This is a genomic window from Micromonospora tulbaghiae (genome assembly GCF_900091605.1).
Lineage (GTDB): Bacteria > Actinomycetota > Actinomycetes > Mycobacteriales > Micromonosporaceae > Micromonospora > Micromonospora tulbaghiae.
The window spans coordinates 57,672-114,763 of sequence record NZ_FMCQ01000003.1; the positions used below are offsets into that span (position 1 = coordinate 57,672).

The 57,092-nt window shown below is 73.1% G+C and carries 52 protein-coding genes (1 of these 52 only partly in view); 35 read left to right on the forward strand and 17 right to left on the reverse strand.

Annotated features, from left to right (window positions below; all coding sequences use genetic code 11):
- Positions 1-94: 94 nt before the first annotated feature.
- The gene (locus GA0070562_RS09215; protein WP_018787548.1) at positions 95-544 is read right to left on the reverse strand and encodes a metallopeptidase family protein; all 450 of its coding nucleotides are present in this window, start codon (positions 542-544) and stop codon (positions 95-97) included.
- A 153-nt stretch (positions 545-697) separates the two neighbouring features.
- On the opposite strand from GA0070562_RS09215, the gene GA0070562_RS09220 reads away from it, so the two are divergent.
- Positions 698-1,069: a DUF3499 domain-containing protein gene (locus GA0070562_RS09220; protein WP_091418612.1), complete on the forward strand. Its 372-nt coding sequence runs from the start codon at positions 698-700 to the stop codon at positions 1,067-1,069.
- Positions 1,070-1,205: 136 nt separating this feature from the next.
- Here the strand turns inward: GA0070562_RS09220 and GA0070562_RS09225 are convergent, their stop codons facing one another.
- The 3 genes from GA0070562_RS09225 to GA0070562_RS09235 form a co-directional block, all read right to left on the reverse strand.
- Complete coding sequence (locus GA0070562_RS09225) at positions 1,206-2,585, reverse strand: NAD(P)/FAD-dependent oxidoreductase (protein ID WP_091418615.1); 1,380 nt, start codon at positions 2,583-2,585, stop codon at positions 1,206-1,208.
- Positions 2,586-2,589: 4 nt separating this feature from the next.
- The gene (locus GA0070562_RS09230; RefSeq protein WP_073824804.1) at positions 2,590-3,936 is read right to left on the reverse strand and encodes an aspartate aminotransferase family protein; all 1,347 of its coding nucleotides are present in this window, start codon (positions 3,934-3,936) and stop codon (positions 2,590-2,592) included.
- A 148-nt stretch (positions 3,937-4,084) separates the two neighbouring features.
- Entirely contained in the window at positions 4,085-4,597 is a 513-nt protein-coding gene (locus GA0070562_RS09235; protein ID WP_091418617.1) for an Lrp/AsnC family transcriptional regulator, read from the reverse strand.
- Positions 4,598-4,802: 205 nt separating this feature from the next.
- Here GA0070562_RS09235 and GA0070562_RS09240 point away from each other — a divergent pair, with 205 nt between their 5' ends.
- The 9 genes from GA0070562_RS09240 to GA0070562_RS09280 all read left to right on the forward strand — a co-directional run bounded on the left by GA0070562_RS09240 (position 4,803) and on the right by GA0070562_RS09280 (position 13,484).
- Complete coding sequence (locus GA0070562_RS09240) at positions 4,803-5,987, forward strand: polyamine ABC transporter substrate-binding protein (RefSeq protein ID WP_091418619.1); 1,185 nt, start codon at positions 4,803-4,805, stop codon at positions 5,985-5,987.
- Positions 5,984-7,141 (forward strand): ABC transporter ATP-binding protein, encoded by a 1,158-nt coding sequence (locus GA0070562_RS09245; protein ID WP_091418622.1) that lies wholly within the window; start codon positions 5,984-5,986, stop codon positions 7,139-7,141. Before GA0070562_RS09240 ends, GA0070562_RS09245 begins: the two co-directional genes overlap by 4 nt.
- A 236-nt stretch (positions 7,142-7,377) precedes the next feature.
- On the forward strand, positions 7,378-8,286 hold the full coding sequence (locus GA0070562_RS09250) for an ABC transporter permease (RefSeq protein ID WP_091418625.1): 909 nt from the start codon (positions 7,378-7,380) through the stop codon (positions 8,284-8,286).
- Positions 8,283-9,113 (forward strand): ABC transporter permease, encoded by an 831-nt coding sequence (locus GA0070562_RS09255; RefSeq protein WP_225853316.1) that lies wholly within the window; start codon positions 8,283-8,285, stop codon positions 9,111-9,113. Before GA0070562_RS09250 ends, GA0070562_RS09255 begins: the two co-directional genes overlap by 4 nt.
- Entirely contained in the window at positions 9,110-10,531 is a 1,422-nt protein-coding gene (locus tag GA0070562_RS09260; protein ID WP_091418626.1) for an NAD(P)/FAD-dependent oxidoreductase, read from the forward strand. Before GA0070562_RS09255 ends, GA0070562_RS09260 begins: the two co-directional genes overlap by 4 nt.
- Positions 10,531-11,733 carry a saccharopine dehydrogenase family protein gene (locus tag GA0070562_RS09265; RefSeq protein WP_091418629.1) on the forward strand — a complete coding sequence of 401 codons (1,203 nt, stop codon included), beginning with the start codon at positions 10,531-10,533 and terminating at the stop codon, positions 11,731-11,733. Before GA0070562_RS09260 ends, GA0070562_RS09265 begins: the two co-directional genes overlap by 1 nt.
- Positions 11,730-12,743 (forward strand): agmatinase, encoded by a 1,014-nt coding sequence (speB, locus tag GA0070562_RS09270; RefSeq protein WP_091418632.1) that lies wholly within the window; start codon positions 11,730-11,732, stop codon positions 12,741-12,743. The genes GA0070562_RS09265 and speB overlap by 4 nt, the downstream gene beginning before the upstream one ends.
- Positions 12,744-12,783: 40 nt before the next feature.
- Positions 12,784-13,176 (forward strand): type II toxin-antitoxin system RelE/ParE family toxin, encoded by a 393-nt coding sequence (locus tag GA0070562_RS09275; RefSeq protein ID WP_192580716.1) that lies wholly within the window; start codon positions 12,784-12,786, stop codon positions 13,174-13,176.
- Positions 13,173-13,484, forward strand: a complete 312-nt coding sequence (locus tag GA0070562_RS09280; protein ID WP_013284175.1) for a helix-turn-helix domain-containing protein — start codon at positions 13,173-13,175, stop codon at positions 13,482-13,484. Before GA0070562_RS09275 ends, GA0070562_RS09280 begins: the two co-directional genes overlap by 4 nt.
- Before the next feature lie 19 nt (positions 13,485-13,503).
- On the opposite strand, the gene GA0070562_RS09285 is transcribed toward GA0070562_RS09280, so the two are convergent.
- The 4 genes from GA0070562_RS09285 to GA0070562_RS09300 all read right to left on the reverse strand — a co-directional run bounded on the left by GA0070562_RS09285 (position 13,504) and on the right by GA0070562_RS09300 (position 17,228).
- Positions 13,504-13,953, reverse strand: a complete 450-nt coding sequence (locus GA0070562_RS09285; RefSeq protein WP_091418638.1) for a hypothetical protein — start codon at positions 13,951-13,953, stop codon at positions 13,504-13,506.
- Between the two features lie 101 nt (positions 13,954-14,054).
- A complete protein-coding gene (locus GA0070562_RS09290; RefSeq protein ID WP_091418641.1) occupies positions 14,055-14,402 on the reverse strand; it encodes a DUF779 domain-containing protein in 348 nt (115 codons plus the stop codon).
- Positions 14,402-15,907, reverse strand: a complete 1,506-nt coding sequence (gene adh, locus GA0070562_RS09295; protein WP_091418644.1) for an aldehyde dehydrogenase — start codon at positions 15,905-15,907, stop codon at positions 14,402-14,404. Before adh ends, GA0070562_RS09290 begins: the two co-directional genes overlap by 1 nt.
- A gap of 40 nt (positions 15,908-15,947) precedes the next feature.
- The gene (locus GA0070562_RS09300) at positions 15,948-17,228 is read right to left on the reverse strand and encodes a sigma-54-dependent transcriptional regulator family protein (RefSeq protein ID WP_091418647.1); all 1,281 of its coding nucleotides are present in this window, start codon (positions 17,226-17,228) and stop codon (positions 15,948-15,950) included.
- Between the two features lie 237 nt (positions 17,229-17,465).
- Here GA0070562_RS09300 and GA0070562_RS09305 point away from each other — a divergent pair, with 237 nt between their 5' ends.
- From GA0070562_RS09305 to GA0070562_RS09330, 6 genes are all read left to right on the forward strand, one after another.
- The gene (locus GA0070562_RS09305; protein WP_091418650.1) at positions 17,466-18,131 is read left to right on the forward strand and encodes a response regulator transcription factor; all 666 of its coding nucleotides are present in this window, start codon (positions 17,466-17,468) and stop codon (positions 18,129-18,131) included.
- Positions 18,128-19,180, forward strand: coding sequence for a sensor histidine kinase (locus tag GA0070562_RS09310; protein WP_091418652.1), 1,053 nt, complete (start codon positions 18,128-18,130; stop codon positions 19,178-19,180). The genes GA0070562_RS09305 and GA0070562_RS09310 overlap by 4 nt, the downstream gene beginning before the upstream one ends.
- A 116-nt stretch (positions 19,181-19,296) precedes the next feature.
- On the forward strand, positions 19,297-21,396 hold the full coding sequence (locus GA0070562_RS09315) for a pyridoxal-phosphate dependent enzyme (RefSeq protein ID WP_091418654.1): 2,100 nt from the start codon (positions 19,297-19,299) through the stop codon (positions 21,394-21,396).
- Positions 21,393-22,526, forward strand: coding sequence for a D-alanine--D-alanine ligase family protein (locus tag GA0070562_RS09320; protein WP_091418657.1), 1,134 nt, complete (start codon positions 21,393-21,395; stop codon positions 22,524-22,526). The genes GA0070562_RS09315 and GA0070562_RS09320 overlap by 4 nt, the downstream gene beginning before the upstream one ends.
- Positions 22,523-23,158: a M15 family metallopeptidase gene (locus tag GA0070562_RS09325; RefSeq protein ID WP_091418659.1), complete on the forward strand. Its 636-nt coding sequence runs from the start codon at positions 22,523-22,525 to the stop codon at positions 23,156-23,158. The genes GA0070562_RS09320 and GA0070562_RS09325 overlap by 4 nt, the downstream gene beginning before the upstream one ends.
- Positions 23,159-23,233: 75 nt before the next feature.
- Positions 23,234-23,893 carry an RlpA-like double-psi beta-barrel domain-containing protein gene (locus GA0070562_RS09330; RefSeq protein WP_091418662.1) on the forward strand — a complete coding sequence of 220 codons (660 nt, stop codon included), beginning with the start codon at positions 23,234-23,236 and terminating at the stop codon, positions 23,891-23,893.
- A gap of 67 nt (positions 23,894-23,960) precedes the next feature.
- Here the strand turns inward: GA0070562_RS09330 and gabT are convergent, their stop codons facing one another.
- Both gabT and GA0070562_RS09340 read right to left on the reverse strand, forming a co-directional pair.
- Positions 23,961-25,232, reverse strand: coding sequence for a 4-aminobutyrate--2-oxoglutarate transaminase (gabT, locus tag GA0070562_RS09335; protein ID WP_244255007.1), 1,272 nt, complete (start codon positions 25,230-25,232; stop codon positions 23,961-23,963).
- A 5-nt stretch (positions 25,233-25,237) separates the two neighbouring features.
- On the reverse strand, positions 25,238-26,674 hold the full coding sequence (locus GA0070562_RS09340) for a gamma-aminobutyraldehyde dehydrogenase (protein WP_091418664.1): 1,437 nt from the start codon (positions 26,672-26,674) through the stop codon (positions 25,238-25,240).
- Between the two features lie 142 nt (positions 26,675-26,816).
- On the opposite strand from GA0070562_RS09340, the gene GA0070562_RS09345 reads away from it, so the two are divergent.
- Positions 26,817-28,256 carry an aldehyde dehydrogenase family protein gene (locus tag GA0070562_RS09345; RefSeq protein WP_091418667.1) on the forward strand — a complete coding sequence of 480 codons (1,440 nt, stop codon included), beginning with the start codon at positions 26,817-26,819 and terminating at the stop codon, positions 28,254-28,256.
- A gap of 15 nt (positions 28,257-28,271) precedes the next feature.
- Here the strand turns inward: GA0070562_RS09345 and GA0070562_RS09350 are convergent, their stop codons facing one another.
- Entirely contained in the window at positions 28,272-29,507 is a 1,236-nt protein-coding gene (locus GA0070562_RS09350; RefSeq protein ID WP_091418670.1) for an SUKH-3 domain-containing protein, read from the reverse strand.
- 135 nt (positions 29,508-29,642) lie between these two features.
- Here GA0070562_RS09350 and GA0070562_RS09355 point away from each other — a divergent pair, with 135 nt between their 5' ends.
- From GA0070562_RS09355 to efeB, 14 genes are all read left to right on the forward strand, one after another.
- Positions 29,643-29,999: a YbaB/EbfC family nucleoid-associated protein gene (locus GA0070562_RS09355; RefSeq protein ID WP_254663763.1), complete on the forward strand. Its 357-nt coding sequence runs from the start codon at positions 29,643-29,645 to the stop codon at positions 29,997-29,999.
- Positions 30,000-30,002: 3 nt separating this feature from the next.
- Positions 30,003-30,359, forward strand: a complete 357-nt coding sequence (locus tag GA0070562_RS09360) for a hypothetical protein (protein ID WP_091418675.1) — start codon at positions 30,003-30,005, stop codon at positions 30,357-30,359.
- Positions 30,360-30,383: 24 nt separating this feature from the next.
- The gene (locus tag GA0070562_RS09365; protein WP_254663783.1) at positions 30,384-34,583 is read left to right on the forward strand and encodes a toxin glutamine deamidase domain-containing protein; all 4,200 of its coding nucleotides are present in this window, start codon (positions 30,384-30,386) and stop codon (positions 34,581-34,583) included.
- Positions 34,580-35,023, forward strand: a complete 444-nt coding sequence (locus tag GA0070562_RS09370; RefSeq protein WP_091418681.1) for a hypothetical protein — start codon at positions 34,580-34,582, stop codon at positions 35,021-35,023. Before GA0070562_RS09365 ends, GA0070562_RS09370 begins: the two co-directional genes overlap by 4 nt.
- 17 nt (positions 35,024-35,040) lie before the next feature.
- Entirely contained in the window at positions 35,041-35,760 is a 720-nt protein-coding gene (nfi, locus tag GA0070562_RS09375) for a deoxyribonuclease V (RefSeq protein WP_091418684.1), read from the forward strand.
- A gap of 105 nt (positions 35,761-35,865) precedes the next feature.
- Positions 35,866-36,861 (forward strand): hypothetical protein, encoded by a 996-nt coding sequence (locus GA0070562_RS09380; protein WP_091420169.1) that lies wholly within the window; start codon positions 35,866-35,868, stop codon positions 36,859-36,861.
- A 199-nt stretch (positions 36,862-37,060) separates the two neighbouring features.
- Entirely contained in the window at positions 37,061-37,267 is a 207-nt protein-coding gene (locus GA0070562_RS09385) for a Trm112 family protein (protein ID WP_091418686.1), read from the forward strand.
- Positions 37,264-38,460 carry an SIS domain-containing protein gene (locus GA0070562_RS09390; RefSeq protein ID WP_091418688.1) on the forward strand — a complete coding sequence of 399 codons (1,197 nt, stop codon included), beginning with the start codon at positions 37,264-37,266 and terminating at the stop codon, positions 38,458-38,460. The genes GA0070562_RS09385 and GA0070562_RS09390 overlap by 4 nt, the downstream gene beginning before the upstream one ends.
- Positions 38,461-38,488: 28 nt before the next feature.
- The gene (locus GA0070562_RS09395) at positions 38,489-39,511 is read left to right on the forward strand and encodes a cation diffusion facilitator family transporter (RefSeq protein WP_091418690.1); all 1,023 of its coding nucleotides are present in this window, start codon (positions 38,489-38,491) and stop codon (positions 39,509-39,511) included.
- Positions 39,512-39,514: 3 nt separating this feature from the next.
- The gene (gene manA / locus GA0070562_RS09400) at positions 39,515-40,675 is read left to right on the forward strand and encodes a mannose-6-phosphate isomerase, class I (RefSeq protein ID WP_091418693.1); all 1,161 of its coding nucleotides are present in this window, start codon (positions 39,515-39,517) and stop codon (positions 40,673-40,675) included.
- Between the two features lie 288 nt (positions 40,676-40,963).
- Complete coding sequence (gene ahcY / locus GA0070562_RS09405) at positions 40,964-42,463, forward strand: adenosylhomocysteinase (protein ID WP_091418695.1); 1,500 nt, start codon at positions 40,964-40,966, stop codon at positions 42,461-42,463.
- Positions 42,464-42,640: 177 nt separating this feature from the next.
- Positions 42,641-43,552 (forward strand): iron uptake transporter permease EfeU, encoded by a 912-nt coding sequence (gene efeU / locus GA0070562_RS09410; RefSeq protein WP_091420172.1) that lies wholly within the window; start codon positions 42,641-42,643, stop codon positions 43,550-43,552.
- A 29-nt stretch (positions 43,553-43,581) separates the two neighbouring features.
- On the forward strand, positions 43,582-44,712 hold the full coding sequence (gene efeO / locus GA0070562_RS09415; protein WP_091418697.1) for an iron uptake system protein EfeO: 1,131 nt from the start codon (positions 43,582-43,584) through the stop codon (positions 44,710-44,712).
- Positions 44,709-46,031, forward strand: coding sequence for an iron uptake transporter deferrochelatase/peroxidase subunit (gene efeB / locus GA0070562_RS09420; RefSeq protein WP_091418699.1), 1,323 nt, complete (start codon positions 44,709-44,711; stop codon positions 46,029-46,031). Before efeO ends, efeB begins: the two co-directional genes overlap by 4 nt.
- Before the next feature lie 7 nt (positions 46,032-46,038).
- Here efeB and GA0070562_RS09425 read toward each other — a convergent pair whose 3' ends face one another.
- Positions 46,039-47,007, reverse strand: a complete 969-nt coding sequence (locus GA0070562_RS09425; RefSeq protein ID WP_225853381.1) for an RDD family protein — start codon at positions 47,005-47,007, stop codon at positions 46,039-46,041.
- A 41-nt stretch (positions 47,008-47,048) separates the two neighbouring features.
- Here GA0070562_RS09425 and GA0070562_RS09430 point away from each other — a divergent pair, with 41 nt between their 5' ends.
- A complete protein-coding gene (locus tag GA0070562_RS09430; protein ID WP_091418705.1) occupies positions 47,049-48,002 on the forward strand; it encodes a stage II sporulation protein M in 954 nt (317 codons plus the stop codon).
- Here GA0070562_RS09430 and GA0070562_RS09435 read toward each other — a convergent pair.
- From GA0070562_RS09435 to GA0070562_RS09455, 5 genes are read right to left on the reverse strand one after another with little or no spacing between them, the layout of a single operon-like run.
- A complete protein-coding gene (locus GA0070562_RS09435; protein ID WP_091418708.1) occupies positions 47,980-49,290 on the reverse strand; it encodes a DUF58 domain-containing protein in 1,311 nt (436 codons plus the stop codon). The genes GA0070562_RS09430 and GA0070562_RS09435 overlap by 23 nt on opposite strands.
- Positions 49,287-50,264, reverse strand: coding sequence for an AAA family ATPase (locus GA0070562_RS09440; RefSeq protein ID WP_091418710.1), 978 nt, complete (start codon positions 50,262-50,264; stop codon positions 49,287-49,289). Before GA0070562_RS09440 ends, GA0070562_RS09435 begins: the two co-directional genes overlap by 4 nt.
- On the reverse strand, positions 50,261-51,565 hold the full coding sequence (locus GA0070562_RS09445) for a DUF4350 domain-containing protein (RefSeq protein ID WP_091418712.1): 1,305 nt from the start codon (positions 51,563-51,565) through the stop codon (positions 50,261-50,263). The genes GA0070562_RS09440 and GA0070562_RS09445 overlap by 4 nt, the downstream gene beginning before the upstream one ends.
- Entirely contained in the window at positions 51,562-52,158 is a 597-nt protein-coding gene (locus tag GA0070562_RS09450) for a DUF4129 domain-containing protein (RefSeq protein ID WP_091418715.1), read from the reverse strand. Before GA0070562_RS09450 ends, GA0070562_RS09445 begins: the two co-directional genes overlap by 4 nt.
- The gene (locus GA0070562_RS09455) at positions 52,155-53,000 is read right to left on the reverse strand and encodes a hypothetical protein (RefSeq protein WP_091418716.1); all 846 of its coding nucleotides are present in this window, start codon (positions 52,998-53,000) and stop codon (positions 52,155-52,157) included. Before GA0070562_RS09455 ends, GA0070562_RS09450 begins: the two co-directional genes overlap by 4 nt.
- A 215-nt stretch (positions 53,001-53,215) precedes the next feature.
- Between GA0070562_RS09455 and mtrA the strand changes: the two genes are divergently transcribed.
- The 3 genes in view from mtrA to GA0070562_RS09470 are tightly spaced (at most 13 nt apart) and all read left to right on the forward strand, a layout consistent with a single transcriptional unit that may run on beyond the window.
- Positions 53,216-53,905 (forward strand): MtrAB system response regulator MtrA, encoded by a 690-nt coding sequence (gene mtrA / locus GA0070562_RS09460; protein ID WP_091418719.1) that lies wholly within the window; start codon positions 53,216-53,218, stop codon positions 53,903-53,905.
- Between the two features lie 13 nt (positions 53,906-53,918).
- Entirely contained in the window at positions 53,919-55,667 is a 1,749-nt protein-coding gene (gene mtrB / locus GA0070562_RS09465) for an MtrAB system histidine kinase MtrB (protein ID WP_225853380.1), read from the forward strand.
- A protein-coding gene (locus tag GA0070562_RS09470) for an LpqB family beta-propeller domain-containing protein (RefSeq protein WP_091418721.1) crosses the window boundary here: on the forward strand, positions 55,664-57,092 show its 5' portion. It continues 371 nt past the right edge of the window; only the first 1,429 of its 1,800 coding nucleotides appear in the window; its start codon is at positions 55,664-55,666; the stop codon falls past the right edge of the window. Before mtrB ends, GA0070562_RS09470 begins: the two co-directional genes overlap by 4 nt.

Sequence of the window (57,092 nt, forward strand, 5' to 3'; positions counted from 1 at the left end):
ACGGGTCCACGGGCGGTGGGGGCCGCCCGGACCCGGGTCGCCGTCCGGCCGGAGGGGTCCGGCCGGGTGGCGGCGACCTGTCCGGCCGAACCGGTCAGGCCAGCTCGTCCGGATCGACCCCGAGCAGATTCGCCACCTGCTCGATGATCACGTCATGCACCAGGTCGGCGAGGTCCTCGCGGTCCATCGCGCGGAACTCCAGCGGCCGCCGGTAGAGCACGATCCGCGGCGGCACCTCCTGGCGGCCGGGCCGCCCCGGCAGCAGCCGGGCGAGCGGCACCTCGCCGTCCTCCAGCACGTCCGAGTCGTAGACGTTCAGATCCGGCGGGACGTCCTCGACCGCGAACTCCACACCGGCCAGCTCCTTGGCGAACCGGCGTTCGAGCGTCTCCACGGTGTCGAGCACCAGATCGTCGAAGACCTCGGCCTTCGTCCGCGCCAGCGGCACCGTGGCCGGCACCAGCCGCCCGCGCAGCCCGCGACCGTGCCGGTCACGGTGGGTGCGCCGGCCGGAGCCGGGGCGGCGGTTCTGGGGGCTCGTCATGACGCACAGGGTAGCCCGGGCCGGCGGCCCGCCCGCTGTCGCGCGGCCGTCCGGCGTGCCGGTGCGCCGACCGGAGGAATTGTGATCACCATGACGGGCGTGTCGTAACGCGAAGCGGTGCGCCGGACCCGGTAATGGGGATACCCTGCCGCCGTGAGGTCACCACGGCGCTGCTCCCGTAACGGCTGCCCCCGGCAAGCGGTCGCCACATTGACCTATGTCTACAACGAGTCGACAGCGGTGGTGGGCCCGCTCGCGGCGTTCGCCGAACCGCACACGTACGACCTGTGTGAGCCGCACGCCCGCAGCCTGACCGCCCCGCGCGGCTGGGACGTGGTGCGGCACGAGGGCGAGTTCGAGCCGCCGCCGCCCACCACGGACGACCTGGTGGCGCTGGCCGAGGCGGTACGCGAGGCCGCACGCCCGGCCCCGCCCCGCCCTCCGGAGGACGAGCCCACCACGAAGCCCCAGACCCCCCAGCAGGGCCGCCGGGGCCACCTGCGCGTAATCCCACCCCACCACTGACCCGCGCGCCCGCGCCCGCGCCTGCGCGCCCCCGCCCCTCACCGCGTCGATCATGAAGTTGACGGCGTTTTCGATCTCCCTGAGTGCCGCCAACTTCATGATCAACGGGGTGAGGTGGGGTGGAAGGGGGAGTGGGTCAGTGGCCCAGGAAGCGGTTGAAGAGGTCTGCCCGGCGGGACGGGCGATGGGTTCTGTGCTCGCTGCGGTCGGCTGAGGACATGATCTTCAGGCCGGCGTTCATGGCGAGCCAGCGCAGCGGCTCCGGTTCCCAGTGGGGGGAGCGGTGCCCCACCCAGGGCAGCGCGGTCAGGTCGCTGTCCACGCCTCGGATCAGGCCGGCGAGCGTACGCCCGGCGAGGTTGCTGGTGCCGACGCCGTCACCGACGTAGCCGCCCGCCCAGGCCAGCCCGGTACGCCGGTCCAGCCCCACCGACGCGGACCAGTCCCGGGCCACGCCGAGCGGCCCGCCCCAGGCGTGCGTCACCGGCACGTCCGGTCCGAGCACCGGGAACAGTTCCCCGAGCGCCCGGCGCAGCGCCGCGAACACCCGGGGCTCCCGGTCGAAGTCCTGCCGCACCCGGGAGGCGTAGTGGTAGGGCGCGCCCCGCCCGCCGAACGCGAGCCGGCCGTCGGCGGTGCGCTGGCCGTACACGATGACGTGCCGGTAGTCGGAGAACGTCTCCCGCTCCGCCAGCCCGATCCGCGCCCAGGTCTCCTCGGGCAGCGGCGGGGTGGCCACCATCAGCGAGTAGACCGGTGCCACCACACGCCGCTGGCCGGGCAGCCCCGGCGTGTAGCCCTCGGTCGCGCGCACCACCACCGGTGCCCGGACCACGCCCGCCGCTGTCGCCGCCGCGCCGGGCCGCAGCGCGGTCACCGCTGTGTGCTCGTGGATGCGTACGCCCCGGCGTTCCACCGCCCGGGCCAGGCCCCGGACCAGCTTCGCCGGGTGCACGGCCGCGCAGTGCGGGGTGTACGTGCCGCCGCGTACCCCCTCGGCGTTGCACCGCGCGGCGGCCTCGTCGGCGTCGAGCAGCGTCAGGTCGTCGTCGGTGAGCCCGTGCGCGTGGGCCTGGGCTACCTCGGCGCGGGCCCGGCCGAGCTGGGCCTCGCTGCGGGCCAGCGTCACAGTGCCGCCGGCCTGCCAGTCGCACTCGATGCCCTCGGCGGCGGCGACCCGGCCCACCTCGCCGACCGTGTCGTGCATGGCCCGCTGCATGGCCAGTGCCCGGTCCCGGCCGTGCCGGCGGGCCAGCGCCGGCAGCGAGGTGGGGAACAGTGCCGAGCACCAGCCGCCGTTGCGCCCGGACGCTCCGTACCCGGCGATCTCCCGCTCCAGCACGACGACGCGCAGCGTGGGGTCGGCCTCGGCCAGGTACCAGGCCGTCCACAGCCCGGTGTACCCGGCGCCCACGATCGCCACGTCGGCGTCCGTGTCGCCGGGCAACCCGGGTCGTGGTGTCAGCGGCTCGTCCAGGCCGGACAGCCAGTACGACAGGTGCTGGTAGCCCGTCATCGGCTCAGAGCCGGGACCACGCCTCGGTCAGCACCGCGCGCAGGATCTGCTCGATCTCGTCGAAGTGCTGCTGGTCGGCGATCAGCGGCGGGGCGAGCTGCACCACCGGGTCGCCCCTGTCGTCGGCCCGGCAGTAGAGCCCGGCGTCGAACAGCGCGGTGGAGAGGAAGCCGCGCAGCAGCCGCTCCGACTCGGCCTCGTCGAACGTCTCCCGGGTCGTCTTGTCCTTGACCAGCTCGATGCCGTAGAAGTAGCCGTCGCCGCGTACGTCGCCGACGATCGGCAGGTCGTACAGCTTCTCCAGGGTGGACCGGAACGCGCCCTCGTTGGCCCGGACGTGCCCGATCAGGTCCTCCCGGGCGAACACCTCCAGGTTGGCCAGTGCGACCGCGCAGGAGACCGGGTGGCCGCCGAACGTCACGCCGTGCGCGAACATGCCGGTCTCGGTGAGGAACGGCTCCATCAGCCGCTCGCTGGCGATCATCGCGCCGAGCGGGGCGTAGCCGGAGGTGATGCCCTTGGCGGTGGTGATGATGTCCGGCTGGTAGCCGTAGCGCACGGCGCCGAAGTACTCGCCGAGCCGGCCCCAGGAGCAGATCACCTCGTCGCTGACGAGCAGCACGTCGTACGCGTCGCAGATCTCGCGTACCCGCTCGAAGTAGCCGGGCGGCGGCGGGAAGCAGCCGCCGGAGTTCTGCACCGGCTCCAGGAAGACGGCGGCGACCGTCTCCGGCCCCTCCCGCTCGATCGCCCGCCCGATCTCCTCGGCGGCCCACCGGCCGAACGCCTCGGCGTCGTCGCCGTGCTCGGGGGCCCGGTAGAAGTTGGTGTTCGGCACCTTGATGCCACCCGGCACCAGCGGCTCGAAGTCGGTCTTGATGCCCGGCAGGCCGGTGATCGACAGCGCGCCCATCGAGGTGCCGTGGTAGGCGATGTAGCGGCTGACCACCTTGTGCTTGGTGGGCTTGCCGGTGCGCTTGAAGTAGGCCCGGGCCAGCTTCCATGCGGCCTCGACGGCCTCGGATCCACCGGTGGTGAAGAACACCCGGTTCAGGTCGCCGGGCGTGAGCGTGGCGATCTTCTCGGCCAGCTCGACGGCCTTCGGGTGGGCGTACGACCAGAGCGGGAAGTAGGCCAGCTCGCCGGCCTGCTTGGCGGCGGCCTCGGCCAGCTCGGCGCGGCCGTGGCCGGCGTTGACGACGAACAGCCCGGCCAGCCCGTCCAGGTAGCGGCGGCCCTGTGCGTCCCAGACGTACGCGCCCTCGCCCCGGACGATTGTCGGAACCTCGCCGGCGGGGTAGCTCGCCATGCGGGTGAAGTGCATCCACAGGTGGTCGGTGGCGTTGGCCATGTCAGCCCCATCGGGTCTCGGGCCGGTCAGGGGTGACACCGGCCGCTCTGCCCACGGTTATCCCACAGGCGGTGCCGATAAGGCAAGCGAACAAGCTTCACCGCGACGGATTCAGCGTCGTATCACTGCAGGGTCAACGGAATCCGCATCAGGCGGTGCCCCAGCTGTAGGTCTGCTTGCGCAGCTTCAGGTAGACGAACGCCTCGGTGGAGAGCACCCCGGGCACGCCGCGCAGCTTCTGGAGGATCTCCAGCAGGTGCGCGTCGTTGCGGCAGACCACCTCGGCCAGCAGGTCGAACGAGCCGGCGGTGATCACCACGTAGTCGATCTCCTCGAACTCGGCCAGCCGGTCGGCGACCGGTTCCAGGTCGCCGTCGGTCCGCAGCCCGATCATGGCCTGGCGGGGGAAGCCGAGCTGGAGCGGGTCGGTGACCGCGACGATCTGCATGACGCCCGCGTCGAGCAGTCGCTGCACCCGCTGGCGTACCGCTGCCTCGGAGAGCCCGACCGCCTTGCCGATGCTCGCGTACGGGCGGCGCCCGTCCTCCTGGAGCTGCTCGATGATCTGCTTGGCCACGTCGTCGAGCAGAGCGTGGTTGGACCCTTCACGCACGGTGACCCGGCGGGCGCCGTTGGAGTTCTCCTGGTGCCGGTTGACCATCGACGCTCCTCGTGTCCGATTCTCCGTGTTGAGCGTAGTGCCCCGCGCAGTCTGGCGTATTTCGTGGCGACTGGCTATTCCGGCAACGGAATCCCTTGTGAGAGAGGTTTTCTCATGTCAGGATCAGTCGTCCATCGCCACTGACCCTCCCGCCGGCGCGCCGCCCCCGTCCCGCCGCCGACGATGCCCCCCAAGGAGTCGTCACATGCGTAGTCCCCTCCGGACCCTCACCCGGCGTGGTCTGCTCACCGGGACCGTCGGCTCGGCCGCGCTGCTCGCCACCGCGGGCACCCTGGCCGGCTGCGGAACCAAGGGCGCCCAGCAGACCGAAGCCGGCTGCAAGAGCGAGGATCTGTCCGCCACCGAGAAGAAGGTCGCCTTCTCGAACTGGCCGCAGTACATGGACACCGACGAGAAGGACGAGTCCAAGCGCCCCACGCTCGACGCGTTCGTCGCCGCCTCCGGCATCCAGGTGACGTACAGCGAGGACGTCAACGACAACAACGAGTTCTTCGGCAAGGTGCGCAACCAGCTCGCCGGCTGTCAGAGCACCGGCCGGGACATCATGGTGCTCACCGACTGGATGGCCGCCCGGGTGATCCGCCTCGGCTGGGTGCAGAAGCTGGACAAGTCGAAGATGCCCAACGTCGAGGCGAACCTGCTGCAGTCGCTGCGCGGGCGCTCCTTCGACGCCGAGACCCAGCTCGCCGTCCCGTGGCAGTCCGGGCTGGCCGGGCTCGCGTACAACGCGAAGGTCACCAAGGAGATCCGCACCGTCGACGAGCTGCTCACCCGCCCCGATCTCAAGGGCAAGGTGACTGTGCTGTCGGAGATGCGCGACACCATCGGCCTGCTGCTCCAGTCGCTCGGCCACGACCCGGCCAAGTTCACCTCGGCCCAGTTCGACGACGCGCTGAACAAGCTCAAGAAGGCCGTGGACAGCAAGCAGATCCGGCGGTTCACCGGCAACGACTACGCGCCCGACCTGGCCAAGGGCGACATCGCCGCGTGCATCGGCTGGTCCGGCGACGTGGTCCAGCTCGGCTTCGACGACGAGAAGATCAAGTTCGTGGTGCCCGAGTCCGGCGTGATGCTCTGGTCGGACAACATGCTGGTGCCGAACAAGGCCACCCACAAGGCCAACGCCGAGGCGTTGATGAACCACTACTACGACCCGGCGGTGGCGGCGAAGCTGGCCGCGTACGTCAACTACATCTGCCCGGTGCAGGGTGCGCAGGCCGAGATGGAGAAGATCGACCCGGATCTGGCCACCAACCCGCTGATCTTCCCGGACGACGCGATGCTGTCGAAGGCCAAGGTCTTCATGGCGCTCGACGAAGCGCAGGAGAAGGAGTACGAGACCAAGTTCCAGCAGGTGATCGGCGCGTGAAGGGGCAGCAGACCCCGGCCGGCGACCTGCGACTGGTCGACCTCACCAAGCGGTTCGGCGTCTTCACCGCCGTCGACGACCTCACCCTCACCATCCCGCAGGGCTCGTTCTTCGCCCTCCTCGGCGCGTCCGGCTGCGGCAAGACCACCACGCTGCGGATGATCGCCGGGCTGGAGCAGCCCACGAGCGGACAGGTGCTGCTCGGCGAGCAGGACATCGCCGGGCTGCGGCCGTACAAGCGGCCGGTCAACACCGTGTTCCAGAGCTACGCGCTCTTCCCGCACCTGGACATCCACGAGAACGTGGCGTTCGGGCTGCGCCGCCGCGGCATCCGCAAGGTGAGCGACCAGGTGGAGCGGATGCTCGCGCTGGTCCAGCTCGAAGGGTACGGCCGGCGTCGTCCGGCCCAGCTCTCCGGGGGCCAGCAGCAGCGCGTCGCGCTGGCCCGGGCGCTCATCAACCACCCGCAGGTGCTGCTGCTCGACGAGCCGCTCGGCGCGCTCGACCTGAAGCTGCGGCGGCAGATGCAGATCGAGCTGAAGCGGATCCAGACCGAGGTGGGCATCACCTTCGTGCACGTCACCCACGACCAGGAGGAGGCCATGACGATGGCCGACACGGTCGCGGTGATGAACGCCGGCCGGATCGAGCAACTCGGCGCGCCCGCCGACATCTACGAGTACCCGGCCACCGCGTTCGTCGCGAACTTCCTCGGCCAGTCCAACCTGCTCGCCGCCGAGGCGGGCGGCCGCGCCGCCGACGACGTGCTGGTCACGGCGCACGGCGCGCGCTTCTCGGTGCCCGCCGGCCGGGCCCGGCTCACCGACGGGCCGGGCTTCCTCGGCGTACGTCCGGAGAAGCTGCACCTGGCCGAGGGGCCGGACGGGGTGCCGGCCGGGCACCAGCACATCGGTGGCGTGGTCACCGACGCCTCGTACGTCGGGGTGAGCACGCAGTACCTGGTGCGCACCGCCTGGGGCAGCGAACTGACCGCGTTCGCCGCGAACAGCGGTCTGGGCGGTCAGTTGGCGGTCGGCACGGCGGTGACCGCGCACTGGGACCCGCGGCACGCGTTCCTGCTGCCCCGGGCGGCCGGTGAGGACGACCAGACCACGCCGCTGCTCGACGAGCCGCCGGTGGGTGCGCTGCCATGAGCGAGCGCAGCGAGCGAATCGGCCAGCTCAGCGCGAAGGTGCCTCATGACGGCACGGAGCGAAGCGGAGTGGCGGCATGAGCGCGCGCAGCGAGCGAATCGGCAAGCTCAGCGCGAAGGTGCCTCGTGACGGCACGGAGCGAAGCGGAGTGGCGGCATGAGCGCGCGCAGCGAGCGAATCGGCAGGCTCAGCGCGAAGGTGCCTCGTGACGGCACGGAGCGAAGCGGAGTGGCGGCATGAGCGCGCTGGCCCACGTACCGACCTCCGCCGGGAAACCGGCGCCGCCGCCGGTGCGGCGCGGGCGCAACCGGCTCCTGCCGTACCTGTTGCTGCTGCCCGGCGCGGCCTGGCTGCTCGTCTTCTTCGCGCTGCCGCTGGTGCAACTCGCGTCCGCCAGCCTGTACGACCCGGCTGGCTCGCTCTCCACCGGGTACGCGATGACCTGGGCGTTCAGCAACTACCCGGACGCGTTGCAGGCGTACTGGCCGCAGTTCTCCCGGTCGTTCCTCTACTCGGCCATCGCGCTGGTGCTCGCGCTGCTGATGGGCTACCCGCTGGCGTACGCGATCGCGCAGAAGGCCGGCCGGTGGAAGAACCTGCTGCTGGTCGCGGTGGTCGCGCCGATGTTCACCAGCTTCCTGGTGCGCACGCTGGCCTGGAAGACCATCCTGTCGGACAACGGCGCGCTGGTCGGGCTGCTGCGCGACGTGCACCTGCTCGGGCCGGACGGGCGGCTGCTGGCCACCCCGATCGCCGTGGTGCTCGGTCTGACGTACAACTTCCTGCCGTTCCTGGTGCTGCCGCTGTACGCGAGCCTGGAGCGGCTCGATCCCCGGCTGCTGGAGGCGGCGAGCGACCTGTACGCGAGCCCGCTGCGCGCGTTCGCCAAGGTCACGCTGCCGCTGTCGATGCCCGGCCTGATCGCCGGCACGCTGCTGTTCTTCATCCCGGCCACCGGTGACTACATCAACGCCGAACTGCTCGGTACGCCGAACGAGTACATGATCGGCAACGTCATCGACTCGGCGTTCCTGGTCCGGCTGGACTACCCGCAGGGCGCGGCGCTGTCGTTCCTGCTGATGGCCGCGATCCTGGCGATCGTCTTCGTCTACCTGCGCCGGGCCGGTACGGAGGAGGTTCTGTGAAGGTCAGGCGCTGGCTCGCCGACCGGTGGGTGATGGGCGTGGCTCTGCTCGTCCTCGGCTACCTGACGCTGCCGATCATGGTGGTCGCCGGGCTCTCCTTCAACCGGCCCTCCAGCCGGCTCTCCTACGACTTCAACGAGTTCACGCTCGACAACTGGAAGCAGCCCTGCGCCACCTCGGACATGTGCGACGCGGTGGTACGCAGCATGCAGATCGGCCTGATCGCCACAGTCGCCTCCACGATCCTCGGCACGCTGATGGCGTTCGCGCTGGTCCGGCACAGCTTCCGCGGCCGGTCCGGGCTCAACGGGCTGATCTTCCTGCCGATGGCCACCCCGGAACTGGTGATGGGCACCTCGCTGCTCGCTCTCTTCGTCGCCGCCGGGGTGCCGCAGGGCTTCTGGACGATCGTCATCGCGCACGTCATGTTCTGCATGTCGTTCGTCGTGGTCACCGTGAAGGCCCGGCTCTCCGGCATGGACCGGCGGCTGGAGGAGGCCGCCATGGACCTGTACGCCAGCGAGTGGCAGACGTTCCGAAGGATCACGCTGCCGCTCGTGCTGCCGGGCATCGTGGCCGCCGCGCTGCTGGCGTTCTCGCTCAGCTTCGACGACTTCATCATCACGAACTTCAACGCCGGCACCACTGTCACGTTCCCGATGTACGTCTGGGGCGCCTCGCAGCGGGGCATCCCGCCGCAGGTCAACGTGATCGGCACGGCGATGTTCGTGATCGCGTTGCTGCTGGTCGGGGCCACCTCGCTGCGCGGGCGGCGGGCGCGACGGGCCGCCCTCGCGGTGGTCGCCACACCGGCGGGCAAGCCGTGACACTCCCGCATACCGGCCGGGCGCTGGCCGATGCCGCGCCCGTGCCGTACTGGCTGGACCGCCCGGTTCGTCCCGACCCGCTGCCGCCGCTGTCCGGGTCGCACACCGCCGACCTGCTGGTGGTCGGCGGCGGGTACGCCGGGCTGTGGACCGCGCTGCTCGCAACGGAGGCCGACCCGGACCGCGACGTGCTGCTCGTCGACGCGGGCACGTGCGGCTGGGCGGCGTCCGGGCGCAACGGCGGGTTCTGCGCCGCGTCGCTGACCCACGGGCTCGCCAACGGCGTCGAGCGGTTCCCCGGCGAGATCGGCGAGCTGGAACGGCTGGGCCGGGAGAACCTGGACGCCATCGCCGCCACGGTGGCGAAGTACGACATCGACTGCGACCTCGAACGCACCGGCGAACTGGCGGTGGCGGTCGAGCCGTACCAGCTCGACGGGCTCGCCGCCGACGCCGAGCTGGCCCGCCGGTACGGCCACGACGTGCGGCTGCTCGACCGCGACGAGGTACGCGCCGAGGTGGCGTCGCCGACGTACCTGGGCGGGATGTGGGATGCGGACCGGGTGGCCCTGCTCGACCCGGCGAAGCTCGCCTGGGGACTGCGGCGGGCCGCGCTCGACCTGGGCGTACGCGTGCACGAGCACACCCGCGTCACCGGCCTGGCCCGCGACGGCACCGCGCTGCGCGCCACCACGGCCGGCGGCACGGACGCGGCGCCCGGCGCGGTGCGGGCGCGGCAGGTCGTGCTGGCCACGAACGCGTTCCCGCCGCTGCTGCGGCGGCTGCGCTCCTGGCTGGTGCCGGTGTACGACTACGCGCTGATGACCGAGCCGCTGACCGCCGCGCAGCGCGACGCGATCGGCTGGCGGCACCGGCAGGGGCTCGCCGACACCGGTAACCAGTTCCACTACTACCGGCTCACCGCCGACAACCGGATCCTGTTCGGCGGCTACGACGCGATCTACCACTACGGCAACCGGGTGAGCCCGGCGCTGGAGCAGCGCGCGGCCACCTTCACCGCGCTGGCCTCGCACTTCTTCGCGACCTTTCCCCAACTCGACGGGCTGCGGTTCAGCCACCGCTGGGGTGGCGTCATCGACACCTGCACCCGGTTCTGCGCGTTCTTCGGCACCGCGTACGAAGGGCGCCTGGCGTACGCGGCCGGGTTCACCGGGCTCGGCGTCGGCGCGACCCGCTTCGGCGCCCGCGTGACGCTCGACCTGCTCTCCGGCACTGAGACCCCGCTGACCCGGCTCGACCTGGTACGCAGCAAGCCGCTGCCGTTCCCGCCGGAACCGGCCCGGTCCGTGGGCATCAACCTCACCCGCTGGTCGCTCGCCCGCGCCGACGCGCGCGACGGACGGCGCAACCTCTGGCTCCGTACTCTCGACCGTCTTGGACTGGGGTTCGACTCCTGATGCGTATCCTCCTCGTCGGCGCCGGTGGCGTCGGCTCCGCCGCCGTATCCATCGCCGCCCGCCGTTCCTTCTTCGAGCTCATGGTGGTCGCCGACCACGACCCGGCGCGCGCGGCGCGGGCCGTCGCCGGGCACGGCGACCGGTTCGTCGCCGCCACAGTCGACGCGTCCTCCGCCGACGCGGTGGCCGCGCTGTGCCGGGACCACCGCATCACCCACGTGCTCAACGCGGTCGACCCGCGTTTCGTCATGCCGATCTTCGACGGCGCGTTCGCCGCCGGGGCCGACTACCTCGACATGGCCATGTCGTTGTCCCGGCCGCACCCCGAGCGTCCCTACGCCGAGACCGGAGTCAAGCTCGGCGACGAGCAGTTCGCCGTCGCGGAGCAATGGGCCGCCGCCGGGCGGCTGGCGCTCTGCGGCATCGGCGTCGAGCCGGGCCTGTCCGACGTCTTCGCCCGCTACGCCGCCGACGAACTGTTCGCCGAGATCGACGAGATCGGGGTACGCGACGGCGCGAACCTCACAGTCGCCGGGTACGACTTCGCGCCCTCGTTCTCCATCTGGACCACCATCGAGGAGTGCCTCAACCCGCCGGTGATCTGGGAGGCCGGGCGCGGCTGGTTCACCACCGAGCCGTTCAGCGAGCCGGAGGTCTTCGACTTCCCGGCCGGGATCGGCCCGGTCGAGTGCGTCAACGTCGAGCACGAGGAGGTGCTGCTCATCCCGCGCTGGGTGCCGGCGAAGCGGGTCACCTTCAAGTACGGCCTCGGCACCGAGTTCATCGAGGTGCTGCGCACGCTGCACAAGCTCGGGCTGGACTCGACCCAGCCGGTGCGGGTACGCGGCGTCGACGTGTCGCCGCGCGACCTGGTGGCCGCCGCCCTGCCGGACCCGGCCACGCTCGGCGACCGGATGAGCGGCAGGACCTGCGCCGGCACGTACGTCACCGGAACCGGCCCGGACGGGCAGCCGCGCCGCGTCTACCTCTACCACGTGGTCGACAACGAGTGGTCGATGGCCGAGTACGGCCACCAGGCGGTGGTCTGGCAGACCGCCGTCAACCCGGTCGTCGCGCTGGAACTGCTCGCCACCGGCGCCTGGTCCGGCACGGGCGTGCTCGGCCCGGAGGCGTTCCCGCCGACGCCCTTCCTGGACCTGCTCACCGGCTACGGTTCGCCGTGGGGGATGGAGGAACGATGACCCGGTACGGCCCGATGTACGGTCCCGACGTCACGTTCCTCGGCGTGCCGCCGTGCACCGTCGAGGAGCCGGTCACGTACGCCGACGCGGACGTGGTGATCATCGGGGCGCCGTTCGACGGCGGCACCTCGCACCGGCCCGGCACCCGGTTCGGGCCGTCCGCCATCCGGCAGGCCTGCTACCTGCCGCACGACGGCTCCCGCCCGTCGCTGGCGCTGCGCGTGGACGCCCTGAAGGACCTGTGCGTCTACGACGCCGGCGACGTGGAGATGTTCGGCGGCGACATCGAGCGCTCGCTCGCCGCGCTGGAGACCGCCGTGCATGCGGTCGCCGCCGCCGGGGCGATCCCGGTGGTCCTCGGCGGCGACCACTCCATCGCGTTGCCCGACGCGACAGGGGTGGCCCGGCACCACGGGCTCGGCCGGGTGTCGCTGGTGCACTTCGACGCGCACGCCGACACCGGGGACGTCGAGTTCGGCTCGCTGCACGGCCACGGCCAGCCGATGCGGCGGCTCATCGAGTCCGGCGCGGTACGCGGCGACCGCTTCCTCCAGATCGGGCTGCGCGGCTACTGGCCGGGCCCTTCCACCTTGGCGTGGATGGCGGAACAGCGGATGCGCTCGTACGAGATGACCGAGATCGTGGCGCGCGGCCTGGACACCTGCCTCACCGAGGCGTTCGGGATCGCCACCGACGAGTGCGAGGGCGTGTTCCTCTCCGTCGACGTGGACGTGGTCGACCCGGGCATGGCGCCGGGCACCGGCACACCCGAGCCGGGCGGGTTCACCTCCCGGCAACTGCTCGACGCGGTCCGCCGGGTCTGTTACGAGCTGCCGGTGGTCGGGCTGGACGTGGTCGAGGTCGCCCCGCCGTACGACCACGCCGACATCACCGCGTACCTGGGCAACCGGGTGGTGCTGGAGGCGTTGTCCGCGATAGCCCGCCGCCGCCACGACGCCGAAACCGGAACCCCGTGGAACCCCACCCAGCCCTTGTTGGACGACCGCTGACTGGTAGCCCGGCATGTTTAGCTCAGGCTATAGTCAGGACATGGGTGCGGACGGGAAGCGCTGGTCGGTCCGGGTGACCGGAGAGGTCCGGCACTGGCTGCGTGACCTGCGGGACCACGACCCGGCGTCGTACGAGAGCGTCCGGGTGGCGGTGGACAAGCTGGCCGAGGTCGGGCCAGGGCTGGGGCGCCCGCTCGTGGACACGCTGCGTGAAAGCAGCCTCCGTAATCTGAAGGAGCTGCGGCCCCGCTCCGGTCGGGAGGTGGCTATCCGGGTGCTGTTCGTCTTCGATCCCTGGTCGCAGGCGGTCCTCCTGGTCGCCGGCAACAAGGCGGGCAACTGGACCCGCTGGTACCGGCAGCACATCCCGGCGGCGGAGGTTGCCTACAAGGCTTGGCTCGACAGCGAGCGCGAGCGAAGGGGGGAGTCGTGACGGAGTTCTATCACTGGGACGAGGTCCGCGCCGAACTCGGCGGTGACGACGAGGCGTACGAGGCGGAGCGCGCCCGGACCGACGCGTGGGTGAGCGCGTTCCACCTGGCGGAGGAGCGCAAGCGGCTGGGGCTCACCCAGCGGCAGGTCGCCGAGATCATGGGGGTCACGCCCGGCCGGGTGAGCCAGATCGAGAACGGCGACCTCGACGTCAACGAGGTGGCCACGCTGAGCCGCTACGCCAACGCCCTCGGCGCCCGGCTGCGGATCATCTTCGACTACGGCGACGACCTCCGGCAGATCGCCTGACCGGAGGCCGCCGACGCGGTCAGGGGCGGGCGCAGTGGGGGCGCAGGCGGACGCGTTCGGTGGTTTCGGTGAGGGAGTTGGGCTCGACCACCAGGCGCGCGATCGTGGTGGCCGGGCCGGGGCGGAACGCGCCCCGGTCGGCGGGGATGGTCGCGGTCCAGGTGCCGGCGGTGCGCTCGTCGGTGCACGCGCCGATCACGCCGAACCCGAAGCCGGTGACCGTGCCGCGCCGTGTCCGCTGCTCCAGGTGCACCTCGATGTACGCGAGGCCGCGCTCGGTGCCGCAGTCGAACCGGCCGCCGACGGTGGCGGTGTGCGCCCGTACGTCGGCTGCGCCGAACCAGTTGACGGAAATGCGGGGGGAGGCCGCCGGGGCGGCGACGGCGGCGCCCGGCGCGAGCCCGAGCGTGGCGGCGGTGGCGAGGGCGGTGAGGCCGGCGGCGAGCACTGGCTGTCGGACCGGATTCATGCGTGGACTCCTGTCGGGCGGTGGTGGGACGCGGACTCCGAAATGGACGGCGTCAGCATCCCACCGCCGCGATGTCCACGAGCTGCAAGATCTCGGACAGATCAGCGGTTCAGGTGGGACCGGATGAGGAAGCGGACGCCCTCCGGGGCCTCCAGGGAGAAGCCGCTGCCCCGGCCGGGCACCACGTCCACCGTGAGCCGGGTGTGCTGCCACAGGTCCCACTGGGCCTTCGACATCCAGAACTCCACCGGCTCGGGCACCCCGTCGACCGCCAGCGAGGCGAGGAGCACGTCCGAGCCGCCGGTGCGGAACTCACCGGCCGGGTAGCACATCGGGGCGCTGCCGTCACAGCAGCCGCCGGACTGGTGGAACATGAGTGGGCCGTGCTGCCCCCGCAGCGACCGGATCAGGTCGGCCGCCGCGGGGGTCAGGGTCACCGGGGCACCCATCAGAAGAAGCCGAGCTTCTTCGGCGAGTAGCTGACCAGCAGGTTCTTGGTCTGCTGGTAGTGCTCCAGCATCATCTTGTGGTTCTCCCGGCCGATGCCGGACTGCTTGTAGCCGCCGAACGCGGCGTGCGCCGGGTACGCGTGGTAGCAGTTCGTCCACACCCGGCCGGCCTGGATCGCCCGCCCGGCCCGGTACGCGGTGTTGAGGTCCCGGGTCCACACGCCGGCGCCGAGCCCGTACAGCGTGTCGTTGGCGATCTTCACGGCGTCGTCCAGGTCGGCGAAGGAGGTCACGGACACCACCGGACCGAAGATCTCCTCCTGGAAGATCCGCATCGAGTTGTCGCCCTCGAAGATGGTCGGCTGGACGTAGTAGCCGCCGGACAGTTCGCCGCCCAGGTCGGCCCGCTCACCGCCGGTCAGGACGCGAGCGCCCTCCTGCCGCCCGATGTCCAGGTAGGACAGGATCTTCTCCAGCTGGTCGTTCGACGCCTGCGCGCCGACCATCGTGTCGGTGTCCAGCGGGTGCCCCTGCTTGATCTGCTGCGTCCGGGCGACGGCGGCGGCCAGGAAGTCGGAGTAGTGGCCCTGCTGGATGAGCGCCCGCGACGGGCAGGTGCACACCTCGCCCTGGTTGAGCGCGAACATGGTGAAGCCTTCGAGCGCCTTGTCCAGGAAGTCGTCGGAGGCGGCGCTGACGTCGTCGAAGAAGAGGTTCGGGCTCTTGCCGCCCAGCTCCAGCGTGACCGGCCTGATGTTCTCACTGGCGTACTGCATGATCAGCCGCCCGGTGGTGGTCTCGCCGGTGAACGCCACCTTCGCCACCCGCGGCGATGAGGCGAGCGGCTTGCCCGCCTCGACGCCGAAGCCGTTCACCACGTTGAGCACGCCGGGCGGCAGCAGGTCGCCGATCAGCGAGAGCAGGTAGTGGATCGAGGCGGGCGTCTGCTCGGCCGGCTTGAGCACCACCGCGTTGCCGGCGGCGAGCGCCGGGGCAAGCTTCCACACCGCCATGAGGATGGGGAAGTTCCACGGGATGATCTGCCCGACCACACCCAGCGGCTCGTGGAAGTGGTATGCGACGGTGTCGTCGTCGAGCTCGCCGAGCGAGCCCTCCTGCGCCCGGATCGCCCCGGCGAAGTAGCGGAAGTGGTCGATCGCGAGCGGGATGTCGGCGGCGAGCGTCTCGCGTACCGGCTTGCCGTTCTCCCACGTCTCGGCGATCGCCAGGGACTCCAGGTTGTCCTGCATGCGGTCGGCGATCCGGTTGAGGATCAGCGACCGCTCGGCGACCGACGTGCGGCCCCACGCGTCGGCCGCGCCGTGCGCCGCGTCCAGCGCCTTCTCCACGTCCTCGGCGGTGCCGCGGGCCACCTCGCAGAAGGTCTGCCCGGTCACCGGGGTCGGGTTCTCGAAGTACTTCCCACCGTGCGGCTTCACGTACTCGCCGCCGATGTAGTGGTCGTAGCGGGACTGCCAGTGGGTGGGGGCGTCGTAGCGCGTCATGGGTACCTCCGCCGTCCGTCTGGGGTGGATGGCGGGCAGGCTAGTTTCCGCGACGTTGCAGGAACGTTGCGCGCGGCAGCGCGTACTCCTCGGCGAGCTGGCGGGCCCGCGCGGCAGCGAGCGGCCGGCGCGGCGCGCCCGGCGGCAGAGACCGGGCCAGGGCCTGCCAGGCGGCGAGGTCGTCGGCCCCGGCCGCAGTCGCGGTCCAGGCCGCGAGCAGCCCCGGGTCGGTGCCGGCCAGCACCGCGGCGCGCAGCTGGCCGTCGACCAGACGGCGCAGCCGCGCCACTCCCGGCGCGTCCGACCCGGGCAGCAGGGGCCCACGGTACGCGCGCAGCGCCGCCGCCGGATCGCCACGTTCGAGCAGTTCGGTGACGGTACGGAAGTCGGCGCGCACGGCCCGGCGCAGCCGGTACGGGCGGGAGTCGAGCAGTTCCTCGCCGAGCACGCGGCGCAGCCGGGACAGTTCGGCGCGCAGCGTGACCGGGTGCCGCCTGTCGTCGCCGTAGAGGTCGAGGCCGAGCTGTTCTCCGGTGCGCCCTTCGGGATGGTCGACCAGCAGCACCAGCAGCTCACTGTGGCGGCGACCGAGCCGGATGCGCCGGCCGCCGACGCGCAGCTCCGCCTCGTCGCGCCCGAGGGCCGACACGTACGCCACGTCCGGCGCGGCGGGCGCGACCCCGGCCAGGAACGCCTCGGCGGCCCGGGCGGTGGCCCGGACCAGGGCGAGGCTCTGCGGGTTGGCCAGATGGTCCCCGCCGGTGATGTCGACGGCGCCGAGCAGCGCGCCGCTGGCCGGGTCGTGGATCGGCGCGGCGGCGCAGGTCCAGCGCTGCACCGGCCGGACGAAGTGCTCGGTGGCGAAGATCTGCACGCCGTGGTCGACGGCGAGGGCGGTGCCGGGGGCGTTCGTGCCGGCGTGCGCCTCGTCCCACCGGGCGCCGGGCACGAAGTTCATCCGCTCGGCGTGCCGCAGCACCCCGGGGTGGCCCTCCACCCAGAGCAGCCGGCCGGCGGCGTCGCAGACCGCCATCAGGTGCGCGCCGTCCTGCGCGATGCCGCCGAGCAGGTCGCGGAACAGCGGCATCACCCGGGTGAGCGGGTGCGCGGCGCGGTAGGTCTCCAGCGCGTCGTCGGTGAGGTCGACCGGCGCGGTGGCCTCCGGGTCGAGCAGCGCGGACCGCTCCCAGGAACGGGCGACCACGTCCCGGACGCCGCCGGTGGCGCCTCTGGTGAGGAACGCCTCGTGGGCGGCACCGACCTGCGCGATCCGTTCCGCCGGATCCGCGCCGAACTCCAGGGCGAGCCACGGGTCAGCCACCAGCGCCTCCTTCCACCCATCGTGACCCACCTCACGCCTGAGCGCCAATGCGTGATCCGGGTCACTTCAGCAGTGCTCGCGCCGCCCGAGGACCGGACGAATGGCCCATCCGGTCCTACGCCGGTTGTCGCAGCGTGGCCCGCGTGGAGGATGGCTGCTGCGGACGCTTACAGAACCCTTAACTCCGGCCTGCGAAGGTGTGCCGGACGACGAGGGAAGACACGGGGGAGCGGAACGGTGCGGGTGCTGGTGGCGGACGACGAGCGGCTCTTGGCGGACACGGTCGCCGAGGGGTTGCGACGGTTCTCCATGGCTGTGGACGTCTGCTACGACGGCGACGGCGCGCTGGAACGGATCGGGGTCAACCGGTACGACGTGGCGGTGCTGGACCGGGACATGCCCGGCGCCACCGGCGACGAGGTGTGCCGCAGCCTGGCCGGATCCGACGCCGGAACCCGGGTGCTGCTGCTCACCGCGGCCGCCGGCATCCGGGACCGGGTCGCCGGCCTCGGGCTGGGCGCCGACGACTACCTGACCAAGCCGTTCGCGTTCGCCGAGCTGGTGGCGCGGGTCCAGGCGCTGGGTCGCCGCTCCACCCCGGCCCTGCCGCCGGTGCTGGAGCGGCACGGCGTCGTGCTCGACGTGGCCCGGCACACCGCGACCCGGGACGGCAGCCCGCTCGGACTCAGCCCGAAGGAGTTCGCCGTCCTGCACGTGCTGATGCGGGCCGGCGGCCGGGTGGTCAGCGCCGAGGAGCTGCTCGAACAGGCGTGGGACGAGTTCGCCGACCCGTTCACCAACGCGGTCCGGGTGACGGTGATGACCCTGCGCAAGAAGCTCGGCCAGCCGTCGGTCATCCACACCGTGCCGAAGGCCGGCTACCGGATCGGCGAGCCGGAGTGAGCCCTCGCCGCCGCATCCTGCTGGTCGGGGTGCTCGCCCTGCTCGCCGGGTTCTTCGTGCCCCGCATGGTCAAGTCACTGCTCGAACTGGTGTGGGGGCAGGCCCAGTGGTTCTGCGGCCTGGCCACGATCGGCGCGGTGTGCGAGCCGGGCCGTCCGTTCGTGCCGCTGCTGCCGCTGCTGACCGAGTTGCTGGTGCTGGTGGCCGCCGGATTCGCGGTGTGGGGCGCGGCCCGCTGGTGCCTGCGCCCGGTGCACGACCTGGCCGCCCCGATGGCGAACCTGGGGCCGCAGAACCTCGGCTACCGGATCCGCCGTGGCGGCCGGGACGAGCTGGCCCGGCTCTCCCGCGCGATCGACGACATGCTGGACCGGGTCACCGCCGGATACGAGGGGCAGCGGCGGTTCGCCGCGAACGCCTCGCACGAACTGCGTACGCCGCTCGCGGTGCAGCGCACCCTGATCGAGGTCGGCATGGCCCAGTCACTCACCGGCGAGCAACTGGAACTGCTGACCGCGCAACTGCTCGCCACGAACGAACGCAACGAGCGGCTGATCGAAGGGCTGCTCGCGCTCAGCGAGAGCGACCAGGGCCTGCGGTCCTCCACCCCGCAACGCCTCGAACAGATCGTCACCGGCGTGCTGGCCGCGTACGCCGACCGGGCCGCCGAGGCCGGCGTGACTGTGGAGAGCCGGCTGTCGCCCCGGATCGTGACCGGCGAGCGGGTGCTGCTGGAACGCCTGGTCACGAACCTGGTGGAGAACGGCATCAAGTACAACCGCGAGGGCGGCCGGCTCACCGTCACCGTCGGCGGTGACCCCGCGCTGACGGTCACCAACAGCGGGCAGAGCGTCCCCGCCGAGGCGGTCGACGGGCTGTTCGAGCCGTTCCGGCGCCTCGCCCGGGACCGGACCAACCAGGGCGGCGGCGCCGGGCTCGGCCTGGCCATCGCCCGCTCCATCACCCAGGCGCACGGCGGCGTCATCGCCGCCCGCCCGGGTGAGGACGGCGGCCTGCGGGTCGACGTCCACCTGCCCCCCGTGGGCTGACATCTCACACACGACCTCCGGGAGCCGCGTCGCGGCGTCCCGCGATGACACCTGCCCGAGAACGGGACCGGGGCGGCACCGCCGCCCGCCCCGAAGACGGCCGAGAGGAGACCGCAGTGCCGACCCGCACCGAGGGGAACGCGCCGCCCGACGGCCGGGTGGTCTGGGCCGACGTGGCCAAGGGCGCCTGCATCCTGCTCGTGGTGCTCTGGCACGTCGTCGTCAAGGACTACCTGCGCATCGACTGGCGGGCCGGCCTGCCGGTGCCCGGTGCGTGGGGACTGCTCGGTGAGCAGTTGCTGCCGCTGCGGATGCCGTTGTTCTTCGCGATCTCCGGCGTCTTCGCGGCGAACGCGGTGGCCAGGCCGTGGCGGGTGTCCGGGCGGCCCCGGATCGCCCGGAACCTCTACCTCTACGCGGTCTGGCTGCTCATCCACACCGCCCTGCTGGCGCTGGCGCCCGGTTTCCCGACCGACCGGGCCACCGGCCCCGGCGAGCTGCTGGCCCAGCTCACCGTGACGCCCTCGAACCTGTGGTACCTGTACGCGCTGGCGCTCTACTTCGTGCTCGCGAAAGCGCTGAACCGGGTGCACCCGGCGGTGCTGCTGACGGCCGCGGGCGCGCTGTCCGCGGTGGCGGCCACCGGGCTGCTGGACAGTCCCGGCAACCGGGGACAGGTCTACCAGAACCTGGTGTTCTTCCTGGCCGGTGTGCATTTGCGGCCGTACCTGGTTCGGTGGGCGGACGGCGCGAGCACCCGGCGGCTCGCCGGTGCCGGTGCCGCGTACGCGATCGGGCCGGCCGTCATGGCGTCCGCCGGTGCGCAGAGGTGGCCCGGCGTGTACCTGCTCGTCTCGGTGGTCGCGGTGGCGTTCGGGCTGACCGCCGCCGCCCGGCTGGCCCGGCACCGCCTGGCCGGTCCGGCACTGGCCCGGCTCGGCCGCCGCACGCTTCCCGTCTACGTGATCCACATGCCGGTGCTGGCGCTGCTGGACCGGCTGCTCGCCGCACCGGTGGCCGGGCTGGGCGGTCCGGCCCGGGCGCTGCTCCTGACCGTCTACCCGGTCCTGCTCACCGTGCTCGTGCTGGCACTGAGCCTCGCCGCGCACCGCGGCCTCACCGCGCTCGGCGCGCGCTGGCTGTTCGACCTGCCGCGCCGCCGCGCCCACCCGAATCCCGAAGGAGAGACCATGTCCCGAATCGACGCGCCGACGCCGCCGGACCGAACACATGTCGAGGAGGCCGCCCGCGTGCTGTCCGGCCGGGTGGTGCGTACCCCCGTGCTGCACAGCCCGGCGGTCGACCGCCTGGCCGGCGCCCGGCTCCTGCTCAAGGCGGAGAACCTCCAGGACGGCGGTTCGTACAAGATGCGCGGCGCGATGCTGGCGGTGGGCCGGCTCGCCGCCGCCGGGCACACCGGCGTGGTCGCGCAGAGCACCGGCAACCACGCGGTCGCGGTGGCGCTCGCCGCGCGCCGGCACGGTCTCGCCGCCACTGTCGTGCTGCCGGTGGACGCCGCGCCGGTCAAGGTGGACCGGGCACGGGCGGCCGGGGCGCGGGTGGTGCGGGCCGGCACCACGGTCGAGGAGCGCCTCGCCGTCGCCCGGCGGATCGCCGAGGCGGAGGGCCACCCGCTCGTCGACGCGTACGACCACCCGGACGTGGTGGCCGGGCAGGGCAGCGCGAGCCTGGAACTGATCGAGGAGGCGGCGCGGCGCGGCACTCCGCTGGACGCGCTCGTGGTGCCGGTGGGCGGGGGTGGCGGCATCGCCGGCGCCTGCCTGGCCGCGGCCGGAACCCCGATCGAGGTGTACGGCGTGGAGCCGGTCGGGTGCGACTCGCTGGCGCGCAGCCTGGCCGCCGGACGCCCCACGCCCGTCGCGCCGGCGCCGAGCCTGGCCGACGGGCTGCGTCCCGGCTGCGTCGGCGACCTGCCGTTCGCGGTGGCCCGGGACGCGGTGCGGGGGGTGGTCCGGGTCGACGACGACGCGATCGTCGAGGCGTTCCGGCTGCTCCTGCTGGAACTGAAGGTGCTCGTCGAGCCGTCCGGCGCGGCCGGGCTGGCCGGCGCGCTGCGGCTGGGCGAGGTCGCGCCCCGGCCCTCGGGTGGTGGGCGGCGAAAGACGGTCGGCGTGGTGCTGACCGGCGGAAACGTGGAAGCGGACCTGGTGGCCCGGCTGGCGGGCGACCGGATGACGGCGGGAGTGGCGGCATGAGGGCGACAGTGCGGATCGGTGTCCTGTTCGGAGGCCCGTCGGCGGAACACGAGGTCTCCTGCGCCTCGGCGCTCGGCGTGGCCCGCGCCCTGGCGGAGCAGGGGCACCGGGTGGTGGCGCTCGGCATCACCCGTACGGGCGGGATCCGGCTGCTGCCGGAGCCGGTGCTCGCGCAGCACCTCGGCACGGTGGCGGCCGGACGGGCGATCGACGACCGGCTGCCGGTCACCGGCGAAGCGGTGGAGCTGCGGCGTGGAACGGCCGCCGGCACTGTCGCGGTCAGCGCGGCCGACGCCCCGGCCACCGTGCACGCCGAGCTGGACGTGGTGTTCCCGGTGCTGCACGGCCCGTACGGCGAGGACGGCGTGGTGCAGGGGCTGCTGGAATCGCTCGGTGTGCCGTACGTCGGGTGCGGCATCCTCGCCTCCGCCGTCGGCATGGACAAGGTGGCGATGAAGCGGGCGCTGCGTGCCGAGGGCGTGCCGACCACGCCGTACGTCTGGTTCGACGAGCCGACCTGGCGGGCCGCGGACGACCCGGAGAAGCTGGTGGTCGGGTTGCGCGGGCCGCTGTTCGTCAAGCCGGCCCGAATGGGCTCCTCGATCGGCATCTCCCGGGTCGCCGACGGCGACGACCTGGTGGCGGCGGTGGAGGAGGCGTTCCGGCACGACCACGTGGTGCTCGTCGAGCAGGGCGTGACCGGCCGGGAGCTGGAGTGCGGCGTGCTCGGCGGCTGGCAGCCGGAGGCGTCGGCGGTCGGCGAGGTCCGGGTCGCGGGCGGCTGGTTCGACTACCGGCAGAAGTACTTCGGCGACGCCGACCCGATGATCGTCCCGGCGCCGCTGCCGGGCGAGGTCACCGAGCGGATCCGCGAGCTGTCGGTGCGGGCGTTCACCGCGATCGGCGGCTGGGGCCTGGCCCGGGTCGACTTCCTCTACGACGAGGTCACCGGGGACCTGTTCGTCAACGAGCTGAACACGCTGCCCGGCTTTACCGCGCACTCGATGTACCCGAAGGTGTGGGCCGAGTCGGGCGTCGCGTACCCCGAGGTGGTGGACCGGCTCGTCGCGCTCGCCTTCACCCGGCACGGGGCCCGGCCGTCCACCGCACACCCCGGGGGTACGGCGTGATCCTGCTCTCCGACCCCCGGGTGGCAGCGGTGTCCAGCCGGGACGACGGTGAACCCCTGGTGGACCTGCGCGAGGTACCCGGGCTGCGGGTGGACGGGCGGGCCGCCGATCCCGCCGGGGCGTACGCCCGGGTGCGGCGCGGTGTCGCGGACCGGTTGCTGGCAGCGCAGCGCGCGCTGCCGGCCGGGCTGCGCCTGCTCGTGGTCGAGGGCTACCGGCCGTACCGGGCGCAGCTGGACATCTTCACCGGCTACCGGGACGAGCTGCGGCGGCGCCACCCGGACTGGCCGGCGGACCGGCTGCACCGGGAGACCACCAAGTTCGTCTCGCCGGTCGAGGTGGCCCCGCACAGCACCGGCGGAGCAGTCGACCTCACCCTCTGTGATGCCGACGGGGTGGAACTGGACATGGGTACCGCGCTCGACGCCACCCCGGAGGAGAGCGCCGACGCCTGCTTCACCGCCGCACGACACATTCCGGTCAGCGCGTGGCGCAACCGGAACGTGCTGGTGGCGGCGTTGAGCGGCGCGGGGATGGTGAACTACCCGACCGAGTGGTGGCACTGGTCCTACGGCGACAGGTACTGGGCGCTGATGACCGGGGTGTCACACACCCGCTACGGTCCGTTGTAGTTCACGGGTCCGGGTGAACGGTCCGGCTCTCCCGTCCGTACCACGCGTCGAACGACAGCGACGACGGGAGAGAACGTGAGGGTGCAGCGTAAGCACGTGCTGGCGGCCACGGTGGCGGTGACCGCCACGGTGGCGGTCTCGGTGGGCACCGGACTGGGTTTCGCGGACACCGCGCCGGCCGCGCGGTCGGTCTGCGCCGGGTCGGTGACCTTCTCGGCCGAGGGCGGGCCACCGGCCGCGACCAGCGACCGGTTCCCGGTGGGCACCCGGTTGCGGGTGACGAACCTGGACAACCGCAAGGTGGCCACGGTGACCGTGACCGGGCCGTCCGGGAGCTGCGTGCTGCTGAACGCCGCCGCCATGGACCTGGTACGCGAGCCGGGCAAGAACGTCATCCGCCGCAACGTGGTGGAACGCCTCGACGGCGTCGACGCCCCGGCACCGGGCGCGCAGCCGGGTGAGACCCGCCCGGGCGCGGCGCAGCCGATCGGCGGCAGCGTCTGCTCCGGCGCGCTCACGTTCTTCGCCGAGGGCGGGGCGCCGGCCGCCACCAGCGGCCAGTTCCCGCTCGGCACCCGGTTGCGGGTGACGAACCTGGACAACGACAAGGCGGTGACGGTAACCGTCACCGGGCCGTCGGGCAGTTGCGTGCTGCTCAACACCGCCGCCATGGACGCGATCCGGGAACCCGGCAAGAACCTGGTCCGGCGCAACACCGTCGAGCTGATCCGCTGATCCTCCGGGCGGAACACCATGGGCCGGTCCTGGGGGAGATCGGGCCCATGGTGTTCCACGTCCGGGGTCAGCCGAAGGCGGCCGCCAGGATGTCCAGGCCCCGGCCCAGCTCGTCGTCCGAGATGACGAGCGGAGGCAGGAAGCGCAGCACATTGCCGTAGGTGCCGCAGGTCAGCGTGAGCAGCCCGGCCGCGTGGCAGGCCGCCGAGACCGCTGCCGTGGCGGCCGGGTCCGGGGTCAGCGTGCCGGGCTGCACGATCTCCACGGCGAGCATCGCGCCTCGGCCGCGTACCTCGGCCACGCGCGGGTCACCGGCGGCGATCGCGCGCAGCCGCTCGCCCATCACCGCGCCGATCCGGCGCGCGGCGGCGGCGAGGTCCAGCTCCCGCATCGTCTCCATCGCGGCGAGCGCGGCGGCGCAGGCGATCGGGTTGCCGCCGTACGTGCCGCCGAGGCCGCCGACGTGCACCGCGTCCATCAGCTCCGCCCGGCCGGTCACCGCCGCCAGCGGCAACCCGCCCGCGATGCCCTTGGCCAGCGTGACCAGATCCGGCTCGACGCCCTCGTGCTCGCAGGCGAACCAGTCGCCGGTGCGGCAGAAACCGGTCTGGATCTCGTCGGCGACGAACACCACCCCCGCCGCCGTCGCCCACTCGCGCAGCGCCGGCAGGAACCCTTCGGCGGGTACGACGAAGCCGCCCTCGCCCTGGATCGGCTCGATCAGCAGCGCGGCCACGTTCTCCGCGCCCACCTGCTTCTCGATCATCTCGATCGACCGGGCCGCCGCGGCGGCGCCGTCCAGCCCGCCGTCGCGCAGCGGGTACGACATCGGCACCCGGTAGACCTCACCGGCGAACGGCCCGAACCGGTGCTTGTACGGCATGTTCTTCGCGGTCAGCGCCATGGTCAGGTTGGTCCGGCCGTGGTACGCGTGGTCGAACACCACCACCGCGGGCCGCCCGGTCGCGTGCCGGGCGATCTTCACCGCGTTCTCCACCGCCTCGGCGCCGGAGTTGAACAACGCCGAGCGCTTCTCGAAACCACCCGGGGTCAGCGCGTTGAGCTGCTCGCAGACCGCCACGTACGACTCGTACGGCGCGACCATGAAGCAGGTGTGGGTGAACCGTTCGACCTGCGCGCGTACCGCCTCGACCACGCGCGGCGCGGAGTTGCCCACGTTGGTGACGGCGATGCCGGCCGCGAAGTCGATCCACTCCCGGCCGTCCACGTCGGTGATCGTGCCGCCGCCCGCCCGGTCCACGTACGCGGGAATCGTGCTGCCGACGCCCCGCGCCACGGCCTCGACCCGGCGCTTGTGCAACTCCTCGCTGGTGGCCATCGGGATCAGCCTTCGATGTTGTGCATGACGTGCTTGACCCGGGTGTAGTCCTCCAGGCTGTAGACCGACAGGTCCTTGCCGTGGCCGGAGTGCTTGAAGCCGCCGTGCGGCATCTCCGAGACGAACGGGATGTGCGTGTTCACCCAGACGCAGCCGAAGTCCAGCCGGCGGGTCATCCGCATGGCCCGGCCGTGGTCGCGCGTCCACACCGAGGCGGACAGGCCGTAGTCCACACCGTTGGCCCAGCGCACCGCCTCGTCCTCGTCGGAGAAACGCTGCACGGTGATGACCGGCCCGAACACCTCGTCCTGGATGATCTCGTCGGTCTGCCGTACGCCGGAGACCACAGTCGGGGCGTAGAAGAAGCCGCGCTCGCCGACCCGGGCCCCGCCGGTGGTGACGTTCGCGTGGTCCGGCAGGCGGTCCACGAAGCCGCTCACCCGGGCGAGCTGGTTGGCGTTGTTCAGCGGGCCGTAGAGCACGTCGGCGTCGTCCGGCGCGCCGGTGCGTGTGTTGCGGGCCTGCTCGGTGAGCGCGGCCACGAAGTCCTCGTGGATGCCCGGCCCGGTGAGCACCCGGGTCGCCGCCGTGCAGTCCTGGCCGGCGTTGAAGTAGCCGCCCATCGCGATCGCCTCGGCCGCCGCCGCCAGATCCGCGTCGTCGAAGATCACCACCGGGGCCTTGCCGCCCAGCTCCAGGTGGGTCCGCTTCAGGTCCGGCGCCGCCGCGGCGGCGACCTCCATGCCCGCGCGGGTCGAGCCGGTGATCGACACGAGCTGCGGGGTCGGGTGGGAGACCAGCGTACGGCCGGTGTCCCGGTCGCCGCAGACCACGTTGAACACGCCCGGCGGCAGGTGCTCGGCGGCGATCTCGGCCAGCAGCAGCGTCGACACCGGCGTGGTGTCCGACGGCTTCAACACCACCGCGTTGCCGGCCGCCAGCGCCGGGGCGATCTTCCAGACCGCCATCATCAGCGGGTAGTTCCAGGGGGTCACCTGGGCGCAGACGCCGATCGGCTCGCGCCGCACGTACGAGGTGTGCCCGGCCATGTACTCGCCGGCCGAGCGCCCCTCCAGCAGGCGGGCCGCCCCGGCGAAGAAGCGCAGCTCGTCCACGGCCGGCGGCAGCTCCTCGTCGGCGGTGAGCTGCCGCGGCTTGCCGGTGTTGCGGACCTCCGCGTCGACCAGCTCGGCGGCCCGCGACTCCACCGCGTCGGCGAACTTCAGCAGCGCCCGCTGCCGCTCGGCCGGCGTGGTGTCCCGCCAGGTCTCGAACGCGGCGGCGGCGGCCTTCATGGCCGCGTCCACGTCCGCCGCGCCGGAGACCGGGGCCTGGGCGAAGACGTCGCCGGTGCACGGGTCGATCAGGTCGGCGTAGCCGCCGTCCACCGGGTCGACGTACTCGCCGTTGACGAAGTTGCGCAGCTGCTGCTGGTCGCTCATCAGAAGTCTCCGAGAGGGTGGCCGGGGAGAGGGTCAGCGGAGGTTATCGCAATCTGACTGCCATCTTGGCTACTAAATCCGAGGCAGACAAGGGTTTGAGCAACTGTTTCCGCGTGGGCACCTGTGGTCTAGGCTGCCGGTCGTGGAGCCGAGAGCCTTCTACGTCGCCGGTCGCCCCGCCCACGGCGAGGACGAGCTGACAGTCACCCACCCGTACGACGGGCAGCCGGTGGGGCGTACCACGCTCGCCACGGCCGACCAGGTCGAAGCCGCCGTCGCGGGCGCCGCCCGGGTGGCCGCGGAGGCCGCGGCCCTGCCCGCGCACGCCCGCGCGGCCGCCCTGGACCACGTCTCCCGCCGGCTCGCCGAGCGGGCCGACGAGGTCGCCGCGCTGATCACCGCCGAGAACGGCAAACCCGTCAAGTGGGCGAAGGCCGAAGTCGGGCGCGCGATCTCCACGTTCCGCTGGGCCGCCGAGGAGGCCCGCCGCTTCTCCGGCGAACTGCAACGGCTCGACACCGACCCCGCCGCCACCGGGCGGATCGCCCTGATCCGGCGCGTGCCGCGCGGGCCGGTGCTCGGCATCACCCCGTTCAACTTCCCGCTCAACCTGGTCGCCCACAAGGTCGCCCCGGCGCTCGCCGTCGGCACCCCGATCGTGGTCAAGCCGGCCCCGGCGACACCGCTCACCGCGCTGCTGCTCGGCGAGATCCTGACCGAGACGGACCTGCCCGAGGGCATGTTCTCGGTGCTGCCGCTACCGAACGAGCGCGCCGCCGAACTCGTCACCGACCCCCGGCTGCCCGTGGTCTCGTTCACCGGCTCCGGGCCGGTCGGCGCGGCCATCCGCCGGGCCGCGCCGGACAAGCACGTCACGCTGGAACTAGGCGGCAACGCCGCGGCGGTGATCTGCGAGGACTGGGCGGCGGACGAGGACCTGACGTTCGCCGCGCACCGCATCGCCACGTTCTCCAACTACCAGGCCGGGCAGTCGTGCATCGCGGTGCAGCGGGTCTACGTGCACGAATGGCTCTACGACGGCTTCCTGCCCCGGCTCGTCGCGGCGGTGCAGGCGCTGCGCACCGGCGACCCGCGATCCGAACTGACCGACGTCGGCCCGCTGGTGTCGGTCGAGGCGGCGCAGCGCGTCGAGACCTGGGTGGACGATGCGGTCGCGGCCGGGGCAACCATCGAGGTCGGCGGCCGACGCGACGGCGCGACCTACCCGCCCACCGTGCTCAGCGGCGCGCCGGCCGACGCGAAGGTGTGCGCCGAGGAGGTGTTCGGGCCGGTGCTGGTGGTCGCCTCCGTCGCCGACGACCGGGCCGCGTTCGCCGCCGTCAACGACTCCGCGTACGGGCTCCAGGCAGGCGTCTTCACCCACCGGCTCGACGTGGCGTTCGACGCCGCCCGCACGCTCGAAGTGGGCGGCGTGATCGTCGGGGACGTGCCGTCGTACCGGGCCGACCAGATGCCGTACGGCGGCATGAAGGGCTCCGGCGTCGGGCGCGAAGGGCTGCGCAGCGCGATGGACGACTACACCGAGCCGCGCGTCACGGTGCTGACCGGCGTGGCCCTCTGATCACTCGCCCCCGGCTCACCAGGTGCCGTCGTCGCGGACCCGGGCGGGAGCGCGGCCGAGCAGCAGGGTGGTGAGGGCGGCGTCGATGTCGGCGCCGAGGAACCACTCGCCGGCCTGGTCGAGGGCGAAGATCCGGCCGTGCTCGTCGACCGCGAGGATGCTCTCCTGACGTTCGCTGCCGAGCGGGAAGAGGCGGGCGCCCAGGACGGCGGCGAAGTCGGCGAGAGAGTCGGCGGTGTGGGCCACCTTCCGCGGTCGCACCTCGAAGCGGGAGATCCAGACCGCTTCACCGGGCCCTTGGCGCGCGGTCACCAGGCCGGGAAAGGCGGTGAGCGTCGCCAGCGCAGCGGGGAAAGACGCGTGCGTATGCGTGGTGCCGCTGACCTCGCTTACCTTGCGGACCGAGGTGGCGGCGGACACCTCGTCGCCGAAGTGCGGCCGCCAGCCGGCGATCACGAGCGCGTTCGCGACCTCGGTGGGAAACCGGTCGGGCTCGGGTGGCGTCTGGGGTTCGGACCGCCACTCCTCGGCGAAGGCCAGTTCCGGCCAGGGCAGCACGTTGAGGTGCACGAGGAACCTGATGCACGACTCGCAGCGCAGCTCGGCCGGACCGCCTGCGGGATCGCCGGGTTCCCGGACACGGAAGCTCTCGATCCGACTGGTGCCGAGCAGGTCGCGGGCGTCCTCGATGGACAGTGGGGATAGGCCCTCGGCGGCCCGGCGGTGGTCGTGCTCGTACAGCGCGTCGGAGACGACGATCATCTCGGCGTGCCGCTCGCCGCCGCGTACCAGATGCCCCGCGGGCAGGTCGTCCAGATAGGACTGGACGAGCGGGTGGTGACGCACCTCGACGTCGCCCTTCGCGCCCTGCGCGACGTGCTGCCGGCCGTCGAGCGTGAGGTGCGCGGTCGCGCCGGGTGTGGGCAGGCGGGTCAGCTCTCGCAGCAACTGGGCGGCCGGATCGACGGTACGCGGAGCGCGGGGTTCGCCGGGCCGCTGCTGGCGGTACATCGCCTCGACCGCCGGCGCCGGAATCCGCGGCCAGGTGGACACCTCGCCGGTCTCCTTGTCGATGACAGTGGTCGGCAGGTCGCCGGGTAGCGCCCGGGCTTCGGTGGACACGGTGGACTGCACCACGTAGCCCAGATCGAACTCCTCGACCTCGGGCGTGCACGGAAAACCGAGGCGGTCGGAGTCGCGCCGGGCCCACACGGAGGCGATCTGCTCGGCCTGCTGTCGCTCGATCACCACCTGAAATTACCGGACCCCACGGATTTCGTGGCACCCGGTATGGTCGGCCCTACCCACGGTGACGGAAGGGGAGCGACGGTGGCCGAGAGTGCGGACCGGGATGCGAACCGTGCACTACGCTCGCGATTCGACGAGGTGTACGGCCAATACCAGCGCTTGCGGTCCGGTCTGGACGAACTCCAGACCAAGCTGGCCGAACTGCGGGTCACCGAACGCTCCGACGACGGCCAGGTGACCGCCGTCGTCGGCGCACGGGGCGAGCTGATCAGCGTCGAGGTGAGCCCGGCCGCGTTCCGTGACCGGGACGCCCGGGCGTTGAGCCGGAAGATCACCGAGACCGTGCTGCGCGCCTCCACCGCGGCGACCACCGCGACCCGCGAGCTGGTCTCCGGCTACCTGCCGCCGGGTTCGCCGTCGGTCGAGTTCCTGCGTACCCATGACTTCGGCGCGCTGCTCGGCCGCGCCGACTCCGTGCTGGCCCGCGGCGAGTGACAGGTGGCCGGGGGAGATATCTGGCTGGACCCGGACCGGGCCCGGCGCGGCGGCGCTGACCTGGCGCTGTCAGGGCGGGCGGTGAGCGCGGCCCGGCGGGAGACGGGCGAGCCGATCGCCGCCGCGAGCGCCCAGCGGCCATGGGGCCGGGACGACATCGGCGCCGCGTTCGACAAGCACTACCAGGGTTACGCCGAGACGCTGCTGCGTGCGTGGGAGCTCCTCGGCCGCTCGTTGGAGGTGCTCGGGTCGGACGTCGTCCGGTCGGTCACGGCCACTGTGGAGACAGATCTGAGCAACGCCCGTGACCTCGGGAAGATCCCGCAGCAAGGGCACAACCCCCATCGGCCCCGGCGCTGACCACCGGAGGACCCGCGCGTGAGCATGCTGCCCAGCCCGATCCCGCACCCGCTCGACTTCTGCCCGTGGGACCTGCCCGGCTGGATCTACGAGGCGCTCGACTGGGTGGTCGGCGTCGAATGGCCGGAGGGCAACGAGCGCACCGTCTGGGATCTGGCCGACCAGTGGTACGGCGTGGCAGGCGTCCTGACCCGTCCCCGCGACGACGCGGTCACCGCCGCCGGTGAGGTGAAGAGCGGGTACGGGGGAGTCGGCCTGGTCGCCGGCGCGTTCGACACGGCCTGGCACAAGCTCGCCGAAGGCGAGGGCGCACCGCTGCACGTCCTGGTCGCGGCCACCGGCGAGCTGGCGCGGCTGGTCGACTCCTGCGGCTGCGACATCGAGGGCGCGAAGCTCGAAGCCTGGATCGAGCTGGGCATCCTGGTCATCGAGTTGCTGTCCCTGGCGGTCGCCACAGTGCTCACCCTGGGCGCCGCCTCCCCGGCGGCGGCCGCCGCGATCACCGCGACGCGGGTCGTGGTGCAGCAGATCTTCAAGCGGCTGGTGGCCCAGCTCGCCCGCAAGGCGGTCAAGCAGGGCCTCAAGGAGGCGGGCGAACGGGCCGTGAAGGAGGTGGCCAAGTCCGGTGTCCGCACGCTGGCACGGCGGGCCGCGATCGGCGGGTTGCTGGAGGCCGGCCAGGAGGCCGGCACCAGCCTCGGCACGCAGGCGTACCAGAACTCCACCGGCCGGCGGGACGGCCTCGACCTGAGCGACGTGAGCACGTCGGCGCTCGGTGGATTCGCCGGCGGCGCGGTCGCGCCGCTGGCCGGGCTGGGCCGGCACGCCAACGGGCGGCTCGCGGAGATCGGCGAGCGGTTCGGGCGGGAGATGGCTGGGGAGACGCTCGCCGAGACCGCTGCCGGTCTGGCGACCGGCCAAGGCCCGTCGCTGGAGGATCTGGCGCGCGCGGCTGCCTCCGGCGCCACCGGGTCCGCCACCAACCAGACGGACTCAGCACTGCAACGCCGCCTCGACGGGCAGCTGAGCGGGTTGACGGTGTCGCCGGTCGGCCTGGACCCGCCGGTCGCCGCCGATCCCGCCGGGCAGATCCCGGCCCAGCGGGTCGCCGAGCCGATCGTCCAGAGCGGCGACACGATCGCGGGTTCCGTTCCCGCGACACCCACGCACGTCGCGCCCCAAGCCGCGGGCCCGCACCCGCTCGCCGTGGACCTGCCCCGCCCGGTGCCGGATCCCACGACGACGCCGTCGATCGGCGATGTCGTCCCGCACGACGTGGCACGTCCGGCGGTCGCCACGAGCCCCACGTTGTCGTCGATGATCACGGACGCACCCGTCGTCGGCCCGTCCCTACCCGCGACCGGAGTCCATGGCGGCGCGGGCGCGGTCGTAGCGCCGATCGACAATGCGCAGCCGCCGTCGACCCCCGTACAGGCGGGAGCGGCACCGGCCACGCTGTCGCCGCCCACTGCGGATCATCCGCCCGTGGTGGCGCCGCCGTTGTCGGACCGAACCGGTCCCGGCGTCGGGCCCTCGACGCTGCTGTCCACGCCGTCGCCGCAGCCGCATGCGGCACCGTTCCCAGGACTGCCCGGCCCGGATCCACGCCCGACTCCCAACCCCCGCTTCCCCCTGTTGGAGTCGTTGGCGCCGCCCCGGCCGTCCGCCGACCTCCCCGGCCCCGCTGTCGGTCCACCGCCTCCGGACCTGCGGTCCATCCGGGAGCGTGCCGCGCGGTTGGTTGCTGACCGTGACTCGTTCGACCGGCGTCGCTACCGCGGTCATCTCCAGTCCCAGCGGACGTGGTTCGAGGACCGTCGACGGGAGACCAGAGCCGACTGGCTGCATGAGCGCGCCACGTACCACGAGGAACGTGCCAGTGACTGGGCCGCACAGGCCATGGAGCTGCGCCGCGCCGGCCGGACCCTGGCCGCCGAACGATGGCACCGGGAGTCACATGAGGCCTCCCTGGAAGCGGCCGACCTGCGCGAAGAGGCTCGGCACGTCCTCGCCGGGAGGCTTGTTCCGGGGCAGGTGATGGTCGAGGACGACCTCGACTTCTACCGCATCAACGACGACGTGGCGGACCTGGCCGTCGGCGCGGTGGAGACCGCCGACCACTCCGCGCTCACCGGTCACGGCCATCCCGAGCCGATCGACAGGTCCCGGCCCTACGGTCGCCGGGGAGGGCTCCGCCCTCCGCTGGCGCTGCACCAGACCGACCTCGAACGGCAGATGCCCCGCAACCCGGACGGCGGTGTGACGCGTACCGCCGATCCCCGGCGCGGCGGCTGGTTCCGCCTCGCGAACGACGGCGGCCCGGCGGCCGACGCCACCCGAGGGATCAACTGCCTCGACTGCACGCTGTCGCTGTTCGAGACCTGGGTTCACGGACGGCCGCGCGTCGCGGCGCCGCGTACGTTCGACGGCTACCTGAACGGCGACGTGAACCGGCCGGTCGGCGGGGAGGCGGACGGACCGCTGCGGGTCGAGCAGACGACCGGCGGCCGGTTCCAGGACCTCTGCCCGCCGGACCGGCCCGGGGTCACCCCTCGGGACCGGCAGCGGTTGGTGGACGGTGGCTACCGGGACCTGTACGCGCAGCTCGCGTCGGGTGGCCACGGCAGTTACGCGTTCCTCATCACCAGCTTCGAGGGCGGCGGCTCGCACGCCTGGGTGGCGTTGAACCAGAACGGCACGATCCTCTTCCTCGACCCGCAGACGGGCCTGGTGGCGGACCGGCCGCTCTACCACCACAGCGGCCGTCCGGCAGCCAGCAACGTGGTCGGCGTCGACGCTCTGGTGCTCGGCCCCGACGGCCGGCCGATGCCGCTCACCGGCCGCCCGCCCGGCACCTACAACGTCCTACCCGAGCCACTACCCCGCCCGGCGCCGCCACGGCCGCCGGCCCCGCCGCCGATCGCCGACGGCCACGTCCCGGACTTCAACCACGTCCACCTGCTCGGCGAGTCCACCACCATCCACCGCCGAACTGACGGACCGATGCCGGGCAGCGCGCCCTCCGTCGAGCCGGATCCCGACCGGGTACGCGAGGACCACCGGCAGGCGCACGCCGACCGGATCGCCGCCGGGCTCTACGTGCGCGACGCGCTCGCGCAGAGCGGGAACCTCGACGCCGCCTTCACCGCCGGGGTGACTCCTGTCGAACTGGCGCAGCACGCCGACGTGCCGACGCTGCGGCGGCTCGTACCCGGGCTGGACGAGAGCGCCGCGGCCGACCTCACCCGCTTGTTCGCCGACCCGCGTGTGCAGCGGATGCTCGACCAGAGCTGGGAGGCTCCGCCGCGACGGGAGGAGTTGCTGGCCGAGACGTTGGTGCGGCAGCTCGCGGAGCGGCCCGACCTGGTCCGGATGATCCTGGCGACACCGGAACTCGCCAACTCGCTGACCGCCCGGCCGCTGACCCTGCACCACCTGGCCAGCCACCAGCAGGCCATCGACGTGCTGGGCGAGGTCATGAACGACATCGCCATCCGCGGGGCCGAGGCGGTGATCGCTCCGAAGCCACTGAAGCCCCACCCGACGCCAATCAGCGAAGAGCAGCGGGAACTCGGCGAGCGAGTTGCGAGGCGCGGCCAACGGCGGTTGCAGCTCGGATTCGACAGAGCCCGACGAGATGACGAGGTGTATCGCCTCGCCTACATCGATCGGCTGTACGCGGACGCGGCGGCAGCCCAACCGGAGTTGAATACGCTTGCTGTTGCGCTGGCCGGCGACCAAGGCAGCCCCGATTGGAGGAAGGAACCCAAGAATCGGGACCGCGTTCTGGACAAGCTGATCGAGTACGAGAACGACGCGTCAAAGCTCAAGGACTTGGCGGGCGCCAGAGTGCAATTCGACACTCTCGATGCTGTCTACCAGGCACTCGGACGGCTGGCAGCCGACCCGGATGTGGTGATCCTCCATCTCAAGGACCGGTTCCTCGATCCACAGGACAGCGGCTACCGGGACCTCTTACTCAATCTTCGGATGTCGAACGGCCACATGGCAGAACTTCGACTGCAGCTCGCTGCAGTCGAGGAGGTCGCGGAATGGGAGCATGCGCTGTACGAAATCCGACGCGACCTAGAAGCGCTGTCCGAGAGTGAAGGCCGGCCGTTGACACAGACAGAACGCGCCATCCGCGACGGACTCCTCCGGCGAGCGCAGAGCGCCTACTGGAGCAGAGCGCAGGAGAGCATCGGGGAGGTGCCGCCGCAGTGAGGCCGGTGGAGGGCTTGACGCTGCCCAAGTTCTTCAACTACTACGACTCTCCCGTGAAGTTGGTCGCGACCGCCGACGGGGGCGTGGCCGGCTGGAGGCTGTCCAAGGACACGGGGGGCTGGCGTGAGGCCAACAACCTCATCGACAAGGTGCTGTTCGGGGGCGGCGACGAGATCTATGAGGTCTCTCCGGAAGAGTTCGTCCAACTCACCGAGCTTGAGAGAAGCCTCTACCTCCAGGGCGACGGCCCGATCTTCGCTCTCTACGAAACCGTCCGGGCGATCGAGGACACGCTCCAGGAGGAACGCCGGTATCCGACGCCGCAGGAGCAGGCGCTGATCCGGGGAGTCCGGCGGCGGACCTTCGTGATGTTCGAGGAGCAGCTCCAACAGGCCGGCGATCCCGCCGCCGACCCCACCATCGCCTCCGCCACGTCCTGACAGCGGCCGGGAACGTCATGCCCTCCACGGAAGGCCCACCCGTGCCCTATGTGCCACCCGCCGACGTGGCCGAGGCGAGACGCGTACAGGAGGAGTTGCGGTCCCGGGTGGACCTGACCGGGCCCGGTCCCGCCGCGCCCGCGACGGTGGCCGGGCTGGACGTGGCGTATGCGCCCGACGGCGACCTGCTCGCCGCCGCCGTCACGGTCCTCGATTCAGCCACCCTCGACGTGGTGGACGAGGCGGTGTGCGTGGGGCGGCCCGCCTTCCCGTACGTGCCGGGGCTGTTCGCGTTCCGCGAGATGCCGGCGTTGCTCGCCGCGCTGGACCGGCTCACCACCCGTCCCGAGCTGCTGGTCTGTGACGGGCACGGGCTGGCGCACCCGCGCCGGTTCGGGCTGGCCTGTCACCTGGGTCTGGTGACCGGGCTGCCCACGATAGGGGTGGGCAAGACGCCGCTCGTCGGCTCGTGGACGGGTCCCGGCCCCGAGCGTGGTGACAGCGCCGACCTGTGCGACGGCGGCGAGGTGGTCGGGCGGGTGCTGCGGACTCAGGGTGGTGTGCGGCCGGTCTTCGTGAGCGTCGGGCACCGGGTGGGGTTGGACAACGCGGTGGACCGGGTACTGGCACTGACGCCCCGGTACCGGCTGCCGGAGACCACCCGTACGGCCGACCGGCTGTGCAGGCGGGCGCTCACCGAAGCAGGCGCATCGGGCGGTGACCTGGGCGGGCGGTGATCGCGTGGCGCGGCACACATGTGGCGTGCTCGATGCGCGGGTGCCTGGAGGGGCCGGTAGTAACCTGACCGGCGGATCCGGTCCGGACGCAACGGTGAGGTGGAGATGTCGGCAGGGCGGCACGCGGCGCGGTGGGCCATGGTCGGCGCGCTGCTGGGTGGCCTGATCGCCGTCCCGGCGTCACCGGCGTCGGCCCGCGACGACCGGGTGGGACTGCGCTCGGCGAACAGCTTCACCGCCGGTGGTCCGCCGGGCACTGTGGCGGTCGAGGTGCGCAAGCGCACTGACGGCTGCGTGCAGTTGCGTACCGCGATCGGGCTCCGGTCGGAGGGCCTGCGGGCGGACCAGGTCCGGGTGCAGGTGGCGTCCGGGGGCCGATGGGTGCCGGTGCAGGTCTCCGGGGACGGCGGCGCCGTCGCCACCGCCGCGGTCGCTCCGGTCGACCGGCCGCTGTGCAAGGGCAAGGGCGTCACCGTGCGTTACCGGGTGTCGTTCCTGGCCGGGACCGTCGGCGGGCGGCTGGAGCTGGCCGGTGAGGCGAGCGCGGCCAACGGCGACGTGCTCGGCCGGGCTGGTGGGTCGGCCCGGCTGGTGGGCGCCCCGCGGACACCGAGCCCCAGCCCGTCCCGCAAGCCCTCGCCGACGCCCAGCGCGAGCGAGACCACGCCGGCCGAGGTGGCCGACACGTCGCCGGTGGCCGCCGCCGTCGCCCCGGCCACCGCCGCGGCCGACGACTCGTCGTTCGGAGGTTCCATGATCATGTGGTTCGGTATCGGGCTGGTGCTCGTCGGCGCCGCCCTCATCGTCCTGCTGCTGCGCCGCAACCGCGCCGACCGGACCGGCGGCGCGAACTCCGCCGACCTCCCGCCGGTCCCGCTGCCGCGCAGCACCACCACCTACCGCTCCGGCACGCCCGGACCGGCCCCCACGGTGTACGGGGCCGCGACGCCGCCCCGCCCGGCCGGCAACGTGTACGGCGCGCCCGCGTCCGTCCCGGCGTCACCGGCGCCGGCGGGCCCGGAGGCGACGAGCGCCCTGCCCCCGCCCCCGCCCCCGGCGGGCGGGGACGCGACGAGTGTCTTGCCCCGCTTGCCGGACTGAGCCGGAACCCGACCGGCTCCCGGGGTTAACGTGACGTTGGGTGGTCACGTCGTGACCCGATAGCCGCCACCTGCCCGACCGGAGGACGGAACACCGGGGCCGAACGGGGCCCGGTGCCGGGGCCGCTCGGCCGATAAGATCGCGTGCGCCGACCGGCACCGCCGACCGGTGAGACCGCATACGTGGAAGGAGCCGCGCCGTGGCCCTGGACCCGCAGTTGCTCGACATCCTCGCCTGCCCGGACACGCACCACGCCCCGCTCGACTACGACGCGCAGGCGCAGACGCTCACCTGCACCGAGTGCGGTCGCATCTTCGAGGTCCGGGACGACGTCCCGGTGCTCCTGCTGGACGAGGCGCGCGGTGGACCCGCCGCCGACGAGGCGCGGGGCGGGTCGTCGCGGTGATGGAGGGTACGGCCGGGGTCAGCGGCCACCGGCACGCCGACGAGGCCCTGCTCGACGACGCGGCGCAGCTCTCCGAGCGGGATCCGGGCGGCATGCTCCGGCACACCGCGTCCGCCGGCGCCCAGGTGCGCGAGTCGGCGGCGCTGGCCGCCGAGGCGAACCTGTCGGTGCTCGCCGACGACGGACGGCCCCGCGCGGTGGTCATCGCCGGCATCGGCACCGCCGGACGTACCGGTGACGTGCTGGCCACCGTCGCCGGGCCGCGCTGCCCGGTGCCGGTCATCCCGCACCGCAGCGCCGGCGTGCCGGGCTGGGTGGGCGCGGCGGACGTCGTCATCGCGGTGAGCGCGTCCGGTCGCAGCCCGGAGGCGCTGGGTGCGGCCGAGGCGGCGCACCGGCGCGGCGCCCGGCTCGTCGCGGTCGGCGCGCCCGACTCGCAGCTCCAGTCGGTGGCGGAGCGTGCGCGTGCGCCGTTCATCCCGGTGCCCCGGCGTGCGCCGGCCCGGGCCAGCCTCTGGGCGCTCACCGTGCCGGTTCTGCTGGCCGCCCGTACCCTCGGGCTCGTGAAGGTCAACGAGGCGGATCTGGCCGAGACGGCGGCCCGGCTGGACGCCGACGCCGATCGATGCCGGCCGACCGCCGAGTCCTTCGTCAACCCGGCGAAGTCGCTGGCGCTGGGCCTGTCCGGTTCGATCCCGATCGTGTGGGGTTCGTCCCCGCTGGCCACCGTGGCCGCCCGGCGGTTCGGCGACACGCTGTCCGCGAACGCGCGCTACCCGGTGGTCGCCGGTGCGCTGGGCGAGGCGGGCCGGGGCCGCGTCGGCCTGCTCGACGGGGTGTTCGGTGGCCTGGCCGAGGGCCAGCGGGACATCTTCGCCGACCCGGGCGACGACGAGTCCGACGGCACCCGGCTGCGGCTGGTGCTGCTGCGTGACGGCGGGCTCAACGCCGACGACGACACCGACGAGCCGCTGGCGGTGGAGGAGCGCCGCGCGGACGCGGTGCAGACGCTCGCCGAGCGGCGCGGGGTGCGCTGCGACGTGGTGACCGCCGAGGGCGGCTCCGCGCTGGAACGGCTCGCGTCGCTGGTCGCGGTCCCCGACTTCGCCTCGATCTACCTGGCCCTGGCACATGGGCTGGACCCGATGGCGGTACCGGCCATCACGGAGATGAAGGAGCTGGCGAACCAGTGACCACACGGGGCATCGAGCGAGGCGGGGAATGAGCGCAAACGGGGGCACCAAGGCGATCGTCGCCGCCCTGGCGGCGAACCTCGGCATCGCCGTCACCAAGTTCATCGCGTTCGCCCTCACCGGCTCGTCGTCGATGCTTGCCGAGTCGATCCACTCGGTGGCCGACTCGGGTAACCAAGGGCTGCTGCTGATCGGCGGCCGGCGGGCCAAGCGGCAGGCCACGCCGCAGCACCCGTTCGGGTACGGCCGGGAGCGCTACATCTACGCGTTCATCGTGGCGATCGTGCTGTTCAGCATCGGTGGCCTGTTCGCGCTCTACGAGGCCTACCACAAGGCGTCGGACCCGCACCCGATCGAGAGCTGGCAGTGGGTGCCGGTGGCGGTGCTGGTCGCGGCGATCGTGATGGAGAGCTTCTCCTTCCGTACCGCGATCAAGGAGTCCAACCTGATCCGGGGCAACCAGACCTGGGTCCGGTTCATCCGCCGGGCCAAGGCCCCGGAGCTGCCGGTGGTGCTGCTGGAGGACTTCGGCGCCCTGGTCGGTCTGGTCTTCGCGTTGTTCGGCGTCGGCATGACGCTGATCACCGGCAACGGCATGTGGGACGCGGCGGGCACCGCGATGATCGGCGTCCTGCTCGTGGTCATCGCGATCACGCTGGCGATCGAGACCAAGAGCCTGCTGCTCGGCGAGGGCGCCGAACAGAGTGAGCTGGCCAAGATCGAGCAGGCTGTGACGGACGGTCCCGAGGTGGAGCGGATCATCCACATGAAGACGCTCTACCTCGGCCCGGAGGAGCTGATGGTGGCGGCGAAGATCGCGGTGCCGGCCTGGGAGACGGCCCAGGACCTGGCGCGCGACATCAACGCGGTGGAGGCGCGGATCCGCCGCGATGTGCCGACCGCCCGGGTGATCTACCTGGAGCCGGACATCTACTCGCCCGCCGCCGAGCGGGCCGGCACCGGGCAGGCGGCGGACACCGCCGTCCCGGAGACCGTGACCAGTGGTGGGACGCAGGCGGCCGACGAGGTGGCCGGGCGGCCCGGGAGCTGACCGATGGAGTTGTTGCAGGGCCGGATCCGTGACTACGCCTGGGGCTCACGCACCGCGATCGCGGAGTTGCAGGGGCGGCCGGTGCCGAGCGACGGGCCGGAGGCGGAGCTGTGGCTGGGCGCCCATCCGGGCGCCCCGGCCACCGTGCAGCGGGACGGCCGGCCGGTCAGCCTCACCGAACTGCTGGTGGCCGAGCCGGACCACTGGCTGGGTGAGCGGCTGGTCGGCCGGTTCGGCACGCGGCTGCCGTTCCTGCTGAAGGTGCTGGCGGCCGACGCGCCGCTGAGCCTCCAGGCGCATCCGGACGCCGAGCAGGCCCGCGCCGGGCACGCCGCCGACGTGGTGCGGGCCAACTACGTGGACCCGTACCACAAGCCGGAGCTGCTGGTGGCGCTCTCGGAGTTCGACGCGCTCTGCGGCTTCCGCGATCCGGGGGAGTCGGCGGAGGCGATCGCCGCGTTCGGCGTACCCGCGCTGGAGCCGGTCGTGGCGGCGTTGCGCGACGGGCCGGCGGGGCTGCGGGAGGCTGTACGCCTGCTGTTGAGCTGGCCCCGGGCGGAGCGCGCCGGGCTGGTGGCGGCCGTGCTGGCGGGGGCGGACGCGGGTCCGGCGCCGGCGGACGCCGCGCTGGTGCGCACGCTGGCGGCCGGCTATCCGGCCGACCCGGGCGTGGTGGTGGCGCTGCTGCTGCACCATGTCCGGCTGGCGCCGGGCGAGGGCATCTGGATGCCGGCCGGGAATCTGCACGCCTACCTGCACGGCACCGGCGTGGAGATCATGGCGGCCAGCGACAACGTGCTGCGCGGCGGGTTCACCGCGAAGCGGGTCGACGTGGACGAGCTGCTGCGGGTGCTCCGGTTCGAGGTGCTGACCCAGCCGGTGCTGCGGCCGGAGCAGGTGGAACCGGGGGTGCTGACCTGGCCGGTGCCGGTGGAGGACTTCGCGCTGCACCGGGTCGAGGTGACCGCCGGGTCGCCGGGGGTGCGGCTGACGCTGCCGGGGCCGCGGGTGGTGCTCTGCCGGACCGGGAAGCTGACCGTGGACGACGGCGTGGGCACGGTCACGCTGGACGCGGGTCAGGCGGCCGTCGGGACGGCGGCCGGTGGCCCGCTGACGGTGGGCGGGGCAGGCGAGGCGTTCGTCGCCACTTGCGGCATGCACTGATCCGCACAAGTCCGACTTTCCCGAAATGGCTTGACGGTCACGCTGCGTGGTGTGACCCTATGGGTACGCAGCGTTGTCGCGACGAAGGTCCGGTGACGTGCGGGGGAACCAAACCGGGGGGATGCACGGGGCGGCCGGGCCGTGAGTGGAAAGTCCGCTCACGACCGACCGCCCCGTGCGCTGTCCGCCGACCGGCCGATTGCGCGGTCGGCCAACCGGGCACGGGTCGAATGGCCCGCGAGCGTAAGGTGGAAGGCTGCGCACCACCATCGTTCGACAGGAGCTTCCATGACCAGCACCCTCCCGGCGGCCTCCAGCGGCGCGTCGTCGCAGGCCCGGCCGAGCACCCTCGCCGAGGGCGACTACAAGGTGGCGGATCTGTCGCTCGCCGAGTTCGGGCGCAAGGAGATCCGGCTCGCCGAGCACGAGATGCCCGGCCTGATGGCGATCCGGCGTGAGTTCGCCGAGGCCCAGCCGCTGGCCGGCGCCCGCATCACCGGTTCGCTCCACATGACCGTTCAGACCGCCGTCCTGATCGAGACCCTTGTCGCGCTCGGCGCGCAGGTCCGCTGGGCGTCCTGCAACATCTTCTCCACCCAGGACCACGCCGCCGCGGCGATGGTGGTCGGCCCCGAGGGCACACCGGAGGCCCCGGCCGGCGTGCCGGTCTACGCCTGGAAGGGCGAGACGCTGCCGGAGTACTGGTGGTGCACCGAGCAGGTGCTCAACTGGCCGGACGGGCAGGGCCCGAACATGATCCTCGACGACGGTGGCGACGCCACCCTGCTCGTCCACAAGGGCGCCGAGTTCGAGAAGACCGGCGTCGTGCCGCCGGTCGAGTCCGCCGACTCCGAGGAGTATGCGGTCATCCTCGAACTGCTGCACCGCTCGCTGGCCGAGGACGGCCAGCGCTGGACCCGGATCGCCGCCGACATCAAGGGCGTCACCGAGGAGACCACCACCGGCGTGCACCGGCTCTACGAGATGCACCGCGCCGGCACGCTGCTCTTCCCGGCCATCAACGTCAACGACTCGGTGACCAAGAGCAAGTTCGACAACAAGTACGGCTGCCGCCACTCGCTCATCGACGGCATCAACCGCGCCACCGACGTGCTGATCGGCGGCAAGATGGCTGTCGTCATGGGCTACGGCGACGTGGGCAAGGGCTGCGCCGAGTCGCTGCGCGGCCAGGGCGCCCGGGTCGTGGTGACCGAGGTCGACCCGATCTGCGCGCTGCAGGCGGCGATGGACGGCTACCAGGTCGCCACGCTCGACGACGTGGTGGAGCAGGCCGACATCTTCATCACCGCGACCGGCTGCTTCGACGTCATCACCAACGAGCACATGGCCCGGATGAAGCACCAGGCCATCGTGGGCAACATCGGCCACTTCGACAACGAGATCGACATGGCCGGCCTGGCCAAGCGCAGCGACGTGACGCGGGAGAACATCAAGCCGCAGGTCGACGTGTGGCGCTTCGACGACGGCCACGCGATCATCGTGCTCTCCGAGGGCCGCCTGCTGAACCTGGGCAACGCCACCGGCCACCCGAGCTTCGTGATGTCGAACTCGTTCGCCAACCAGACGATCGCCCAGATCGAGCTGTTCACCAAGACCGAGGAATACCCGATCGGCGTCTACGTGCTGCCCAAGCACCTGGACGAGAAGGTCGCCCGGCTGCACCTGGACGCGCTCGGCGCGAAGCTGACCACGCTCACCAAGGAGCAGGCCGCCTACCTGGGCGTCTCCCCGGAGGGCCCGTTCAAGTCGGACCACTACCGCTACTGAGTTCCACGCTCGGAGAAGGGACCGGGGCCGGCCGCCGCGCGGCCGTCCCGGTCCCTTTTCGCGTACGGGGGAAGGCCGTCGGATGTCGAACCGGGTGACGTTACCCGGATCAGCTTGACGTTTGCTGTGAACAGGAGCAAGGTATGCCTGCCCTAACTTAGCGACGACGGAGTGCTGATGTTCGCCACGTACCTGATCGGCCTGCGCGAGGGTCTGGAAGCGACGCTCGTGGTCAGCATCCTCGTCGCCTTCCTGGTCAAGTCGCAGCGCCGGGACCGGCTGCCGCAGGTGTGGGCCGGCGTCGGCCTGGCCGTGGCGCTCTCCGTCGGCTTCGGCTCGCTGATCCAGTACACCTCCACCTCGCTGCTGCGCACCTCCGAGTCGCGCGAGCTGTTCGAGGCGGTCACCTCGGTCGCCGCAGTGGTCTTCGTGACCTGGATGATCTTCTGGATGCGCCGGGCCGCCCGCACCATCGCCGGTGAGCTGCGCGGCAAGCTCACCGACGCGCTCGCTGTCGGCTCCCTGGCCGTCGCCGGGATGGCGTTCCTCGCCGTGATCCGCGAGGGCCTGGAGACGGCGTTGATCTTCTACGCCGCCGCCGAGAGCGCGGCCGGTGGCACCGGGCCCGGCTCGCTGCTCGCCCTGGCCGGGGGCATCGCCACCGCCGTCGTGATCGGATTCCTGCTCTACCGCAGCGCCGTGCGGATCAACCTGAGCCGGTTCTTCACCTGGACCGGCGCGCTGCTCATCCTGGTCGCCGCCGGCATCCTCAAGTACGGCGTGCACGACTTCCAGGAGGCGGGCGTGCTGCCCGGCCTGAACGACCTCGCCTTCGACATCTCCACCACGCTCGACCCGGGTTCCTGGTACGGCGCGCTGCTCGCCGGCATGTTCAACGTCACCGCCGCGCCGACAGTGCTGGAGCTGGTCGCCTGGGTCGCGTACGCGGTGCCGGTGCTCGTCCTCTTCCTGCGCAAGCCGGCCCAGCCCGCCCGGCCCGTGCAGCCCGCCCAGCCGGCCCAGCCGGACACGGCGGTCCCCGCCGCCGCGCCGGCCGACGTAGCCGCCGTTCCGTCCCCCCGCTCCTGACCCGCCCGCTTCCGAGGAGACCCCGCACGATGCGTACCACTCGACTCGTCGCGCCCGCCGCCGCCGGGCTGCTCGCCGTCGCCGGACTGGCCGGCTGCGGGGGCGGTGACGACGCCGACGCCACGAACGGCGGTCCGATCGCCGTCAAGGCCACCGACACCGTCTGTGAGGTCGGCGACACCGAGATCGACGCCGGCCAGGTGACCTTCAAGGTGACGAACACCGGCTCCAAGGTCAACGAGTTCTACGTCTACGCGGCCGGCGACCGGGTGATGGGCGAGGTGGAGAACATCGCCCCGGGGCTCAGCCGCGAGCTGCGGGTCGAGCTGGCCGCCGGCACGTACGAGACGGCCTGCAAGCCGGGGATGAGCGGCCGGGGCATCCGGGGCGCACTGAAGGTCTCCGGCACCGCCGCGACAGTCGCCCCGGACGCCGCGCTGACCCAGGCCACCGAGAGCTACCAGCGGTACGTGCGCAGCCAGACCGCCGCCCTGCTGACGAAGACAGAGGAGTTCGTGGCGGCGGTCAAGGCGAACGACGTGACCAAGGCCAAGGCGCTGTACCCGGTGGCCCGCACCTACTGGGAGCGGATCGAGCCGGTCGCGGAGAGCTTCGGCGACCTCGACCCGAAGATCGACGGCCGCGAGGAGGTGGTCGAGGAGGGCATGGAGTTCACCGGCTTCCACCGGATCGAGAAGGACCTCTGGACCACAGGGGACGTGAGCAAGGACGGCGCCGTCGCCGACCGGCTCCTGGTCGACGTGAAGGCGATCGTCGCCAAGGCGGACGCCGAGAAGCTCACCCCGCTCCAGCTCGCCAACGGCGCCAAGGCGCTGCTTGACGAGGTCGCCAGCGGCAAGATCACCGGCGAGGAGGAGCGCTACTCGCACACCGACCTCTGGGACTTCAACGCCAACCTGGAGGGCTCGAAGGCGGCCGTCGCCGCGCTGCGCCCGGCGCTGGAACAGCGCGCGCCCGACCTGGTCAAGCAGCTCGACAGCGAGTTCGCGAACGTGGAGGCCACGCTCGGGCGGCACCGGGCCGGGGACGGCTGGAAGCTGCACACCCAGCTCGGCAAGGTCGAGCTGAAGGAGCTGTCGGACGCGGTGAACGCGCTGGCCGAGCCGGTCAGCAAGGTCGCGGCGGCCGTCGCGCGATGACCGGCCCGGACGGCGGTGACGCGACGAGCGAGCCGAACAGCCGGCGGACCGGCCGCCGCCTGTCCCGACGCCGCGCGATGACCCTGGCCGGCGTCGGCGTGGCCGGAGTCGCCGGGGTGGCGGGCGGCGCGGGTGCCCTGCTCGCCGGCGGGAACGAGGCCTCCGCCACCGGATCGGCGGCCGGTTCCGTGCCGTTCCTCGGCGAGCACCAGGCCGGCGTCACCACCCCCGCCCAGGACCGGCTGCACTTCGTCGCGTTCGACGTGGTCACCAAGGACCGGGACCGGCTGGTCGCGATGCTCCAGGAGTGGACCGCCGCCGCGGCCCGGATGACCGCCGGCAAGGACGCCGGGGTGATCGGCGCGGTCGGCGGCATGCCGGAGGCCCCGCCGGACGACACCGGCGAGGCGCTCGGACTGCCCCCGTCGCAGCTCACCCTCACCGTGGGATTCGGGCCGTCGCTGTTCCGCGACGCGCAGGGCCGGGACCGCTTCGGCATCGCCGCCCGGCGTCCGGCCGCCCTCGCCGACCTGCCGCACTTCGCCGGTGACGCGCTGCGGCCGGAGCTGTCCGGCGGGGACCTCTGCGTCCAGGCCTGCGCCAACGACCCTCAGGTGGCGGTGCACGCCATCCGCAACCTGGCCCGGATCGGCATGGGCGTGGTGAGCGTCCGCTGGTCGCAGCTCGGCTTCGGGCGTACCTCCTCGACGTCGCGGGACCAGGCCACACCCCGCAACCTGTTCGGCTTCAAGGACGGCACCGCCAACCTCAAGGCCGAGGACGCCGGCCTGCTCCGCGACCAGCTCTGGGTGCAACCCGGCGACGGCCCGGACTGGATGACCGGCGGCTCCTACCTGGTCACCCGGAAGATCCGGATGCTGATCGAGACGTGGGACCGCAGCCCGCTGGCCGAGCAGGAGACGATCGTCGGCCGGACCAAGGGCAGCGGCGCCCCACTGGGCCGCCGCGACGAGTTCGACGAGCCGGACTTCGCCGCGAAGGGCGACGACGGCGAGCCGCTCATCGCCGACACCGCGCACGTACGACTGGCCCACCCGGACGCGAACAACGGCGCCCGCCTGCTGCGCCGCGGCTACAACTTCGTGGACGGCTCCGACGGGCTGGGCCGGCTCGACGCCGGCCTGTTCTTCATCGCCTACCAGCGGGATCCGCGCCGGCAGTTCGTGCCGATCCAGACCCGGCTGGCCCGCAACGACGCGATGAACGAGTACCTGCGGCACGTCTCCAGCGGCCTGTTCGCCTGCCCGCCCGGCGTACGCGACGCCGCCGACTGGTGGGGGCGGGCGCTGTTCGCCTGAGCCCGGCTCAGCGGCGTACCGGATCGGGGCCCGCGTCCGGGACGGCGGACCGCAACCGGCCGGTGGCCGGCGCGGCGGGACGCAGGGCGGCCGGCGCGACGGCGTGCAGCACCGTGGCCGGGGCCGGGACCAGCTCCGGCCAGAGCGTGGCGGTGACCGTCCGGGCGCGGCCCAGCCGGAGCGCGGCCCGGCGCCCCCGCTCGGCCAGCACGGCGGACAGGTAGACCCAGTCCGGCGCGGACCACGGCGGAGGCGGCGAGGTGACCGCCGCGACCTCCGCCCACAGCGCCCGGCCCAGCCGGGAGCGGTCCGGCTCGGCGAGCTGAGGCAGCCGATCCAGGTACTGCCGGGCGGCCAGCGCCAGCCCGTCGTCGAACCGGGTCAGATCGAGAGTGGTCGCCCAGGCCAGCAGCGGCGGCGGAGCCGGCGGCAGCGGCCGCCACAGCGCGGCGCCTCGGCTGTGCACCACGAGCGTGCCGGCGACCAGGTCGCCCAGCCGCCGGCCGCGCGGGTCGGTGAGCATCACCGTGACGCTCGCGACCCAGCTCAGCAGCGGCAGCACCAGACCGGGCCACTCCACCGCGACACCGACCAGCGCCCGGGTCAGCGACTGGCCCACCCCCACCGGACCGCCGTCGGCCCGGACCACGCGCAGCCCCACGGCCAGCTTGCCCACCGTCCGGCCACCGGCGAAGCGTTCCATCACCACCGGATAGCCGAGCAGGACCAGCACCAGCAGCACGGTCTGGAGCGCGCCGGCCAGCGCGGTGTCGAGGAGATCCCCCAGCAGGGCGAGCGCCACCATCGCCAGCACCGCGCCGAGCAGCAGAAACAGCGCGAGCTGGATCACGGCGTCGATCAGCAGGGCGAGCACCCGGGAGCCCAGCCGGGCCACCCGGACGTCCAGCTCCACCGCCTCGCCGCTGACCAGACCGGCGTCGGCCCAACGGGGCGGTGGGGGAGGTTGCGCGCGCACCCCGACAGTGAACACCATGGACGCCGAACGGGGGAGGCTGAGTGGATCTCGACGCGTACGTGGCCGAGCACGGCGCCGAATGGCGGCGGCTGGAACACCTGACCGGCCGGCGCCGCCTCGACGCGGCCGAGGTCGACGAACTGGTGGCGCTCTACCAGCGCAGCGCCACGCACCTCTCCGCGCTGCGCGCCCGGGCGCCCGAGCCGGTGCTGGTGAACCGGCTGTCCCACCTGGTCCTCGCAGCCCGGGCCCGGGTCACCGGCCGGCCCCGGCTGTCCTGGGCGGCGGTGGGCCGGTTCCTGGCCGCCGACCTGCCCGCCGCCCTCTACCGGGCCTGGCCCTGGTGGTGCGGCGTGGCCACCGCGTTCAGCGCCCTGAGCGCCTTCCTCATCTGGTTCGTCGCCGGCAACCCGGACACCGCCGCCGCGTTCGTCGGCCCCGAGGCGGCGCGGCAGCTCGTGGACTCCGGTTTCGCCGGCTACTACACCGAGTTCGCCGCGCCCACGTTCGCGTTCCACCTGTGGACGCACAACGCCTGGCTGGCCGCCCAGTGTCTGGCCGCCGGCGTGCTCGTGGTTCCGGTGCTCTGGCTGCTGTGGCAGAACGCGCTCAACATCGGCGTGGTCGGCGGCGTGATGATCTCCTACGGCCGGGCGGACGTCTTCTTCGGCATGATCACCCCGCACGGGCTGCTGGAGCTGACCGGCATCTTCGTCGCCGCCGGGGTCGGACTGCGGACCGCCTGGGCGTGGATCGCCCCGCCCGCGCACCTCGGGCGCGGCCGGGCGGTCGCCGAGGCGGGACGGCTCGCCGTCGTGGTCGCGGCCGGCCTGGTCGGCGTCTTCGCGGTCTCCGCGCTGATCGAGGCGTTCGTGACCCCGGCGCCGGTGCCGGTCGCGCTGCGGGTGGCCGCCGGCGCCGCCGTGTGGCTGGCGTTCCTGGCGTACGCGCTGGTGCTCGGAAGGCGCGCGGTCAGAGCTGGCCGAGGGACTTGAGCCGCAGATACGTGTCGGCGACGGCCGGAGCCAGCCGGTGCCCCGGTACGTCCACCACAGTTACGCCGTAGCGCGACAGGGCGGCGCGCACCCGGTCCCGTTCGGCCAGCGCCCGCAACGCCGACGCGGCCGCGTACGGGTCGTCCGGGCCGGCCGGGGTGGCAGTGGCGAGCCGGTTCAGCACCGGATCACCTGCGGCGGCCAGCACCACCCGGTGCCGGGTCGCCAGCCGGGGCAGCACCGGCAGCAGCCCGTCTCCGATCGCGCCCGCCTCCAGCGCGGTGAACAGCACCACCAGGCTGCGCTGCCGCTCCCGGCGCAGCACCTCGGCGGCGATCAGCTCGAAGTCGGTCTCGGCCAGCGCGGGCTGCAACGGCGCCACCGCGTCGACCAGCCGGGCGAGCAGCGCCGGACGGCCGCTGCCGGTCACCCGGGCCCGGATCTCGGTGTCCGCCGCCAGCAGGTCCACCCGGTCACCGGCCCGGGCGGCGAGCGCGGTGAGCAGCAGCGCCGCGTCGATGGCGGTGTCGAGCCGGGGCTCGTCGCCGAGGCGTACCGCCGACGTGCGGCCGGTGTCCAGGACGCAGACCAGGCGCCGGTCCCGCTCCGGGCGCCACGTGCGCACCAGCACGTCGGCCCGGCGGGCGCTGCCCCGCCAGTCGATCGAGCGGACGTCGTCGCCCACCGCGTACTCGCGGAGTGTGTCGAACTCGGTGCCGTGACCGCGCCCGCGGGTCACCTGCACACCGTCGATGACCCGCAGCCGGGCCAGCTTCTCCGGCAGGTGCCGGCGGGAGTCGAAACGGGGCAGCACCCGCAGCGTCCACCGTGGCGTGGCGGGCGTTCCGGCGCGTTGCCGGGCGCCCAGGCGCATCGGCCCGAGCGACCGTACGGTCAGCGCCACCGCCGGCCGGTCGCCGCGCCGGGTCGGGGTGAGCCGGACCGGCAGCGTCGCGGTGCCACCGGGCGGCACGGTGAGCAGGCGATCCGGCGGCACGTCGGGGCGCGCCCCGGCCGACGGCACCCAGGCGTCGCGTATCTGGGCGTACAGCGTGCGGTCGGTCGGGTTGGCCAGGTGCAGGGTGACGGTGGCGGTGGCGCCGAGGCGGACCGTGCGCTCCCCGGACCGGGTCACTGTGAGCGCGTCCGGCGGGACCGCCATCGCCCGGTCGAGCAGCACCAGCAGCAGCACCGCCGCGGTCAGCACGGCGACGCCGAGGAACGGCGCCGGCCAGGCCGGCAGGGTCAGCGCGCCCACGCCGAGCAGCAGGCCCGCCCGCCAGGTCATCGCGGCGTCGGCACGGTGGCCAGCACCGAGTCCAGCACGGCGTCGACGGTCACGCCCTCCAGCTCCGCCTCCGGACGCGGACGCAGCCGGTGCCGCAGCGTGGGCCGGGCGACCGCCTTGACGTCGTCGGGGGTGACGTGGTCGCGGCCGGCCAGCCAGGACCACGCCTTGGCGGTGTTCAGCAGCGCGGTGGCGCCCCGGGGCGACGCGCCCAGCTCCAGCGCCGGGGCGGACCGGGTGCCCCGGCACAGGTCCACGATGTAACCGAGCACCGGCTCGGCCACGTGCACCCCGCGGACCTCGGCCCGGGCGGCGGCCAGGTCCGCCACGCCGGCCACCGGGCGTACGCCCGCCGCGCGCAGGTCGCGCGGGTCGAAACCGGCGTGGTGCGCGCGCAGCACGCCCAGTTCCTCCTCCCGCTCCGGCAGCGGCACGGTCAGCTTGAGCAGGAAGCGGTCGAGCTGCGCCTCGGGCAGCGGGTAGGTGCCCTCGTACTCGACCGGGTTCTGGGTGGCCGCGACGATGAACGGGTCGGGCAGCGGACGACGCTCGCCCTCGACGGAGACCTGCCGCTCCTCCATCACCTCCAGCAGCGCCGACTGCGTCTTGGGCGGCGTGCGGTTGATCTCGTCGGCGAGCAGCAGGTTGGTGAAGACCGGCCCCTCCCGGAACGTGAACGCGGCGGTCCGCTGGTCGAAGATCAGCGAGCCGGTGACGTCGCCGGGCATCAGGTCGGGGGTGAACTGCACCCGCTTGGCGTCCAGGTCGAGCGCGGCGGCCAGGGTCCGGACCAGCAGCGTCTTGGCCACCCCCGGTACGCCCTCCAGCAGCACGTGCCCCCGGCAGAGCAACGCGATCACCAGGCCGGTGACCACGGCGTCCTGCCCGACGACGGCCTTCGCCACCTCGGCGCGCAGCCGGTGCAGGGCGGCGCGGGCGCCGGACGGGGCGGTGGTCGTGACGGGTCCGGTCACCGGAGGTCTCCTTCGCTGGGATGCGGGGCCAGGGTACGGGTCAGGGCGTCCAGTTCGCGGGCCAGCTCCAGCAGCTCGCGGTCCTTCTCCGGGGCGGGGCCGTAGAGCAGGTCGGCCACCCGCTCCGGGTCGGCGCCGGCGCGCTCGGCGACCCGGGCGGCCACCTCGTCGCCGGGCGTGTCCGGGGGCAGGTTGAGGCGGGTCGTCAGCCGTTCCAGCGCGCCGGCGCGCAGCGTCCCGGCGACCGTGCCCCGGGCGCCCGCCCGGCGGTAGAGCCGCGCCCGGCCGCGTACCGTCTCGGCGGATCGGACGGTCACCGGCAGCGGCTCCGAGACCGGCGGCCCGAGCCGGCGGGCCCGCCACAGCACCACCAGCAGCCCGGCCAGGGCGAGCTGCACCAGGAGGGCCCAGAACCACTGCGGGAAGGCGCCCCAGAGCGGGTTCTCCCGGGGCGGGTCGGCGCGGTCGGGCGGGTCGGGCCGTTCCGACCGGCCGCTGCCGGCCGGGGCGGGCTCCTCGGTGGCCGGATCCGGGGACCAGCTCGGGCGCGTCGGGGCCGGAACCGGCTCGGGCAGGTCGAGCCAGACCAGCGGGCGGCCGCCGCCGAGCAGGCCGGTGGCGAGCGCCTCGTTGCCCCACTCGCCGATCCGGTCGTTGCGGAACGGGTCGCTGGCGCCGGCCAGCACCACCTCGACCCGGCCGGGGGCGCGCAGCAGCGCGCCGCCGTAGCAGTGGTCCACCTCGGCCGGGCCGGCGTAACGCTGGAGGTCGACGGCGGCCGTACCGGCCCGGACCGCCTCGGGCAGCGGGCACGGCGTGCCGTCCGCGTCCGGCGGTACCGCCCGGGCGGCCCAGCGCCCGCCGGCCGGCTCGATCGCGGTGTCCAGTTCGGCGAGCACCCGCCTGGAGGGCTCGACGAGCACCAGCCGGCTGCCGGGCGGCAGGGTGGTCAGCCCGTCGAGCAGGTCCGGGTGCACCAGCCCGGGCGCGGGCACGAACAGCGTGCTCGGCTCGGCTCCGGCGGTACGCAGCGCCGCCGCCAGGTCCGTCTCCCGGCGCACCGGCACGCCCTGCGTACGCAGCGCCTCGGCGAGCCGGCTGCCACCGTCGTCGTCGGTGGCGACCGGGGACAGGAAACCGGGCTCGTCCGCGTCGGGCCGGTCGACCGCGCGCAGCACGAGCGTGGTCACGATCAGCAGAACTGCGAGCCCGAGCGGGACGAGCAACCGGTACGTACGGCGGCGCGGCGCCGCCGTGGCCGCCGCCGTCGTCGCGGTCTCCGGTACGACTGTGGCGGTCACCGTGGCTCCTCCCCGGTCAGCTCGCGACTCAGGTCGGTGACGAGTTCACGCATCCGCCGGTCGTGCGCGGCGGTCGCGGGGCGCTGGGCGTACCAGAGGTCCGAGAAGATCGCCCCGGCCGCGTTCAGCGTCGGCCGCACCTGCGGCCGGGTGCGGGCCGCCGCCTCGGTCAGCTCGACGACTGTGAGCCCGGGGCGGGGCTCCACCACCTGCCGGAGGACCAGCAGCCGGACCATCTCGCGCAGCCGCTCCCGGACCGCCTCGGCGTACCGGCCCTCGGCCGCCAGCCGGTCGGCCGACCCGAGCCCGCCGGCCGGCGCGGGTTCCGGGGTCCGGGGCGCGGGCAGCCGTACCGGCGGCGGGTCGGTGCGGCTCCGGCGACGCCGCCGGAAGCGGGGCAGGCGGAACCGGGGCAGCCGTGGGCGCCGTAGCCGGGGGAGACTGAGCCGGGGCAGCCGCCGGGGCACCCAGGCCGGGAAGAAATACCAGCCCAACGCCACCAGCAGCGCGACCGCCAGCAGGATCAGCGCGGCCAGCGGCAGCGGCACCACGTCACCGAGGGCCGCTACCGTCTCGGTCCACCACCGGCTCACCGGTGCGCCGCCAGCAGGACCGGTTCCGGTACGCCGGCCGGCGCGCGGGAGAGCCGGATGTCCAGCCCTTCGGTGCGGATCCGGGTCTCCAGGTGCAGCACCGCGTCGAGGCAGGCGAGCGCCGGGTACGCCAGCGCGTTCACCGCGGTGAAGGCGGCGATCGTCACCGGCAGCGCCCAGGCCGAGACGTCGAACAGGCCCAGCATGTCGAGGCCCTGGTAGAGGCCCAGCCCGATGCCGAGCCGGATCAGCCACCAGCCCAGGTAGCCCAGCAGCCGGATCGCGGCGGCCCGCGCGCTGACCCGGCCGGCCAGGCGGGCCGCCCGCCAGGGCGCCAGGTGCGCGGGCACCCCGTCCAGCACCAGCACCGGCACCACCAGGCCGAGCAGCGCGTACGCCAGGAACCAGCCCGGCCCGGTCAGTCCGGCGGCGGTGACGGTCAGCCCGACCAGGACGGCGGCCGGTAGCGTCACGCCGACGCGGGCGCCGCGCAGCAGCTCCGACGGTGCGGGACGGCGCCCCAGCAGCGCCGCGCCGGCGCCGCGCGCGGCCGGGGCGCCGAGCAGCGCGACGATCGCGGCTTCGGTGCCCGCGCCGGCCGCCAGCAGCAGCCAGTATCCGGCGAGGGAGCCGTCGAACTCCGCCGGCCACCAGTACGGCGGTTCGGCCCCGGCGAGCATCCGCAGCGGGTGGAGCACCGCCTGTTCGGCGAGCGCCAGCAGGAGGGCGAGCGGGACGAGCACCCGGGCCTGGTCGCGCAGCAGCAGCACGGCCGCGTCGAGCAGCTCCCCGACGGTCAGCGGACGGCGCGGCAGCACCGCGGTCGGGCCGGCGTCGGGCACGCGTACTCCTGGGCGGGGCGAGCGGAGGTGGCGGGCGGGGCGACGCCCGGGGGATCATGGTTGCACGGCGGGTCCGCATCCGGTGGACCCGTCCGCCCCGGCGCGCCACGCTGGGCGGCCACGCCGGCTTGCTGTGGTGCGCGGGGCCGCTCGGCGCTACGGTCTCGTGGAGACGCCGAACACTCCAGACGAACGGGGATGGAACGATAAACCCCATGAGAGCCCGGGTACTCGTGGTCGACGACGACCCCGCCCTCGCCGAGATGCTCGGCATCGTGCTGCGCAGCGAGGGCTTCGTGCCGTCCTTCGTCGCGGACGGCGAACGGGCGCTGGCCGCGTTCCGCGACAACCGACCCGACATCGTCCTGCTCGACCTGATGCTGCCGGGCATGAGCGGCATCGACGTGGCCCGCGCCATCCGGGGCGAGTCCGGCGTGCCGATCGTGATGCTGACCGCCAAGAGCGACACCGTGGACGTGGTGCTCGGGCTGGAGTCCGGCGCCGACGACTACGTGGTCAAGCCGTTCAAGCCCAAGGAGCTGGTGGCCCGGATGCGGGCCCGGCTGCGCCGGGGCGAGGACGTGGCGCCGGAGATGCTGACCATCGGCCCGACCGGCAACCAGATCACCATCGACGTGCCGGCCCACACGGTCAGCCGCGACGGCGAGGAGGTGAAGCTGACGCCGCTGGAGTTCGACCTGCTGGTCGCGCTCGCCCGCAAGCCGCGTCAGGTCTTCACCCGCGAGGTGCTGCTGGAGCAGGTCTGGGGCTACCGCCACGCGGCGGACACCCGCCTGGTCAACGTGCACGTGCAGCGGCTGCGCGCCAAGATCGAACCGGATCCGGAGCGACCCGAAATCATCCTGACCGTGCGGGGCGTGGGCTACAAGGCGGGCACCGGATAGCCTGGTCAGCACTGTGCTGACCTCGCTGCCCGAGTCGCCGCCCGCCGCGCCCCGCCGGCTCCACGCCGTGCGGGCTCTCTGGCTCGCCCTGAGCGGCCGGGTCGCCCGCCTGGTGGCAGCGGTGCACCAGGCGTGGCGGCGGTCGCTGCAGGTCCGTGTGGTCACCATCACGCTGGTGGCGTCGAGTCTGCTGGTGGGCGGTTTCGCCTATCTGATCGCCGACAAGATCACGAGCATCCTGCTGGAGAACGCCGAGACCGACGTGCGGCTGCGGCTGAGCAACGGCAGCGAGTACGCGGCCAAGCAGTTCAACCTCTACAGCCAGCCGCAGGAGGCGCAGCTCCAGAACACCATCGACGGCACCGTCAACTACCTGGCCGGGGGAGACCCCACCCAGACCAGCGGCGTGGTGGTGGCGATCACCGCCGACAACTTCGCCGAGTTCATCGAGCCGCGTACCACGCCCGAGGTGCCGGTGGGCACGGTGATCGGCGACGAGCTGCGGGCCACGGTCGCCTCCGGCAAGGTCGCACACCAGATCCGTACCGGCTCGCTCGGCGGCGAGCGGACGAAATACCTCGTCTACGGCTCCCCGGTGCCCACCAAGTTCGGGCAGGTCGAGCTCTACTACCTCGTACCCCTGGCCCGGCAGGACGCGACGGCGGCCGACGCCCGGGCCACGGTGGTCGCGACCGGCGTCGCGCTGGTGCTGCTGCTCGGCCTGCTGGCCGCGCTGGTCACCCGCCTGGTGGTGACGCCGGTACGGGTGGCCGCGCGCACCGCGCAGCGGCTCTCCGCCGGCCTGCTCGACCAGCGCATGGTGGTCTCCGGCGAGGACGACCTGGCCCTGCTGGCCGCCTCGTTCAACCAGATGGCGACGAACCTGCAACGGCAGATCCTCCGGCTGGAGGAGATGTCCCGGCTGCAACGCCGGTTCACCTCCGACGTCTCGCACGAACTGCGGACACCGCTGACCACGGTACGGATGGCCGCCGACCTGATCTTCGCCGAGCGCGACGAGTTCGATCCCGCGGTGGCCCGCAGCGCCGAACTGCTCCAGGCCGAGCTGGACCGGTTCGAGGAACTGCTCACCGACCTGCTGGAGATCAGCCGGTTCGACGCCGGTTTCGCGGTGCTGGACAGCGAGCCGACCGACCTGGTGCCGGTGGTGCACCGGGTGACCGAGCGGCTGGCCGGGCTGGCCGAGCGGGTCGGGGTCACCATCGAGCTGGACCTGCCGGACACTCCGGTGATCGCCGAGGTCGACCCGCGCCGCGTCGAGCGGGTGCTGCGCAACCTGGTCGGCAACGCGGTCGAGCACGGCGAGGCCAAGCCGGTACGGATCACCCTGGGCCAGGACCAGAGCGCGGTGGCGATCACCGTGCGGGACCACGGCGTGGGCCTCAAACCGGGGGAGGAGAAGCTGGTGTTCAACCGCTTCTGGCGGGCCGACCCGTCGCGCGCCCGGCAGACCGGCGGCACCGGGCTGGGCCTGTCGATCAGCCTGGAGGACGCCCGCCTGCACGGCGGCTGGCTGGAGGCGTGGGGCGCGCCGGGGCAGGGCGCGCAGTTCCGGCTCACCCTGCCCGCCCGGGCCGGGGACCGGCTCACCACCTCCCCGCTGCGGCTGGTGCCGGCCGACGCCACGGTGCCGTTCGGCGGCCCCCGCGACGGCGGGCCGCCCGCCATCGGGCCCGGCGGTGGCGTCGCTGCGCTGACCGCCGGACCGGCCGGCGGCGACCACGCGGAGGCACGCCCGTGAACCGCCGCGTCCTGGCCCTGTTGCTGACCGGCGCGCTGCTGCCGGCCGCGCTCGCCGGATGCGGCATTCCGGATCAGACAGACGTGCAGGTGGACGGCTCGGTGCCGGCCGCCGAGTCCGGTGCGCTCAACGGCAGCCCGGCCCGGCCGCCCGAACCGGCCGACAGCAGCGAGCCGGTGCCGTTCATCGAGAACTACCTGCGGGCCGCCGCCGCAGGGGAACGCGACCAGGCGTACGCCCGGGCCCGGAAGTTCCTCGCCGCGGAGGCCCGCGACCTGCTACCGGGCAAGCCGCAGACCAGCGAGGTCGAGCTGACAGTGGTCCGGCTGCGGGAGAAGCCGGAGAGCACGCCGCCCAACAACCAGGGCACCAGCACCGTGACGCTCAAGGTGCAGCAGGTGGGCGTGCTGCGTGCCGACGGCACGCTCGGCCCGCCGGTGGCGAGCGAGACGCAGTACGTCTTCGAGCTGCGCCGGGCCGAACCGGCCGGCACCGGCCTGCTGATCACCGAGCTGCCGAACGTGCTGCTGGCCAGCGACTCGGCGATGCGTGAGTACTACCGTCCCCGCACCGTCTACTTCTGGAACACCGACCTGACCCGGCTGGTGCCGGACCAGCGTTACCTGCCCTCGTCGGCACCGACCGAGCGCCGGATCACCGAGGTGATGAAGTGGCTGGCCGACCGCCCGTCGGACTGGCTGGCCCCCGGCGTGACCGGGCTGCCCGACGGCACCCAGCTGATCAACAACGCGACCGGCGCGGACGGCCACTGGGAGATCAACCTCAACATGCCGGGCGCCAACGAGCAGCGGCTGACCCGGCTCGGCACCCAGCTGGCGTGGTCCCTGTCGGACCTGGACGGCCAGGTCGACCTGAAGATCCAGAACCAGAAGCGGCTCACCGTCGACCTGCGGCGCGAGCGCGTCTCCACCGCGGCCTATCCACGCGGCGGCGATCCCATGCGGTTCGCCGTCTACGACGGCGCCGTCCGTCCCCTGGCGTTCGGCAACGAGTCGCGGGCCGCCGTGCCGCTGCCGCCCGCGGAGAACCGCAACGTGGTCTCCGCGTCGCTCGCCCGCGCCGACGACCAGGTGCTCGCCGCGCTCGTGGTGACCGGGCCGGACAACCGCAGGCGGCTCAAGGTGGGCACCGGCCCGGATCCGGTCACGACACTGAACCCCGGCGACCGCACGTTCCGGACGATGAGCCGCCCCACCTGGCTGCGGTCGCTGAACAAGGCCCGCCCGGCCGGCCTGGTGGCGGCGGACGGCCGGCTCTACCGGTTCGACGGCGCGGGCCGGACGAGCGAGATCCCGCTGTCCGTTCCCGGGCCGGTGACGGCTGTCGCCGGTTCCCTCGACGGGCACCGGATCGCGCTGGCCTCCGGCGGCGCGGTCTTCGTCGCCGCGGTGAGCGTCGACGGTG

What these genes read in the sequence shown, in the direction of transcription:
- GA0070562_RS09215 (WP_018787548.1), bottom strand. Translation starts at nt 544, where the DNA reads ATGACGAGCCCCCAGAACCGCCGCCCCGGCTCCGGCCGGCGCACCCAC.
- GA0070562_RS09225 (WP_091418615.1), bottom strand. Translation starts at nt 2,585, where the DNA reads ATGACGGGCTACCAGCACCTGTCGTACTGGCTGTCCGGCCTGGACGAG.
- GA0070562_RS09230 (WP_073824804.1), bottom strand. Translation starts at nt 3,936, where the DNA reads ATGGCCAACGCCACCGACCACCTGTGGATGCACTTCACCCGCATGGCG.
- GA0070562_RS09235 (WP_091418617.1), bottom strand. Translation starts at nt 4,597, where the DNA reads ATGGTCAACCGGCACCAGGAGAACTCCAACGGCGCCCGCCGGGTCACC.
- GA0070562_RS09240 (WP_091418619.1), top strand. Translation starts at nt 4,803, where the DNA reads ATGCGTAGTCCCCTCCGGACCCTCACCCGGCGTGGTCTGCTCACCGGG.
- GA0070562_RS09250 (WP_091418625.1), top strand. Translation starts at nt 7,378, where the DNA reads ATGAGCGCGCTGGCCCACGTACCGACCTCCGCCGGGAAACCGGCGCCG.
- GA0070562_RS09265 (WP_091418629.1), top strand. Translation starts at nt 10,531, where the DNA reads ATGCGTATCCTCCTCGTCGGCGCCGGTGGCGTCGGCTCCGCCGCCGTA.
- speB (WP_091418632.1), top strand. Translation starts at nt 11,730, where the DNA reads ATGACCCGGTACGGCCCGATGTACGGTCCCGACGTCACGTTCCTCGGC.
- GA0070562_RS09275 (WP_192580716.1), top strand. Translation starts at nt 12,784, where the DNA reads ATGGGTGCGGACGGGAAGCGCTGGTCGGTCCGGGTGACCGGAGAGGTC.
- GA0070562_RS09285 (WP_091418638.1), bottom strand. Translation starts at nt 13,953, where the DNA reads ATGAATCCGGTCCGACAGCCAGTGCTCGCCGCCGGCCTCACCGCCCTC.
- GA0070562_RS09290 (WP_091418641.1), bottom strand. Translation starts at nt 14,402, where the DNA reads ATGGGTGCCCCGGTGACCCTGACCCCCGCGGCGGCCGACCTGATCCGG.
- adh (WP_091418644.1), bottom strand. Translation starts at nt 15,907, where the DNA reads ATGACGCGCTACGACGCCCCCACCCACTGGCAGTCCCGCTACGACCAC.
- GA0070562_RS09320 (WP_091418657.1), top strand. Translation starts at nt 21,393, where the DNA reads ATGAGGGCGACAGTGCGGATCGGTGTCCTGTTCGGAGGCCCGTCGGCG.
- gabT (WP_244255007.1), bottom strand. Translation starts at nt 25,232, where the DNA reads ATGGCCACCAGCGAGGAGTTGCACAAGCGCCGGGTCGAGGCCGTGGCG.
- GA0070562_RS09340 (WP_091418664.1), bottom strand. Translation starts at nt 26,674, where the DNA reads ATGAGCGACCAGCAGCAGCTGCGCAACTTCGTCAACGGCGAGTACGTC.
- GA0070562_RS09365 (WP_254663783.1), top strand. Translation starts at nt 30,384, where the DNA reads ATGCTGCCCAGCCCGATCCCGCACCCGCTCGACTTCTGCCCGTGGGAC.
- nfi (WP_091418684.1), top strand. Translation starts at nt 35,041, where the DNA reads ATGCCCTCCACGGAAGGCCCACCCGTGCCCTATGTGCCACCCGCCGAC.
- GA0070562_RS09380 (WP_091420169.1), top strand. Translation starts at nt 35,866, where the DNA reads ATGTCGGCAGGGCGGCACGCGGCGCGGTGGGCCATGGTCGGCGCGCTG.
- GA0070562_RS09395 (WP_091418690.1), top strand. Translation starts at nt 38,489, where the DNA reads ATGAGCGCAAACGGGGGCACCAAGGCGATCGTCGCCGCCCTGGCGGCG.
- manA (WP_091418693.1), top strand. Translation starts at nt 39,515, where the DNA reads ATGGAGTTGTTGCAGGGCCGGATCCGTGACTACGCCTGGGGCTCACGC.
- ahcY (WP_091418695.1), top strand. Translation starts at nt 40,964, where the DNA reads ATGACCAGCACCCTCCCGGCGGCCTCCAGCGGCGCGTCGTCGCAGGCC.
- efeU (WP_091420172.1), top strand. Translation starts at nt 42,641, where the DNA reads ATGTTCGCCACGTACCTGATCGGCCTGCGCGAGGGTCTGGAAGCGACG.
- efeO (WP_091418697.1), top strand. Translation starts at nt 43,582, where the DNA reads ATGCGTACCACTCGACTCGTCGCGCCCGCCGCCGCCGGGCTGCTCGCC.
- efeB (WP_091418699.1), top strand. Translation starts at nt 44,709, where the DNA reads ATGACCGGCCCGGACGGCGGTGACGCGACGAGCGAGCCGAACAGCCGG.
- GA0070562_RS09435 (WP_091418708.1), bottom strand. Translation starts at nt 49,290, where the DNA reads ATGACCTGGCGGGCGGGCCTGCTGCTCGGCGTGGGCGCGCTGACCCTG.
- mtrA (WP_091418719.1), top strand. Translation starts at nt 53,216, where the DNA reads ATGAGAGCCCGGGTACTCGTGGTCGACGACGACCCCGCCCTCGCCGAG.